55 protein-coding genes and 1 pseudogene (1 of these 56 only partly in view) are annotated in these 56,985 nt (G+C 61.6%); 45 read left to right on the forward strand and 11 right to left on the reverse strand.

The window, feature by feature from the left end:
* The first annotated feature begins 291 nt into the window (after positions 1–291).
* Positions 292–780 carry a hypothetical protein gene (locus MHY13_RS01290; protein WP_239280192.1) on the forward strand — a complete coding sequence of 163 codons (489 nt, stop codon included), beginning with the start codon at positions 292–294 and terminating at the stop codon, positions 778–780.
* Between the two features lie 99 nt (positions 781–879).
* Here the strand turns inward: MHY13_RS01290 and MHY13_RS01295 are convergent, their stop codons facing one another.
* A complete protein-coding gene (locus MHY13_RS01295) occupies positions 880–2,382 on the reverse strand; it encodes an FAD-binding oxidoreductase (protein WP_239280193.1) in 1,503 nt (500 codons plus the stop codon).
* Between the two features lie 11 nt (positions 2,383–2,393).
* Entirely contained in the window at positions 2,394–3,701 is a 1,308-nt protein-coding gene (locus MHY13_RS01300) for a class I SAM-dependent methyltransferase (RefSeq protein ID WP_204610220.1), read from the reverse strand.
* 375 nt (positions 3,702–4,076) lie between these two features.
* Between MHY13_RS01300 and secY the strand changes: the two genes are divergently transcribed.
* The 12 genes from secY (at position 4,077) to eccB (ending at position 13,817) form a co-directional block, all read left to right on the forward strand.
* On the forward strand, positions 4,077–5,402 hold the full coding sequence (secY, locus tag MHY13_RS01305) for a preprotein translocase subunit SecY (protein ID WP_239193061.1): 1,326 nt from the start codon (positions 4,077–4,079) through the stop codon (positions 5,400–5,402).
* Complete coding sequence (locus MHY13_RS01310) at positions 5,402–5,947, forward strand: adenylate kinase (RefSeq protein WP_239228607.1); 546 nt, start codon at positions 5,402–5,404, stop codon at positions 5,945–5,947. The genes secY and MHY13_RS01310 overlap by 1 nt, the downstream gene beginning before the upstream one ends.
* A gap of 2 nt (positions 5,948–5,949) precedes the next feature.
* Complete coding sequence (gene map, locus MHY13_RS01315; protein WP_239193059.1) at positions 5,950–6,744, forward strand: type I methionyl aminopeptidase; 795 nt, start codon at positions 5,950–5,952, stop codon at positions 6,742–6,744.
* Between the two features lie 65 nt (positions 6,745–6,809).
* The gene (locus MHY13_RS01320) at positions 6,810–7,661 is read left to right on the forward strand and encodes a L,D-transpeptidase (protein WP_239228605.1); all 852 of its coding nucleotides are present in this window, start codon (positions 6,810–6,812) and stop codon (positions 7,659–7,661) included.
* A 218-nt stretch (positions 7,662–7,879) separates the two neighbouring features.
* A complete protein-coding gene (gene infA, locus MHY13_RS01325) occupies positions 7,880–8,143 on the forward strand; it encodes a translation initiation factor IF-1 (protein WP_005322766.1) in 264 nt (87 codons plus the stop codon).
* A 183-nt stretch (positions 8,144–8,326) separates the two neighbouring features.
* The gene (gene rpsM / locus MHY13_RS01330; protein ID WP_005322765.1) at positions 8,327–8,695 is read left to right on the forward strand and encodes a 30S ribosomal protein S13; all 369 of its coding nucleotides are present in this window, start codon (positions 8,327–8,329) and stop codon (positions 8,693–8,695) included.
* Positions 8,696–8,698: 3 nt separating this feature from the next.
* Positions 8,699–9,103, forward strand: a complete 405-nt coding sequence (gene rpsK / locus MHY13_RS01335) for a 30S ribosomal protein S11 (RefSeq protein WP_005322764.1) — start codon at positions 8,699–8,701, stop codon at positions 9,101–9,103.
* A 21-nt stretch (positions 9,104–9,124) separates the two neighbouring features.
* Entirely contained in the window at positions 9,125–9,730 is a 606-nt protein-coding gene (rpsD, locus tag MHY13_RS01340; protein ID WP_005322762.1) for a 30S ribosomal protein S4, read from the forward strand.
* A gap of 114 nt (positions 9,731–9,844) precedes the next feature.
* A complete protein-coding gene (locus MHY13_RS01345) occupies positions 9,845–10,855 on the forward strand; it encodes a DNA-directed RNA polymerase subunit alpha (protein WP_239280195.1) in 1,011 nt (336 codons plus the stop codon).
* 72 nt (positions 10,856–10,927) lie between these two features.
* Complete coding sequence (rplQ, locus tag MHY13_RS01350) at positions 10,928–11,425, forward strand: 50S ribosomal protein L17 (RefSeq protein ID WP_023020595.1); 498 nt, start codon at positions 10,928–10,930, stop codon at positions 11,423–11,425.
* 149 nt (positions 11,426–11,574) lie between these two features.
* Complete coding sequence (gene truA / locus MHY13_RS01355) at positions 11,575–12,456, forward strand: tRNA pseudouridine(38-40) synthase TruA (RefSeq protein ID WP_239280197.1); 882 nt, start codon at positions 11,575–11,577, stop codon at positions 12,454–12,456.
* A 74-nt stretch (positions 12,457–12,530) separates the two neighbouring features.
* Positions 12,531–13,817, forward strand: coding sequence for a type VII secretion protein EccB (eccB, locus tag MHY13_RS01360; protein ID WP_239280199.1), 1,287 nt, complete (start codon positions 12,531–12,533; stop codon positions 13,815–13,817).
* Here eccB and MHY13_RS01365 read toward each other — a convergent pair.
* Together MHY13_RS01365 and eccD are read right to left on the reverse strand one after the other, a co-directional pair.
* A complete protein-coding gene (locus MHY13_RS01365; protein ID WP_239280201.1) occupies positions 13,807–14,955 on the reverse strand; it encodes a S8 family serine peptidase in 1,149 nt (382 codons plus the stop codon). The two genes, eccB and MHY13_RS01365, sit on opposite strands and share 11 nt — an antisense overlap.
* Positions 14,955–16,382 carry a type VII secretion integral membrane protein EccD gene (gene eccD / locus MHY13_RS01370; RefSeq protein WP_239280203.1) on the reverse strand — a complete coding sequence of 476 codons (1,428 nt, stop codon included), beginning with the start codon at positions 16,380–16,382 and terminating at the stop codon, positions 14,955–14,957. Before eccD ends, MHY13_RS01365 begins: the two co-directional genes overlap by 1 nt.
* A 154-nt stretch (positions 16,383–16,536) precedes the next feature.
* Here eccD and eccCa point away from each other — a divergent pair, with 154 nt between their 5' ends.
* From eccCa to MHY13_RS01430, 11 genes are all read left to right on the forward strand, one after another.
* On the forward strand, positions 16,537–20,256 hold the full coding sequence (gene eccCa / locus MHY13_RS01375; RefSeq protein ID WP_239280205.1) for a type VII secretion protein EccCa: 3,720 nt from the start codon (positions 16,537–16,539) through the stop codon (positions 20,254–20,256).
* Positions 20,257–21,381, forward strand: a complete 1,125-nt coding sequence (locus tag MHY13_RS01380) for a type VII secretion-associated protein (protein ID WP_239235129.1) — start codon at positions 20,257–20,259, stop codon at positions 21,379–21,381.
* Between the two features lie 142 nt (positions 21,382–21,523).
* Positions 21,524–21,838 carry a WXG100 family type VII secretion target gene (locus MHY13_RS01385; RefSeq protein WP_005328030.1) on the forward strand — a complete coding sequence of 105 codons (315 nt, stop codon included), beginning with the start codon at positions 21,524–21,526 and terminating at the stop codon, positions 21,836–21,838.
* Positions 21,839–21,907: 69 nt separating this feature from the next.
* On the forward strand, positions 21,908–22,195 hold the full coding sequence (locus MHY13_RS01390; RefSeq protein WP_239193042.1) for a WXG100 family type VII secretion target: 288 nt from the start codon (positions 21,908–21,910) through the stop codon (positions 22,193–22,195).
* A 404-nt stretch (positions 22,196–22,599) separates the two neighbouring features.
* A complete protein-coding gene (gene rplM, locus MHY13_RS01395) occupies positions 22,600–23,043 on the forward strand; it encodes a 50S ribosomal protein L13 (RefSeq protein ID WP_204610199.1) in 444 nt (147 codons plus the stop codon).
* Positions 23,043–23,576, forward strand: coding sequence for a 30S ribosomal protein S9 (rpsI, locus tag MHY13_RS01400; protein WP_204610198.1), 534 nt, complete (start codon positions 23,043–23,045; stop codon positions 23,574–23,576). Before rplM ends, rpsI begins: the two co-directional genes overlap by 1 nt.
* A gap of 401 nt (positions 23,577–23,977) precedes the next feature.
* Complete coding sequence (locus MHY13_RS01410) at positions 23,978–24,304, forward strand: type II toxin-antitoxin system HicB family antitoxin (protein WP_239228597.1); 327 nt, start codon at positions 23,978–23,980, stop codon at positions 24,302–24,304.
* A 48-nt stretch (positions 24,305–24,352) separates the two neighbouring features.
* Entirely contained in the window at positions 24,353–25,696 is a 1,344-nt protein-coding gene (glmM, locus tag MHY13_RS01415) for a phosphoglucosamine mutase (RefSeq protein ID WP_239280207.1), read from the forward strand.
* A 112-nt stretch (positions 25,697–25,808) separates the two neighbouring features.
* Positions 25,809–26,123, forward strand: a complete 315-nt coding sequence (locus MHY13_RS01420; protein ID WP_239280209.1) for a hypothetical protein — start codon at positions 25,809–25,811, stop codon at positions 26,121–26,123.
* Entirely contained in the window at positions 26,120–27,901 is a 1,782-nt protein-coding gene (locus MHY13_RS01425) for a hypothetical protein (RefSeq protein ID WP_239280211.1), read from the forward strand. The genes MHY13_RS01420 and MHY13_RS01425 overlap by 4 nt, the downstream gene beginning before the upstream one ends.
* Positions 27,901–28,161: a hypothetical protein gene (locus MHY13_RS01430; RefSeq protein ID WP_204610194.1), complete on the forward strand. Its 261-nt coding sequence runs from the start codon at positions 27,901–27,903 to the stop codon at positions 28,159–28,161. Before MHY13_RS01425 ends, MHY13_RS01430 begins: the two co-directional genes overlap by 1 nt.
* Positions 28,162–28,165: 4 nt before the next feature.
* On the opposite strand, the gene MHY13_RS01435 is transcribed toward MHY13_RS01430, so the two are convergent.
* A complete protein-coding gene (locus tag MHY13_RS01435; protein WP_239228593.1) occupies positions 28,166–28,999 on the reverse strand; it encodes a dienelactone hydrolase family protein in 834 nt (277 codons plus the stop codon).
* 204 nt (positions 29,000–29,203) lie between these two features.
* Here MHY13_RS01435 and MHY13_RS01440 point away from each other — a divergent pair, with 204 nt between their 5' ends.
* The 11 genes from MHY13_RS01440 to MHY13_RS01490 all read left to right on the forward strand — a co-directional run bounded on the left by MHY13_RS01440 (position 29,204) and on the right by MHY13_RS01490 (position 42,429).
* Positions 29,204–32,008 (forward strand): FAD-binding and (Fe-S)-binding domain-containing protein, encoded by a 2,805-nt coding sequence (locus MHY13_RS01440; protein ID WP_239280213.1) that lies wholly within the window; start codon positions 29,204–29,206, stop codon positions 32,006–32,008.
* A gap of 95 nt (positions 32,009–32,103) precedes the next feature.
* Positions 32,104–33,975 (forward strand): glutamine--fructose-6-phosphate transaminase (isomerizing), encoded by a 1,872-nt coding sequence (gene glmS / locus MHY13_RS01445; RefSeq protein ID WP_239228591.1) that lies wholly within the window; start codon positions 32,104–32,106, stop codon positions 33,973–33,975.
* Positions 33,976–34,134: 159 nt separating this feature from the next.
* On the forward strand, positions 34,135–35,238 hold the full coding sequence (alr, locus tag MHY13_RS01450; protein WP_239280461.1) for an alanine racemase: 1,104 nt from the start codon (positions 34,135–34,137) through the stop codon (positions 35,236–35,238).
* Positions 35,228–35,728, forward strand: coding sequence for a tRNA (adenosine(37)-N6)-threonylcarbamoyltransferase complex ATPase subunit type 1 TsaE (gene tsaE / locus MHY13_RS01455; protein WP_204610187.1), 501 nt, complete (start codon positions 35,228–35,230; stop codon positions 35,726–35,728). The genes alr and tsaE overlap by 11 nt, the downstream gene beginning before the upstream one ends.
* Before the next feature lie 89 nt (positions 35,729–35,817).
* Positions 35,818–37,407, forward strand: coding sequence for an aspartate:alanine exchanger family transporter (locus MHY13_RS01460; protein ID WP_204610186.1), 1,590 nt, complete (start codon positions 35,818–35,820; stop codon positions 37,405–37,407).
* A 163-nt stretch (positions 37,408–37,570) separates the two neighbouring features.
* Positions 37,571–38,080 carry a hypothetical protein gene (locus MHY13_RS01465; RefSeq protein ID WP_239228589.1) on the forward strand — a complete coding sequence of 170 codons (510 nt, stop codon included), beginning with the start codon at positions 37,571–37,573 and terminating at the stop codon, positions 38,078–38,080.
* Complete coding sequence (tsaB, locus tag MHY13_RS01470) at positions 38,080–38,787, forward strand: tRNA (adenosine(37)-N6)-threonylcarbamoyltransferase complex dimerization subunit type 1 TsaB (RefSeq protein ID WP_239280215.1); 708 nt, start codon at positions 38,080–38,082, stop codon at positions 38,785–38,787. Before MHY13_RS01465 ends, tsaB begins: the two co-directional genes overlap by 1 nt.
* Entirely contained in the window at positions 38,784–39,272 is a 489-nt protein-coding gene (rimI, locus tag MHY13_RS01475; protein WP_239280217.1) for a ribosomal protein S18-alanine N-acetyltransferase, read from the forward strand. Before tsaB ends, rimI begins: the two co-directional genes overlap by 4 nt.
* Positions 39,273–39,281: 9 nt before the next feature.
* Positions 39,282–40,325, forward strand: coding sequence for a tRNA (adenosine(37)-N6)-threonylcarbamoyltransferase complex transferase subunit TsaD (gene tsaD / locus MHY13_RS01480; RefSeq protein WP_239280219.1), 1,044 nt, complete (start codon positions 39,282–39,284; stop codon positions 40,323–40,325).
* A 91-nt stretch (positions 40,326–40,416) separates the two neighbouring features.
* A complete protein-coding gene (locus MHY13_RS01485) occupies positions 40,417–40,845 on the forward strand; it encodes a hypothetical protein (RefSeq protein WP_204610180.1) in 429 nt (142 codons plus the stop codon).
* Between the two features lie 120 nt (positions 40,846–40,965).
* Complete coding sequence (locus MHY13_RS01490) at positions 40,966–42,429, forward strand: metallophosphoesterase family protein (protein WP_239280229.1); 1,464 nt, start codon at positions 40,966–40,968, stop codon at positions 42,427–42,429.
* Between the two features lie 31 nt (positions 42,430–42,460).
* Here MHY13_RS01490 and MHY13_RS01495 read toward each other — a convergent pair whose 3' ends face one another.
* Together MHY13_RS01495 and MHY13_RS01500 are read right to left on the reverse strand one after the other, a co-directional pair.
* Complete coding sequence (locus tag MHY13_RS01495) at positions 42,461–43,096, reverse strand: response regulator transcription factor (protein WP_204610178.1); 636 nt, start codon at positions 43,094–43,096, stop codon at positions 42,461–42,463.
* Positions 43,093–44,235, reverse strand: coding sequence for a sensor histidine kinase (locus MHY13_RS01500; RefSeq protein ID WP_239280231.1), 1,143 nt, complete (start codon positions 44,233–44,235; stop codon positions 43,093–43,095). The genes MHY13_RS01495 and MHY13_RS01500 overlap by 4 nt, the downstream gene beginning before the upstream one ends.
* A 111-nt stretch (positions 44,236–44,346) precedes the next feature.
* On the opposite strand from MHY13_RS01500, the gene MHY13_RS01505 reads away from it, so the two are divergent.
* The 5 genes and pseudogenes from MHY13_RS01505 to MHY13_RS01525 form a co-directional block, all read left to right on the forward strand.
* Positions 44,347–44,952 carry an ABC transporter ATP-binding protein gene (locus MHY13_RS01505; RefSeq protein ID WP_239280233.1) on the forward strand — a complete coding sequence of 202 codons (606 nt, stop codon included), beginning with the start codon at positions 44,347–44,349 and terminating at the stop codon, positions 44,950–44,952.
* Positions 44,936–46,177: an FtsX-like permease family protein gene (locus MHY13_RS01510; protein ID WP_204610175.1), complete on the forward strand. Its 1,242-nt coding sequence runs from the start codon at positions 44,936–44,938 to the stop codon at positions 46,175–46,177. The genes MHY13_RS01505 and MHY13_RS01510 overlap by 17 nt, the downstream gene beginning before the upstream one ends.
* 186 nt (positions 46,178–46,363) lie before the next feature.
* Positions 46,364–46,657, forward strand: coding sequence for a co-chaperone GroES (gene groES, locus MHY13_RS01515; RefSeq protein ID WP_204610153.1), 294 nt, complete (start codon positions 46,364–46,366; stop codon positions 46,655–46,657).
* An 8-nt stretch (positions 46,658–46,665) separates the two neighbouring features.
* The gene (groL, locus tag MHY13_RS01520) at positions 46,666–48,282 is read left to right on the forward strand and encodes a chaperonin GroEL (protein ID WP_239192963.1); all 1,617 of its coding nucleotides are present in this window, start codon (positions 46,666–46,668) and stop codon (positions 48,280–48,282) included.
* Positions 48,283–48,378: 96 nt separating this feature from the next.
* Positions 48,379–48,704, forward strand: a pseudogene (locus MHY13_RS01525) (hypothetical protein); the annotation flags it as partial.
* A gap of 9 nt (positions 48,705–48,713) precedes the next feature.
* Here MHY13_RS01525 and MHY13_RS01530 read toward each other — a convergent pair.
* Positions 48,714–49,016, reverse strand: a complete 303-nt coding sequence (locus MHY13_RS01530; protein ID WP_005326832.1) for a WhiB family transcriptional regulator — start codon at positions 49,014–49,016, stop codon at positions 48,714–48,716.
* 306 nt (positions 49,017–49,322) lie between these two features.
* On the opposite strand from MHY13_RS01530, the gene MHY13_RS01535 reads away from it, so the two are divergent.
* Together MHY13_RS01535 and MHY13_RS01540 are read left to right on the forward strand one after the other, a co-directional pair.
* Positions 49,323–49,895: a sigma-70 family RNA polymerase sigma factor gene (locus MHY13_RS01535; RefSeq protein WP_239280235.1), complete on the forward strand. Its 573-nt coding sequence runs from the start codon at positions 49,323–49,325 to the stop codon at positions 49,893–49,895.
* Positions 49,896–49,960: 65 nt separating this feature from the next.
* Positions 49,961–50,716, forward strand: coding sequence for a hypothetical protein (locus tag MHY13_RS01540; protein WP_204610145.1), 756 nt, complete (start codon positions 49,961–49,963; stop codon positions 50,714–50,716).
* A gap of 3 nt (positions 50,717–50,719) precedes the next feature.
* On the opposite strand, the gene MHY13_RS01545 is transcribed toward MHY13_RS01540, so the two are convergent.
* Complete coding sequence (locus tag MHY13_RS01545; protein WP_005326826.1) at positions 50,720–51,091, reverse strand: DUF5319 domain-containing protein; 372 nt, start codon at positions 51,089–51,091, stop codon at positions 50,720–50,722.
* A 119-nt stretch (positions 51,092–51,210) separates the two neighbouring features.
* On the opposite strand from MHY13_RS01545, the gene guaB reads away from it, so the two are divergent.
* On the forward strand, positions 51,211–52,731 hold the full coding sequence (gene guaB / locus MHY13_RS01550; protein WP_239280237.1) for an IMP dehydrogenase: 1,521 nt from the start codon (positions 51,211–51,213) through the stop codon (positions 52,729–52,731).
* Between the two features lie 7 nt (positions 52,732–52,738).
* Positions 52,739–53,902 (forward strand): GuaB3 family IMP dehydrogenase-related protein, encoded by a 1,164-nt coding sequence (locus MHY13_RS01555; RefSeq protein ID WP_005322688.1) that lies wholly within the window; start codon positions 52,739–52,741, stop codon positions 53,900–53,902.
* Positions 53,903–54,013: 111 nt separating this feature from the next.
* On the opposite strand, the gene MHY13_RS01560 is transcribed toward MHY13_RS01555, so the two are convergent.
* On the reverse strand, positions 54,014–54,385 hold the full coding sequence (locus MHY13_RS01560; protein WP_204610142.1) for a hypothetical protein: 372 nt from the start codon (positions 54,383–54,385) through the stop codon (positions 54,014–54,016).
* Positions 54,386–54,418: 33 nt separating this feature from the next.
* On the opposite strand from MHY13_RS01560, the gene guaA reads away from it, so the two are divergent.
* Positions 54,419–55,993: a glutamine-hydrolyzing GMP synthase gene (gene guaA / locus MHY13_RS01565; protein ID WP_239192952.1), complete on the forward strand. Its 1,575-nt coding sequence runs from the start codon at positions 54,419–54,421 to the stop codon at positions 55,991–55,993.
* Between the two features lie 66 nt (positions 55,994–56,059).
* Here the strand turns inward: guaA and MHY13_RS01570 are convergent, their stop codons facing one another.
* Positions 56,060–56,985, reverse strand: the 3' portion of a protein-coding gene (locus MHY13_RS01570; protein WP_204610140.1) for an HNH endonuclease signature motif containing protein. 112 nt of this gene lie beyond the right edge of the window; the window shows 926 of its 1,038 coding nt (coding positions 113–1,038); its start codon lies off the right edge, out of view — the gene reads right to left on this strand; its stop codon occupies positions 56,060–56,062.

Below are 56,985 nucleotides of genomic sequence, written 5' to 3' on the forward strand. Positions count from 1 at the left end.
GCCAACCAAGGCAACTAAGCCACGACGATCCGATTCAGACAACGAATGAAACGGGCCAATAATCTCAGACACAACAACACCCTCCTAAGGGAAAGTGTTGCAACGACCCTCTGAACTCAAGCTTCCCAGTGCCGTTACATGGCGCGGCGCCTGGGCTATGCGCGTCATTGGTGCTGAAAATAGTTGACAGGAAACCTTTATTAATAAATAAGGCTCCGGGTATAGCGATTTATATTCATGGGTGCTAGAGTCTCCCTTAGTTGAAAATCATCAAACGTTAAGGAGAATCTTATGTCGTCTGTTTCTTCCCTGCTCGCCACCGCAATTGCTGCCGTCATGCCGTTTGCCGGCTCTACCGGCCCGGTCAAGGCCCAAGACCAGCTGTCCCAGCCGGATCCCGCGGAAACCACCCAAACCGCTCCGGCCGAGGCTGGCGAGCAGGGCGCCAAGGACCAGCAGCCGGGTGCGCACGCTGAAAAGGGTCGTATCACCGGTGACAAGGAAGACGTCATCAACGGTGAGGGGGTAGGTGCCGAAGAGGTCGATCCAGGGTTCAACGGCGGCAACTTGCAGAGCGGTAAGCTGGCCGTGCAGCGCGAGCTGGCACTTGCTACCCAGGAGGCGGGTCACGAGTTCATGAACATTGAGTTCAAGGACGATCACTCCGCCCACTTGATCTTCCCGGAGACCTATAACCCGGAAAAGGACGAGGCCGCTGTGCAGCGCGTCATGGATGCACTGAAGGTCAACGGCTATGAGAACATCACCGCTGCCTACTAAACGCGAACGTCCTATATTCGGACAAAGGAAGAGGGTGGAACGCCTGGGAAGTGCGTTCCACCCTCTGTGCGTATCAGGCCCTGCGGGGTGGGTGAGGGCCTAGGCCTCGTCCACGGTCTTTTCGTATAGGCCGGGGAAGCGGTCATCCGGGTCGGTAACCGCCTTAATAGTCGAAGGAAGGCTGCCACCGTAGAGCTCTTCGAATTTCTCCCGGGAATAGAAGGCCTCGGAGTAGAGGGACTTGTGCCCGCCTAGCTCGTTGACCTTAGATTCGATGACTTTGTTGAACGCGCCATTATTCGGGGCGGACGGGTCGATGTGGTCGCCGTCCACGCCGGACCAGAAGCCGACGTTCACCCAGGTCTGTCCGGGGCGAAGGGGGTAGAGCGGCCATGGGTCGGCGGAGTCAGAGGCGATGTCGCCGGTGCCTACGAGCTCGTCCACGCCATCGCGCAGGCGGATCGGGCACAGCCACACCGGTTGAATATCGGAGGCGTTAAAGAACCAGTGGAGGAATTCCGGCAGGTTCTCCGGTGTGACCTCAATATCCTGGACTACGCGCTCGGCGCGCGGCTTGCCGTGCGGCTTCTTGATGAAGTTATACTCCAGCTCATACTTGCGGTCGAGGCGGACTAGCTTCCAATAGAAGGAGCTGCGGCGAAGCTCGCGCGGCCATACCTTGCGCACCTTCGGGTTCTGCGCACCAAAAGCGCGCGAGCACCAGAACCAGTCGGTATCCCAGCGCCAGATGTAATCCCGGATGGTGAGGCGATCGCGGCGGATGCCAGAGGCGTGCTGGAGGCTGCGGTAGTAAATCTTGTCCCGCGTGTAATCGGAGGTTGGGCCCTCTTCATCGGTAAAGCGGGCGAAGACGAGGTAGGCCTCGTCCTCGGAGAAGACCACGCCGTCGAGGCCGTGGACGGGCTCGCCGCGGTGGGTGTGGGAAGAGGCGACGTCGGCAAGCACGCGGCTTGCCTCCTCCACGGTGTGGAACCGCTCTTCGCGCAGCTCTACATAGGCGGGCACAGGTTCCAGCTCAATCTTGAGGCGCACCGCGTAGCCCAGCGAGCCATAGGAGTTGGGGAACAGGCGGAAGAGATCAACGTTGGACTCGCGGGAGCAGGTGAGAATTTCGCCGGTGCCGGTGAGGACATCCATCTCCAGCACGGACTCGTGTGGGAGGCCATTGCGGAAGCTGGTGGATTCCACGCCCATGCCAGTAACCGCACCGCCCAAAGTAATGGTCTTAAGCTGCGGGACGACGAAGGGCATGAGGCCATGAGGCAGGGTGGCATCCACGAGGTCTTCGTAGGTGCACATGCCTTGTACATCGGCCGTGCGCGCAACTGGATCGACCTCAATGACGCCGCTAAGGCCGGACACATCGAGGCCCTCCTGCTCCTCGCTGCGGCTACGGAAGAGATTGGAGGTCTTCTTGGCTAGGCGTACGCGCTTTCCGGCCGGGACGGCACGGAAGCTCGCCAGCAGCTTATCGACGCCCTCCTGGTGCGCCTCCCATCCCACCGGCTCAATGGGCATGGCATCCACCGGTCGCGGCTGGGCGGCGGCGAGGCGTTCGCGCAGGTTATCAATGAGAGTCATGGCACCCCTCCTTAAAAGCGGCTATCTTCCCACCAGCGGCGCTCGGGCACGCCGGCGCGGGAGCCGGCCTCGCCCAGCTTGACGCCGAGGAAGTGGTACAGGTTGATGATATTGCGCTCAAAGCCCCATTCGGATCCGGCCATATAAATGCCGTAGAGGCGAGCGGTGGGCAGTCCCACGGTTGCGCAGGCCTCGTCCCAATTGTCCTTCAGGTTCTCGCACCAGTCATGCAGCGTGCGCATGTAGTCAAAGCGAAGGGACTCGGTGTGGATGACTTCGAAGCCATTGTCTTGCATCGCCTTGGTGACATTGCCGGAGCCGGTGAGCTCGCCGTCCGGGAAGATATAGCGGTCAATGAAGCCGCCCTTGGGAGTCTTGTGATTATCCGGATAGGTGATGTTGTGGTTGAGCATCAGGCCGCCGACCTTCAACTTGCCGTGCAGGAACTTGAAGAAGTCGTTGTAGTTCTTCACGCCAATGTGCTCGATAATGCCGATGGCGGAGATGGCATCGAAGCCCTCTTCGGTGATATCGCGGTAGTCCATGAAGCGGACCTCCGCCAGATCTTGGAGGCCTTCCTCCTCAATCTTGCGCTGGCCCCACTCGGCCTGTTCCTTGGATAGGGTGACGCCGATGGACTTCACGCCGCGGCGCGCCGCGTAGCGCACCATACCGCCCCAGCCGCAGCCCACATCCAAGTGGCGGTCGCCCTCCTTGAGGCGGAGTTTGTCAAAGATGAGGCGGTACTTATTCTCCTGTGCTTCCTCCAGGGTGGCATCCGGGGAGGGGTAGTAGGCACAGGTATAGGTCATCGAATCGCCCAAGAAGAGCTCGTAGAAATCATTGCCAACGTCATAGTGATCAGAAATGACATCGGCATCGCGCTGCTTCGAGTGCTTGGATAGGCCGTCGTGTAGCTTGCGGCGCAACCAAGAAGCGCGCTCCACCTCAGGGACCGGCTGGATCTGGAAAGCGCCCATGGACGCTAGGGAACGAACAACGCGGGCAAGGGTCTTGGCATCCGGCTTCTGGAATTTGTCATACATGGCATGCAGCGCGTCAAAAATGCCATAGGGGTGGGCCGGGTGATCGCCATGCACCGTGATGCCGTCCGTGACATAAGCTCGCGCAAATCCCACGTCACCGGGATGGGTAGCGATAAAGGAGAGGCCCTCGAGGCTATTAATAGTCACCTTGTACTGGGCGTCTTCTGGTCCGGTCGCGGACCCGTCAAAGGCTTCCCAGCGGAAGGGATTCGGGCTAGGGACAAATACGTCGATGATCTCAGCAACGGTCATCGGCGTGAATTTCTTGCTCATGAGTACTTCTTTCAAAACATTAGGTTCACACCAATAACGGCCTCGAAGCGCATAGTGCTGTGAGGTCGGAGATATTTCAGGAGAATTGCGTGTGTGCAATACCCCTTCATGGTAAACCCCGGATACAAAACGCGCGAAAGGACAAGCAATCATGGTCACACTATTGGGTCTTAATGTGGCTATGCGGAGCAAGGCTGGTAGGGTAATGGGGTCATAAGTGTTCAACCGTCCCTGAAGGAAACCTGAATTTCCCCTAAGCTTTCCGGCTCAGGGGGTGCGGTTTCCTAGGGGTAGATGAGTTTCCACCTCCGTGTATGAACGCGAAACCCTCCCTAGATTTCGCGTTCGGCAGCGGTAGGCCAGGAGGATTTTGTAGTGTCCGCCATTGTCCAGGCTTTCAAGGATGCCGACCTACGTAAGAAGATCATCTTCACCATCGTGATGATCATCGCGTACCGCGTCGGTGCACAGATCCCGTCCCCGGGTGTTGACTATGCGTCTATTGCTGGCCGTTTGCGCCAGTTGACCGAGCAGTCCGGAGACCTTTACTCCGTCATCAACCTCTTCTCGGGTGGTGCGCTGCTGCAGCTGTCGATCTTCGCTATCGGCATCATGCCGTACATTACGGCGTCGATTATTGTGCAGCTGCTGACCGTGGTCATTCCCCGCTTTGAGGAATTGAAGAAGGAAGGCCAGTCCGGTCAGGCCAAGATGACCCAGTACACCCGCTACCTGACCCTCGCGTTGGCGTTGCTGCAATCCTCCGGCATCGTCGCGCTGGCAGACCGCGAGCAGCTGCTGGGCCAGGGCGTACAGGTCCTGGCAGCTGACCGTAACTTCTTCACCCTCATCGTCTTGGTCATCACCATGACCTCCGGCGCAGTGCTGGTGATGTGGATGGGTGAGCTCATCACCGAAAAGGGCATCGGTAACGGCATGTCCCTGCTCATCTTCGCTGGTATCGCAACCCGCCTGCCAACCGATGGTGTAAGCATCCTGCAGAACAATGGCGGCCTCGTCTTCGCCATGGTCGTAGCCGGATTGGTCATCCTGGTTGTTGGCATTACCTTCATCGAGCAGGGCCAGCGCCGCATTCCGGTGCAGTACGCAAAGCGCATGGTCGGCCGCCGCCAGTACGGTGGTTCCTCTACCTACCTGCCGCTGAAGGTCAACCAGGCCGGCGTTATCCCGGTCATCTTCGCCTCCTCCCTTATCTACATGCCGGTTCTCATTACCCAGATTGTGAACTCTGGCTCCGCCGGCACCCCGGATAACTGGTGGCAGCGCAATGTCATCGCGCACCTGCAGGCACCTTCTTCCTGGCAGTACATCGTGCTGTACTTCGTCCTGACCATCTTCTTCGCTTACTTCTATGTTTCGGTTCAGTACGATCCGGCAGAGCAGGCGGATAATATGAAGAAGTACGGCGGCTTTATCCCGGGTATTCGCCCGGGCCGTCCGACCGCGGAGTACCTTGGTTATGTGATGAACCGTCTGCTGTGCGTGGGCGCCCTGTACCTGGCAGTTATTGCCATCCTGCCGAATATCCTCTTGGATCTCGGCGTGGGCCGCTCCTCCGCCAGCGGCACGTCCGCCTTTGGTGGTACGGCCATCCTGATTATGGTCTCCGTCGCTTTGACTACGGTCAAGCAGATCGAGTCCCAGCTACTGCAATCCAACTACGAAGGACTACTTAAGTAATGCGTCTTGTACTTCTAGGACCTCCCGGTGCCGGCAAGGGCACCCAGGCAGCTATCCTCAGCGAGAAGCTAAACGTTCCGCACATCTCCACCGGCGACCTGTTCCGCGCCAATATCGGCGAGGGCACCCCGCTGGGTGTAGAGGCAAAGTCCTACATCGATGCAGGCAAGCTGGTACCTACCGACGTCACTGCCCGCATGGTCGAGGACCGCCTTAACCAGGATGACGCCAAGAATGGCTTCCTGCTGGACGGCTTCCCACGTACCACCGAGCAAGCAGACATCCTGGAGGAGCTGCTGGCTAAGAAGGGCGAGAAGCTCGACGGAGTTCTCAACTTCGAGGTCTCTGAGGATGTTGTGGTTGAGCGCATGATGGCCCGTGGCCGCGCCGACGACAACGAGGAGACCATCCGCACCCGCCTCAGTGTCTACCGCGAGGAAACCTTCCCGCTTATCGAGCACTACGGCGATGCCATCATCTCCATCAAGGCCGAAGGCACCGTGGAGGAAATCAACGCCCGTGCGATGGAAGCCCTGGGTAAGTAAGCATGGCTTTTCGACGCCGCAGTAAGCGCATCCCCGCCCGCACCCCGGGCGAGCTAGACGCCATGCAGGCCGCCGGCGAAATTGTTGGCAAGGCACTGCAGGAAGTCCGCGCTGCTGCGGCGTCTGGTGTATCTACCCTTGAGCTGGATGCGGTGGCTGAGCAGACCATTCGCGATGCCGGAGCTTACCCGACCTTCAAGGGGTACGAGGGTTTCCCGGGCTCCATTTGTGCTTCCGTTAATGACGTCATCGTGCACGGCATTCCGGATAAGGAAACCGTCCTGGCAGAGGGCGACTTGGTGTCCATCGATTGCGGTGCCACGCTGGACGGTTGGGTAGGCGATAGTGCCTGGTCCTTCGCAGTGGGCGAGCTCGATGCTGATGTCGCGGCCCTCAACAAGGCCACCGAGTATGTCCTTATGGAGGGCATGCAGGCTATGGTTCCGGGCAATATGCTTACCGACGTCTCCCATGCCCTAGAGCAAGCCACCCGCCGGGCCGAGCAGAAGTTCGGCGTGGATCTGTTCATCGTGGATGGCTACGGCGGTCACGGCATCGGGCGAACCATGCACGAGGATCCTTACCTGGCCAATGAGGGACGCCCGGGCCGTGGCCCGCTGATCCAAGAAGGCTCTGTGCTGGCCATTGAACCCATGCTAACTTTGGGCACAGAGGATTCCGCCGTGCTAGAGGATGACTGGACGGTCGTTACCCTCGATGGCTCCTTTGCCGCCCACTGGGAGCATACGGTGGCCGCGACCGCCGATGGTCCCCGTATTCTTACCCGCCGCTACTGACATTTATTCCCCAATATTGCCTGTTGCACTAGGCATACGCCCCTGAAAGGTTTATACTCACAGCCATGTCTAAATTTAGCTTCCGCAAAATCCGTGCCACGGTTGCAGCGCCCGCAGTCGCTGGCGTGATGGCCTTGAGCACCACCATTGCGGCTCCTGCCGCTACCGCCCAGGAGATTCCGAACCTGGATCAGCTCAGTTCCAAGGCAAACTCCGACCTCGCTCAGTTCTCTTCCCAGTCCGGCCTAGACCAGCTCACCGCTGAGGCAAAGAAGCAGCTGGATAACTTCTACGGCCAGAGCCGCGAGCAGGCCTGGAATACCCGCAACCAGATCCTGGACCAGGCAGAGAAGTTCTCCCCGGAGCTGGCACCTAGCGTCCAGACCGCTGTGGACGGCGCTGTAGAATTCCTCTTCCCAGGCTTGATTGCACAGAAGAATGAGGAAGCACGCAAGGCCCGTGAGGCCGCTGCTCGCGCCAACGCTGAGCGCGTCGCTGCCGAGAAGGCTCGTTCTGAGGCTGCCGCACGCAAGGCGGAAGCACAGCGCCGCGCCAACCAGTTTGACCGTGGCCCGTGCCCGGCCGATGCGAAGGTTTGTGTCGACCTCAATGGTCGACGCACCTGGCTGCAGGATGGCGGCAAGGTGTCCTACGTGTCCCCGGCAATGTCCGCCGGCATGCGCGGTCAGGAAACCCCACGCGGCACTTTCCATGTGACCCGCAAGGTAGAGCATGAGATTTCCCGCGAGTTCAATAACGCGCCGATGCCGTACTCCATCTACTTCACCAATAACGGTCACGCCTTCCACCTGGATGACCCGGCCGTTGATTCCAATGGCTGCGTTCACCTCCCGCCAGACGCTGCCAAGCGCTACTGGGATAATGTACAGGTTGGCGATAAGGTCTTTATCTACTAAGGCCCGCGCTTAAGCGAAAGCCTCATCCCCCGAACCGGCTCCCGAGAAGGAGACCTGGTTCGGGGGATTTTGTTGGCTTAGGGTGAGTTGCGGGCGAGCAAGCGGGGCGTCGCAAAGCGCAGCGGTTTGGAAAACGTGTCGCTGCAGCGTATGCTGTTAAGTCGGTGTATAGCGTCAGCGAGGCTGGCGCGGATACGCCACCGCAGTAGACAACAAACATGCAGGTGACGGCGCACTTGTCCGTCGCCAGAAAAGTAGAGGTTATGGCTAAGGAAGGCGCAATCGAGGTAGAAGGCCGCATTATCGAGCCTTTGCCCAACGCAATGTTCCGTGTCGAGCTCGACAATGGACACAAGGTTCTTGCACACATTTCTGGCAAGATGCGTCAGCACTACATTCGCATCCTCCCGGAGGACCGCGTGGTTGTAGAGCTGTCTCCTTATGACCTGACCCGCGGACGCATCGTCTACCGCTACAAGTAAAGACAGTAAGCCTCCTCACCCAAGGGTGAACCCGTAGGTTCACCCTGTCCACCTCAGGCTACGGTGGCCTGAGCCCGCACTGGTAAGTAACCCAAGGATTCCCGGCACGGTCCGGGCGAAGCGTTGCATGGAGCGGGACGGATGGGGAGAAAACCGCCGTAACAACCCGAAAGGACACGCCATATGGCACGTCTAGCTGGTGTTGACCTCCCCCGCAATAAGCGCATGGAGGTCGCTCTCACCTACATCTACGGCATCGGTCCAACCCGTGCCAAGGAACTGCTAGAAAAGACTGGCATTTCTCCTGACCTGCGCACTGACAACCTGGATGATGACCAGCTGTCGGCGCTCCGTGACGCAATTGAGGCTACCTGGAAGGTTGAGGGTGACCTCCGCCGTCAGGTTCAGGCTGATATCCGCCGCAAGATTGAAATCGGTAGCTACAAGGGCCTGCGCCACCGCCGTGGCCTGCCTGTACGTGGCCAGCGCACCAAGACCAATGCGCGCACTCGTAAGGGTCCGAAGAAGACGATCGCAGGAAAGAAGAAGTAGTTCATGCCTCCAAAGACTCGTTCCGGCGCGCGCCGTTCCGGCCGTCGCGTCGTAAAGAAGAATGTGGCCCTCGGCCACGCATACATCAAGTCCACCTTCAATAACACCATCGTCTCGATCACCGATCAGACCGGTGCTGTTATCTCTTGGGCATCCTCCGGCCACGTTGGCTTCAAGGGTTCCCGTAAGTCCACTCCGTTCGCCGCTCAGATGGCAGCCGAGAACGCTGCACGCAAGGCAATGGATCACGGAATGAAGAAGGTTGACGTATTCGTCAAGGGTCCGGGCTCCGGCCGCGAGACCGCCATCCGTTCCCTGCAGGCTGCAGGCCTCGAGGTTTCCTCGATCACGGATGCAACCCCACAGCCGCACAACGGCTGCCGTCCGACCAAGCGCCGCAAGGTTTAAGGGAAAGGAAGAGGTAAGAAAATGGCTCGTTACACTGGCCCCGCTACCCGCGTATCCCGCCGTCTTCGCGTCGACTTGGTCGGCGGCGATATGGCATTCGAGCGCCGCCCGTACCCACCGGGACAGGCTGGCCGCAACCGCATCAAGGAATCTGAGTACCTGCTGCAGCTCCAGGAGAAGCAGAAGGCAAAGTACACCTACGGTGTGCTGGAGCGTCAGTTCCGTCGTTACTACGCAGAGGCTAACCGCCTCCCGGGCAAGACCGGCGATAACCTGGTTATCCTGCTCGAGTCCCGCCTGGACAACGTAGTTTACCGTGCAGGTCTGGCACGCACCCGCCGCCAGGCTCGCCAGCTTGTCTCCCACGGTCACTTCACCGTGAACGGCAAGAACATCAACGTTCCTTCCTACAAGGTCACCCAGTACGACATCATCGATGTCCGTGACCGCTCCAAGAAGATGGAATGGTTCGAAGATGCTCAGGACGCCCTCATCGATGCCAACGTACCGGCATGGCTGCAGGTTGTTCCTGATACCCTGCGCATCCTCGTGCACCAGCTGCCCGAGCGCGCTCAGATCGACATTCCGCTGCAGGAGCAGCTCATCGTCGAGCTTTACTCGAAGTAAACTGTTATACCGCACGGCCTGTAATGGCCTGGCGGATAACCAGGAATCTTCAATCCCGAAGATTTTTACCCCTCTACCGGCGTCAAATAGCGGTCGCCGAAAAGGAGAATTTCAATGCTCATTTCCCAGCGTCCTCAGCTCACCGAGGAATTCATCGACTCGTCTCGTTCCAAGTTCGTCATCGAACCGCTCGAGCCGGGCTTTGGCTACACCCTCGGTAACTCGCTGCGTCGTACCCTGCTGTCCTCCATTCCGGGTGCAGCGGTAACCTCCATCAAGATCGATGGTGTTCTCCACGAGTTCACCACCATCAACGGTGTGAAGGAAGACGTTTCCGAGATCATCTTGAACATCAAGAGCATGGTGCTTTCTTCCGACTCCGATGAGCCGGTTGTTATGTACCTGAGCAAGGAAGGCCCGGGCGATGTCACCGCGGGCGATATCCAGCCGCCGGCTGGCGTGGAGATCCACAACCCGGATCTGCACATCGCTTCCCTGAATGACCCCGCCAAGCTGGACATTGAGCTCGTCGTCGAGCGCGGCCGTGGCTACGTGCCAGCCGCTCCTACCTCCGGTGAGATCGGCCGCATCCCGGTCGACCAGATTTACTCCCCGGTCCTCAAGGTCTCTTACAAGGTCGAGGCAACTCGTGTTGAGCAGCGCACCGACTTTGACAAGCTGACCATCGACGTCGAAACCAAGAACTCGATTTCTGCCCGCGATGCCCTGGCTTCCGCCGGCGGCACCCTGGTCGAGCTCTTCGGCCTGGCTCGCGAGCTGAACAACGCTGCCGAAGGCATCGAGATCGGACCCTCCCCGCAGGAGACCGAGTACATCGCTGCTTACGGCATGCCGATCGAGGACCTGAACTTCTCCGTCCGCTCTTATAACTGCCTGAAGCGTCAGGAGATCCACACCGTGGGCGAGCTCGCTGAATGCACCGAGTCCGACCTGCTGGATATCCGCAACTTCGGCCAGAAGTCGATCAATGAGGTAAAGATCAAGCTGGCTAACCTGGGCCTGGCTCTCAAGGACACCCCTGAGGACTTCGACCCAACCCAGCTCGAGGGCTACGACGCAGAAACCGGTGACTTCAAGGATCCGGCTGCTGAGGATTCCGAGTAAAGAACCCCGCTGACTTGCGGCAATGACCTAATTGCCGCGCGCTCAACTTTTACCGCATACGAGGAGTACACAATGCCAACCCCTAAGAAGGGTGCCCGTCTCGGCGGCTCCGCCAAGCAGCAGGCTCACATGCTGAGCAACTTGGCAGCCAGCCTGATCGAGCACGGCGCTATCAAGACCACCGATGCCAAGGCGAAGGTTCTTCGCCCGTACATCGAGAAGATCATCACCAAGGCTAAGTCCGGCACCGTTGCTGACCGCCGCGCAGTTCTGAAGCTCATCCCGCGCAAGGATGTTGTTTCTTACCTGTTCGACGAGGTAGCACCGAAGTTTGAGAACCGTGAGGGTGGCTACACCCGCACCATCAAGCTGGACAACCGCACCGGTGACAATGCCCCGATGTCCCAGATCTCCCTCGTTCTTGAGGAGACCGTGACCTCTGAGGCTAACCGCGCTACCCGCGCTGCCGCTTCCAAGGCCGCTGAGGCTGAGGAAGCTAAGGCAGACGAGGCTGCAGAGACTGAGGCACCTGCCGAGGAGACCGCAGCTGAGGAGTCCGAGGAGAAGTAATTTCCCTTGGCCCTAGCGCTTCGCCGCCGCCTTTCCCATCTGTGGGAGGGCGGCGGCTTTTTCATGTCCACCCAACCAGGGCTCAGCGTACGAATGACCCAGACCCAGCGCCGGCGGGCAGTAAATACTCCGGTAGCATGAAGCCCACTATGACAGATGCAGCATCGACTTCTCCTGAAGGGCCGGCGGACGGGTTCGTTCGCCTGCGCTTGGACTTGGCTTATGACGGCACGGACTTTCATGGCTGGGCGAAGCAGAAGGGCGGTCTGCGCACGGTGCAAGGCGTGCTGGAAGAAAAGCTGGCGATGATTGCGCGCACAGATGTCCCGCTTACCGTTGCTGGGCGCACGGATGCGGGCGTTCACGCTCGTGGCCAGGTGGCGCATGTGGACGTGCCCACAGATATGCTGGCGCAGCGCTCGGTGGCGGGGGAGCCGGGGAAGTTGGTGCGTCGGCTAGCAAAGCTTCTGCCAGAAGACGTGCGCGTGCACGGTTGTGAGTTCGCCCCCGCGGGCTTTGACGCGCGATTTTCGGCGCTGCGGCGGCACTACGTGTACCGGATTACCACCAACCCCCGCGGCGCGCTGCCGACCCGGGCGCGGGATACGGCCGAGTGGATTAAGCCGGTGGATATCGATGCCATGCAAGAAGCCGCCACCGCCCTGGTGGGCCTGCACGATTTTGCGGCCTTTTGTAAGGCCAAGCCGAATGCCACGACCATCCGTGAATTGCAGGATTTTTCTTGGCGCGACGTCTCCACGCCCGAAGAACCGGAGCTTTTTGAGGCCCGCGTGATCGCCGATGCGTTTTGCTGGTCGATGGTGCGCTCACTGGTGGGCTGTTGCCTGCGCGTGGGCGAGGGGCGGCGCGATGCCGACTTCGCCGCGGCGTTGCTGCAGGAGACGAAACGCTCTTCCAGCATCCCCGTGGCCCCGGCAAAGGGACTCTCGCTCGTCGCCGTTGATTACCCAGCGGCAGACCAGCTGGCAGCTCGCGCCGAGGTCACCCGCGAAAGGCGCAGCACCGACTAGCGCCCAAGTGGCAGCGGTCGCCTACCTGGGATAGCCTGAGTGCTGGGTGTACACAGACTTTTCGGGGGAAAATCATGGCACGTCCGCTGCCTACTACCAAGGCCCAGGTATCGGGTCATAAATTCTTGCGCCGCCGCGTCGAGCATGGGCTCGTGCTGGGCGATATCCGCATGATTCACGATCCATTGGCTAGGCGCCGCAAAGCCCTCCTTTTCGGCGGGGTCAGCGTCGCCTTCCTTGCGGTGGGCTCTGGCATGTTGGCATGGCTGCAGCCGAGCCCGCAGCCGGGTGATGCGCCGATTGTGCGCTCGGAGCAGGGCCAGCTCTTTGTGGATGTCAATGACACCTACCACCCGGTATTCAACCTGGCGTCAGCGCGCATTATCGCCGGGCAAGCGGCCGAGGCGCAGACCATTGGAGATGAGCACCTGCAAGAAGCGCTACTGGGCTCACCGGTGGGTATCTCGGACGCCCCGGGGTACCTCGCGGCGGCAGGCGAGACTCCCCAAGAGCGATGGGCAGCGTGTTCGGCCGGCAAGGATGAGGCTCCTGCTACGGAGAACCCCACTAGCATCGGCGGCCACGAGGTAGCGTCGCAGGAAGTTATTGTCCTTGCCGAGCCCGAGCAGAAAAGCCTCGGTGAGGAGCGCGCCGCACTGGTGGAATCCGAGGGCACGCAGTGGCTTATCACCCAGGAAGGCCGAGTGGCGTTGCCAGAGCCCTCCAGCACCGAAGGGCGCGTCGTGCGCCGGGCGCTGGGCGTGGACGATAGCACCCACGCCTGGTCCGTGCCGCCCGAGCTGCTCAATTCCTTTGCGGAGCTGCCACCGCTGAACTTTCCGGCCGATCCGCCCGAGGTTGTCGATACTGGGCAGGGCCTGTGGGCGCGTACGCCCGAGGGTATAGCGGAGCTCACGCCTACACAGGCGGAGATGCTCGCAGGCGTGGGTGCCAAGGAGACGACAGCCACGCCGCAGGAGATTGCCGCGCTTGCCGACGCCCCCTTAAACCTCAACCTTCCCTCCACGTCCTTCCACTTCCTAAGCCCAGACGATGGCTGGATGTGTGCTGCTAACGAGGGTGGCGGGGCAGTGGTACCTGCCCAAGCAGGCACCGTCGCCTTGGCCGGTGAGTCGGTGGCCCATCGCTTTGGTGGGCTTAACGCCGGTGGCGTAGGCGTAGACAGCGGCCATGGCTATCACGTGGTCTCACCCACGGGGCAGCGGCACGAGGTCAAGGACAAAGAGACTTTGGAAGCCCTTGGTACCGGCGTGGGCGCGCAGGTGCCGTGGGAAATCCTGCGGTTGCTGCCGGAAGGCTCCGCGCTCAACCGTGAGCAGGCGCTGCAGGTTAGTTCTTAGGTCGTAGCCCGCGCCATACCGCCCACGCAGCAAGCGCCACCGCTAATCCACCCAGCACCCAGGCACTGCGTGTGTGGGCGCGCGAGTCGCCTTCGTCAGCGGGGCGGATGGTCATAGCTCGGGTATCGACGTCCGCGCCCGCTTCCACGTGGGTGAGCACGGTGAGCGGGTCGATGAAACCGTGTCCCGGTTCTGCGGCGTCCTCCAAGCGTTTGCGGAGGACGGCCGGGCTATCGTCGGGAAAGCGCTGAGCCAAGAGGGCAGCGGTGCCGCTGACCACCGGCGCGGCAAAAGAGGTGCCATGGAACTGCGCCGTTCCGTCCGTGCCTTCCTTGCCATCGGCCCATCCACCCGCGGGGTTGAGCGCTAGCGGAATGAACCCTTGCGCAGCAAGCTGGGGTCCGTCGGCCGAATTCAACGAGTAGTCAGCGAGTTCGTGTGAATCCGCTTGGGCGCTCACCGAGAGCACCGTGGGCGAATCCGCCGGAAAGACGCGGTCACCCATCTCACAGCTGCCAGAGGACGCATTGCCGGAGGCCGCGATCACCACAGCGCCGGAGTCTTCCGCATGCGCCAAAGCACGATCCAATCGGGAAGTATCGACCTGCGCGGCCACATCTGGCGGGACACAGGAGACAACGGAGATGTTGATGACGCGGGCACCGGCAGCGGCGGCGTCATCAATGGCGCGGGCCAAGGTGTCCAGCGATCCGGTGGTACTGTCTTCCGCTTCCTGGCGATAGTGTGCGCCGGTCTGGCGCACAGCGTAGATTTCTGCACGCGGGGCGATACCGATATCGTGTCCGGCGATGACACCGGCCACGACGGTGCCGTGCAGGTCGCAATCGCGATGCGGCTCTGGTTCCTCCGGCGCGACAAGGTCCGCGCCACTGCTGAGATGCCGCAGTTGGTCGTGACGGGCAACGCCAGTATCGATAACGGCTACTTTGACGCCTTCCCCGGTAGCAAAGGAATGTAGACGGGCCCGGTAGTCTAGCTGCTCCTCGCTCGGTTGGGGCGAAAGCGGTGAGGAATGCGCGGCGGCGCATTCGCGGTCCGGCTCGCGCGCGGCCGCATAGGGAGTAGCCGTCAGTCCTGCAGCGAATGCAACTACTAAAGCGGTAGGTAGCACGCGCATTATCCAAGCCCCCTGATGAGTACGAAGACACCGGCTAGGTGCGCGGCCAGCGGCAAACTAGCGGCAATGGCCAGGGATTCTATGCGCTCAAACCACGCGATGGTGGTGGGCTCGAGCCCAGCCACCTTGGATGCCCACAGCGGGGCGCTCAGCATGGCGAGGAGAACCAGGCAGGCAACAAGTATTGGCGCCCAGGCTTCGGCAAGCCCGGAATTCGCCACCGCGTGGGTAGCGCACAAGCATGTAGCGAGACAGGCGGTCATCGCCAGCAGCATCAGGGCCCAACTAGCCAGCGCACGACCGTGCCGGGCGGCATGCAGGACGACGGCACCCGCGGTGGTCACGCAGAGTGCTTGGACGAACCACACACCGGTGTGCTCAGCACCAAAGAGCACCGCAACGTACTCGGCGAGAGATTCGGGCGCGCCGCTCGTCGGCGCCAAGGCCGGACCACTGCCCGTCAGCGAGAGGGCGATCAGGGCCGGAATGAGACAGAGCGCCAGCCCACAGCACATTCCCTCATAAGCGCTGCCGGCGCGCCGGGCACGGATATCGACATCCGGCTGGACGGCATCCGAAACCGCGAGGTCTTGGCCGGCCGTGGGCAGCTGCGGGACTTTGAGCCCAGCGGTGGCAACAGTCAGCGCAGGAGCTGCGGCCAGCAGGATAATGCCAGCGATCACCACGCAGGCGGCGGCCGCCGTACCGTGGCTGCCCTGGAGACTCGTCCCTGGTCCAGGCAACAGGTAGCCCAAAGCCGCGACCAACAACAGCACCGAGACGGTGAGTGCCACGGCGGTAGTGCGAACCGTGCTCAACCCGGTGACGTGGCAGGCAAGCAGCACGATGAGGAGGGCGACGCAGGCGGTGAGTGCGGCAAAGGGGGCTTCGCCAAGCGAGGGCGAAATCACCACCCAGCCACACGCCATGCCGGCTACCAGGCTAAGGTGCACCAGCGATAGGGCCCGGGTCCACAAGGCGAGCAACAGGGCACCAGCGGTCAACGCCGCCCACGCCGCGAGGGGAAGGGAGCTAACCCACACGAGGGCGAAGGCGGCAAGCAGCCCCGCCCACGCCCAGATGGTGGGAAGGGCGGCGGTAGTATCCTCCTCAGCCGCGGCGGCGAGCGATTCCGCCGCATCCCGAATCACCGGTGCAGGCCGGCGCTCGCGCGGACTAATAACCAGGATGGAGCCTTCCGTGAGAACAGTGGCAGCCAACGGGGCGGTGAGATCGATGGCGCGGCCGGAGGCTGTGCTCGCGCGCCAAGGCTCAGAAATGGTGGGCGCATCCACCAAGTCAGTGATTTCCGCCAAAAGCTCGCCCACGCTGGAGCTTAGCGGTAGCGCCACGTCCGCCTCCTTGTGGAAGGCGCCGGCATGAATGCGAACGGTAAGGCGCAGATGATGCGCCGTTGCAGTAGTCATGATGTCCCCCGAAAAATGTATGGATTGTGGGCGTCCCCCTTGCCCAATGCCACATATTGTGGCTTACTAGTGGCGACGTGTCCACCGCAGCGCGGGGAATCTTGGCAGGGGGCCAAGGGCGCTTGGCGCGTGGCTCGGGGGAGGTTATTTAGGCATGCTTGGGATCGGGGATACCCGCGTCATTGAGCCGTTGACCATGCCATTGCGGGATGCTGCGCCGCCGCTGCCCACCGGCAGCATCGAGGCCGAGGAAGTCCCGGAAGCGGTGCGCCCACAACCGGTGCCGCTGGTGCGGCTGCTGCTTCCGGTGGTGATGATTGCGGCGATGCTCGGCATGGTCGCCCTCATGGTGTTAGGCGCTGGGGAATCCCGGCAGATTAGCCCGATGGCCTTGATGTTTCCATTGATGATGCTGGCGAGCATGGCCATGATGTTTGGGCCCAATAATAGCGGGCAGGATCCGGATGAAACCCGGCGTACCTACCTGCGCCACATCAAAGCCTTGCGGGAAAAGGCGCTGCGCAATGCCTCGGCGCAGCGTGCACATGAAAGTTATCGCCACCCGGCACCGGTGGAACTTAGCACTCTAGTCGGCTCGCGCCGCATGTGGGAGCGTGGCCCGGATGACTCGGACGCCCTCGAGGTACGCGTGGGAACTGGACCAACGACGTTGTGCACCCCCATCAACGTGCCGGATTCCGGCGCCACTGAAGACCTGGACCCGGTGTGTGCGGTAAGCATGCGCCAGACCATTAAGGCGGTGGGCACCGTTCCCGATATGCCGGTGGTTATCCAACTGCAGGCCTTTCGCTTCCTGTCCGTGTCAGGTACCGCGTCTTCCCAAGGCGAAGAGCCTGCAGATCCCGCCAGAGATATGGTGCGCGCAATGGTGCTGCAGATGGCGTTGGCGCATGGCCCGGAAACCTGCGGTATCGAGGCCATCGGTGGCCAGTGGGAGTGGCTGAAGTGGCTGCCCCATGCGCGCACACCGGAAAAGGCCCGCTTTCGCATCCTCATAGTCGATGGCGTGCTGACCACGGGAACCGAAGACTTCTTCCACGATGATTCCTATACCACCATCATTGAGGTCGGTGGGGCGCCGTCTTCGGCGCTGGGGGTACGCGCCGAGCACGAAGGGCTAAGCCTCGTGGCAGGGGAGCAGCTGCAGGTGGTCACCGCGGCAGGGGTGGAAGACCTTGGGGCTCCCGATGGAATGAGTGCGGCCGGAGCGACGTTGCTTGCACGCAGTATGGCCTCCTACCGCCGCCCCGATAGCACTTCTGGCCGGCGCGGCAGTGACCTTATGGGCCTTCTGGGCTATCGCGATGTGGAAGAGCTAGCGGCCAGTGGCATGTGGCATGGCCGGGAGGGCTCGGCGCGTCTCATGGTGCCCATCGGCATCGATACGGTGGGCCAGCCCGTCACGGTAGATCTCAAGGAATCTGCCCACGGCGGTATGGGCCCGCACGGCCTGTGCATCGGTGCGACCGGCAGCGGCAAGTCGGAGCTGCTGCGCACCCTTGTCACCGCGCTGGCGGCTACCCATAGTCCGGACGAGCTTAACCTCGTGCTCGTGGATTTCAAGGGCGGCGCGACATTCTTAGGATGCGACCGCCTGCCGCATACCTCCGCGGTGATTACCAACCTGGAGGAGGAATCTACTCTGGTAGAGCGCATGTATGATGCCATCTCCGGCGAGATGAACCGACGCCAAGAGCTGCTGCGCACCGCCGGAAACTTTGCCAATGTCAGTGAGTACAACGCTTCTGCCACCGCCGTGCGTGAGCACGGGCCGCTTCCGGCCTTGGTCATTGTGGTCGATGAGTTCTCGGAGCTTTTGGGCCAGCACCCGGATTTCGCGGAACTCTTTGTCGCCGTCGGCCGCTTGGGGCGCAGTCTCCACGTGCACCTGCTTTTGGCCTCCCAAAGGCTCGAAGAAGGCCGCTTGCGGGGGTTAGATTCCCACTTGTCCTACCGAATCGGCCTGAAAACCTTCTCCTCAGCGGAATCCCGCCAGGTATTGGGCGTGACCGATGCCTACCACCTGCCCGGCCAGCCCGGCGCGGGCTACCTCAAATCCGATGCCGAGGCCTTGACCCGCTTCCAAGCTTCTTATGTGTCTGGACCTCTGCCGCGCCGGGCGCTTGCCGACGCCTCCGTGGATCACCCCGCAGCCTCCCGCGGCCGCGTGCAGCTCTTTCATGGCTGGTCCCAGGAAGAAGACAATACTAGCGCTGCGGTGGTTCTCGATGACTCCACCACTGTGCTTACCGAGGTCGTGCGCGCCGCGGCGGAAGAGGCCCACCTGCGCGATCAATCGGCGCACCGCATCTGGCTGCCGCCGCTACCGCCGGTCATTGAGCTATCCGCGTTGCCGGGGCTTTCCGGTGCAGATGACGCGGGTGCAGTCTCGCCCGCAGTGGACCAAGGGTCGCTGCGCGCGCCCATCGGCATTATCGATAGGCCGTACTACCAACGCCAGGACGAGCTGATTATTGATTTCACCCAGCACGGCGGACACATGGCCCTGTGTGGCGGTCCACAGTCCGGTAAATCGAGTGCGCTGCGCACGATCGTCTCTGCGCTAGCTCTACGGCATGATCCGCAGGCGGCACGCTTCTACGTCATCGATCTTGGCGGCGGTCAGCTAGCATCCCTGGAGCGACTGCCCCACGTGGCCGGAGTTGCCGGGCGCGAGGAGGGCGAAAAGGTACGGCGCATCGTCGACGAAGTAGCTGGGTTTATCCGCCGTCCAGAACGGTGCGCAACCTTCCTTGTCATTGATGGCTGGCACCACATCGGTACCTCGAATGCGGAGTTTGAAGACATAGCGGAGAAGGTTACCGAGATCGTCGCCGATGGCGCCTCCGCCCACGTGCACGTCATCATTGCCACTTCGCGGTGGACCACGATGCGCCCCGCTATCCGCGATCTCATTGCCAACCGCCTCGAGCTGCGCCTAGGCGAGGCCTTGGATTCGCTCATCGACCGCAAACTACAGCAAAAGCTTCCCTGCGCGCCGGGCCGCGGGCTCACCTTGACGGGTGAGAATATGCTCTTAGCTCGCACCTCTAACCAGGACATCGCTCACATCTGCCGCGTTCATGCGGAGGCTCAGCCGGTTCCTCAGCTCAAGATGCTGCCCGCCGTGCTTACCCCGGCCGCACTCGCAGCTCAAGGGGATGTTCCCGCCGGTGAGATCGCCTGGGGCATCGGCGGGCGCGACCTCGATACGCTGACCTGGAATCCGTCGCGCGAGCCGCACCTAGTGGCAATCGGGGCGCAGGGGTGTGGCAAGTCCACCTTCCTGGCGCAGGTCATGCGCGGTATTAGCGCTTTTGCGAGGGAAGACGCCCGGCTCGTGGTCATCGACCAGCGCCGAGCCCACCTAGGAACCTTGGACCAGAACATGGTTGCTGCCTACGCCGCGACGCAGTCGAGTGCGCAAGAGACCATTGTCGATACAGTCCGGACCCTGGAATCTCGCCTGCCTGGCCCGGACATTACCCCGGCGCAGCTCGCCGCACGAGATTGGTGGCAGGGCCCAGATATTTACCTAGTCATCGATGATGCGGACCTGCTGAGCGATATTGCCCTCTCGCCACTGCTGGAATTGCTCCCACATGCCCGCGACATTGGCTTGCACCTTGTTATCGCTCGCAAATCCGGCGGCATCGGCCGTGCCCTCTTTGGCCAATTCTTTTCCGCGGTGCGCGATCTGCAGCCGGCGCTGTTGCTTTTCGACGCCGACCGCGACGAAGGAACCATCTTCGGACTCAAGCCCTGCCACCAACCACCCGGCCGCGGTCAGTGGAGCATCCGCGGTGAAAACCTCGGCGTCGCCCAAGCGGTGTACCTAGAAGGAGAGAAGTAAATGACCACCAATCTCAGCGCGCATACGCCAACCGACACCCCTATTCCTACTGGTGGGGAGACCACCGCCGTCCCCATTACCGTCACCATCCTGGATGCGGCCACAATCTTTGAAGGGCCCGAAACGGTCTATCGCTATGACCTGCCGGGAACCGGCATTGTGGAAGGCTGGGCCTTGGGCCAAGTCATGGATCAGATATCCAAGATGGCGGGACTGTCCTGGCCCGACGTGGAAGCCTGCGTGGTGGCAGACTCTTCCGGCACGGACATTGCGCAGGAAGCCACCTCCATCATCTGCCGGCAATTGGAAGTCACAGGCGTGCGCCTCATCGACCCAGAACCAACCATCTCCCCGCTAGCCGCCCCGGACCCACTCGATCCGCCTCCTCACCCGGTTCCTGAAACCACTGATTCGGCACCTCCCACTACGGTGATGGAGGCACCTGCTTATGACGAGCCGGTAACGCCACGCTGGACCGACCGCCTGCGCGGTTGGCTCGGAGCCATCGATATCTTTCATGTGGCAATTGCCGTGGTCATCATCGCCGTGGCTGGGGCTTCTTGGTGGGCCATCGGTGCCCAAGCTTCAGACGATGACGACGCCGCTTCGGATGCATCGCACCCGCAACCCCGCGCTGCCGAGCCAAGCGGCGATGGTGCGGCGGAGTCCGCGCCGGCCTCGCCGCAACCGGGAATGCCAGGCGCGTCAGATTCCGGCAGCGACGAATTGAACCCAGGCGAAAAGCGCTTAGACGTGGAAGGAATGTCAGTAGTAGTCCCCAGTGGGTTCCACACCAAGGTAGAAGATGGTCTGGTCACCGCCACCGGGAAAGACCCGAACCTACGCATCCTGCTGGCGGCGGATGAGATGTTTAACGTGCCGGCGGATGCCCTGTTCAAAGAAATTCACGCGCAGGTCGACGAAGATCCGACGCTTCGCGATGCCACCGATGAGGCAGGGCGCCTGACCTATACCGAAGACCCCGGGGACGGCTCCTTGGTGGAATGGACCACTTGGGAAGACCGAGGCCACCAGATGTCCGTGGGGTGCCATACCCGGCATAACTCCAACGCCGTTCAAAAGGCAGCCTGCCGCATGGCCACGGAAAGCCTGGTCAAAAAATAGTCTCAAAAACTTTGCCCCAGCCGGGAACCGTTTGGCGGAAAGTTCAGTCCAATAAGAGTGAGAAAGCACAGATGCGAAGCACAGCTGCTTTTTCGGGGGAAATACACACAATCTCATCCGCCCTAAGGAGGGGCGCACTCTTATGTCTCAGACTTTCAAGACACAAGCCGATGTCATGGTTGCCACCGCTGGCAAAGTCGATAACACCAACGATGAAGTCCAAGGCGAGCTCACCCGCCTGCAGGGCGTCGTCGACTCCGTCCGTGGCAGCTGGGTTGGCCAGGCGCAGGTCTCCTTCGATGACCTGATGCAGCGCTACAACACCTCTGCACAGCAGCTGCGCGAGGCCTTGGCCTCTATCTCTGACAATATCCGCAGCAACGCCCACAACTTCGACAACGTGGAAGCAGAAAACACCCAGGCCTTCTCCAACGTGGGCGGCGGCCTCGCCCTCTAAACCGCTCCGCACAGTTCACTACTCCGCAGCCCAAAAGCTATAGATTCACAGAAGGGAATCCACCACCACATGTCCGAGATCAAGTACGAATTCGGTGCCATTTCTTCCGCCGCAGCCGATATCAACGCCACCTCTGGTCGCATCAACAGCACCTTGGCAGACCTGAAGGCGCGCCTACAGCCGATGGTAAGCACCTGGGAGGGTGAGTCCGCCGTGGCTTATAACCAAGCGCAGGCCAAGTGGGACAAGGCGTCCCAGGAACTCAACACCGTGCTCGCCACCATCTCCAAGACCGTCGCGCAGGGCAACGATGCAATGAGCGACGTCAACCGTCGCGCCGCCGCAAGCTGGGGTTAAATCCACACCCTGTTTGCACGGTTCCACGCTGTCGCCGTCGGGGCTGCGGTGCCACTGACACACCCGCGTGGCAGGAGGCGGACGCAGCCGCAGCCTTGGCCACGAAACCAGCGTGGCTACTCCTTTTCTAGTTCTATTCTCTTGCGATCTCTTCCACTCTTTGAAGTCGTACCTTTCTAGTCCATACCCACGAGCCGGCACCTCCCGTTTGAGCCGCGGAAGGTGCCGGTTTCGGCGTTTTGGTCTTTGGGCAGGTGAGCAAGTAGGGTAGGAAACCTATGTGTTCGCTCGTCGGCAAGCAGCTGGCGAAGCGCTCCCTGCAGGTCTCCACCGGCCGCTGTACGGGAGTGAATGGATGCTTAGCGCTGGCCGGCAGTTCCGAGACAGACTTTCAAGGAGTCAAATTGTCTACTTTCCACCCAAAGAGCGGTGACATCACCCGCAAGTGGTACGTCATCGACGCTACTGATGTGGTGCTGGGCAAGCTCGCTTCCACCGTTGCAGACCTGCTGCGCGGCAAGCACAAGCCACAGTTCGCACCAAACGTTGATGCTGGTGACCACGTCATCATCATCAACGCTGACAAGATCCACGTTTCTTCCGTCAAGCGCGGCCGCGAGATGCGCTACCGCCACTCCGGTTACCCGGGCGGCCTGAAGTCCATGACCCTGGGTCAGTCTTTGGACGCCAACCCGGTTCGCGTTATCGAAGAATCCGTTGCCGGCATGATGCCGCACAACAAGCTCTCCCGCGCTTCCATCAAGAAGCTGCACGTCTTCGCAGGCGAAGAGCACCCGTACGCCGGCCAGAAGCCGGAAACCTTCGAGTTTAAGCAGGTGGCACAGTAATGTCTGAGCAGAACATCGACAACAACGTAGCCGACGCTGCTGACATCGCTGCAGCAAGCGCCGCTACCGAAGAGTTCACCAACACCATCGGTGATTCCATCGCACCGGCCGAGACCGAAGAGGTCGAGGCTGCCGCTCCGGTACACGAGGGCCCGATCCAGACCGTCGGTCGTCGTAAGCGCGCCGTCGCACGTGTTCGCCTCGTTGCTGGCTCCGGCCAGATTGTGGTTAACGGCCGCGAGTTCGGCGAGTACTTCCCGAACAAGCTGCACCAGCAGGATATCCTCACTCCGCTGACCCTGCTGGAGCGCGAGAACCAGTTCGACCTCAAGGTCACCGTTAACGGCGGCGGCCCAACCGGTCAGGCTGGCGCCCTGCGTCTGGCTATCGCTCGTGCACTGAACATCTACAACCCGGCTGACCGTACCGCCCTCAAGAAGGCTGGTCTGCTCACCCGAGATGCTCGTGCAGTTGAGCGTAAGAAGGCTGGTCTGCACAAGGCACGTCGCGCACCGCAGTACTCCAAGCGTTAATCTCGCTTCTACTGCGCGCGCAAGCGCAACGCAAAGCCGCTGCTTCCTTTGGGAGGCGGCGGCTTTCGTCGTTTTTGAGCTTTGGCAGAGGAGAACGACACCTCTGCATGGTAGTACTATCTGTGGTACTGATTAGTTGTGGGTAGCAGCGTAGAAGAAATCTTGGCCAAAATGAAAAGAAGCCCAGTGAACATAGCTTTTTCGGATCTAGTAAGTGTGTGTGACTATTTTTTTGAGCGAAGAAGCAGCAAAGGTACGTCGCACAGAACTTATAAGACGCCATGGCGTGGAGATCCCCGAGTGAATATTCAGAACGCGAAAGGAAAAGCGAAAGCTTACCAAGTTCGCCAAGTTCTTAAAGCGGTACAAAGGCTACAAAGCGAGCAAGAAAGAAGATAAAAATGGACGTCAGCAAATACACCTATCAAGTCTTCTGGTCTGAAGAGGATAATGAGTTTGTGGCGACGGTTGCCGAGTTTCCTTCACTATCGTGGCTGGATTCTGACCGTAGCTGTGCAGAGCAGGAACTGCTGAAGTTGGTTGCGGAAGTAGTAGAAGATATGCAGGTTTCAGGGGAAGTCATCCCTCAGCCGTTGGGGGCTCGTTCATATTCGGGAAAATTCAACGTTCGAACCTCTCCGTCGCTGCATCGTAAGCTAGTGATGGAAGCAAAGACGGAAGGAATTTCACTCAACGCATTGATAAACCAGAAGCTTGCCTCCGCCTAGCCCGCCCCAACATGCAATCGATGGGCACAGGAGTGCATAATTGATTGCATGACTCGACTTTTTGGAACCGATGGCGTTCGCGGCCTCGCGAACAAGAAGCTGACCCCTATTCTGGCCTTGCAGCTAGGCCAGGCCGCTGCGGAGGTATTTACCGCCAAGCGTGAATCCTACGAGCGCCAGCCGCTGGCCATTATTGGCCGCGACCCGCGTGTTTCTGGCGAGATGCTGGATGCGGCGATTGCGTCCGGGCTGGCTTCCCGCGGCGTGGACGTGGTGCGCGTAGGCGTGCTGCCGACGCCGGCGATTGCCTACCTGACGGATGACTATGGTGCGGATTTGGGCGTGATGATTTCCGCCTCCCACAACCCGATGCCAGACAACGGCATCAAGTTCTTCTCCGCAGGTGGTAAGAAGCTACCAGACGAGGTAGAAGATCAGATTCAGGCCACCATGGAAAACCTCACCGAGGATGGCCCGACCGGCACCAAGTTGGGCCGCATCATCTCGGAGGCCCCGGACGGACGCGAGCGCTACCTCAACCACTTGAAGGAAGTGGTCTCCACCGACCTGAGCGGCATCAAGGTGGTCGTAGACACCGCCAATGGTGCGGCCTCCAAGGTTGCTCCGATCGCCTACGAGGCGGCTGGTGCAGAGGTTATTGCTATCCACAACAAGCCGAATGCCTTCAATATCAATGAGGACTGCGGTTCGACGCACATTGAAAAGGCACAGGCAGCCGTCGTCGAGCATGGCGCCGATCTGGGCCTAGCCCATGATGGCGACGCCGACCGTTGCCTGGCTGTGGATGCCGAGGGCAATGTTGTCGACGGTGACCAGATTATGGCCCTGCTGGCCGTAGGCATGAAGGAGGACAATGACCTGCGCTATAACACTCTGGTAGCAACCGTCATGTCTAACCTGGGCCTGAAGCTAGCCATGCAGGAACAAGACATCGAGGTGCGCCACACCGCAGTAGGTGACCGCTACGTGCTGGAAGAGCTTAACCGCGGCGATTTCTCCTTGGGCGGCGAGCAGTCTGGCCACGTCGTGTTGCCAGATGATTGCACGACTGGCGACGGCACGCTTACTGGCCTGTCCATCATGGCGCGCATGGCCAAGTCCGGAAAGTCCCTGAAGGAATTGGCATCGGTAATGACCGTGCTGCCGCAGGTGCTCATTAACGTGCCGGTTTCTGATAAGGGCGTCATCATGGACGCCCCCGAGGTACAAGAAGCCATTGCCCAGGCCGAGGAAGAACTCGGCGAAACCGGCCGCGTCCTGTTGCGCCCCTCCGGCACTGAGGAGGTTTTCCGCGTCATGGTGGAGGCCGCCGATAAGGAGCAGGCCCGCAAGGTTGCCGGCAGGCTCTCCGCCATCGTTTCCTCGGTCTAGCGCAACCGCCTGGTGCGGAAGAATTTTGGCATCCTAGGGAACCATTTGGCGCAATCCCCAGTCCAATGAAGGTGAGAACTTTTACCGCATATGGATTTGGGGGAATACACCAGTGTCTGAGGTTTTTCTTCGCCCCTCGGAGGCGATGTCCGCACTACGGCAGGTCGTAGCCGATAACGACGAACAACGCGATGCCCACCGGGCCGAGGTGCCGGATTTTCCGGTGGCCGCGGCTGGACGCAACCTTGGCGGCCACGGTGAGCGCATTCGCGATGTCTTGGCGCGCATCCATGAGCGCGGCGGGCAGAGGTTGGATAACTTATCCGCCACCGCCCACGCCGCCCATGAACAGGTGCGCGCCATTGCCGATTTTGATGAGTCCTTCGGCAGCTCCTTTGCGCGCGGCGGGGAGGCGGACAGCAAGTGAGTACGCTGACAAAATCCCTGCTGGGGGACTATTCAAACGCGATTTCCCAATTCCAATTCGCATGCTTGGGAAGCTACTCGGGCCCCAGCATGCCGATGAACCTACTGGGGGAGCTAGTCGGTGCGGTGGACGGTATCGCGCCCGAAAACCTGGTGAAAAACACCGTTGCGGCCGTAGGCGGTAACCGCCCGAAGGGAGGCGGTGCTGGATTAGCGGGCTATTTGCAGCAAGATGATTCCGAGGTTGCTCAAGGCGCTATGCGCGAGCACCTGTGCGGCGTGCAGGAAGATTTCGACATTGACCGCCAGGATGCTGCCCATCTCACCAGTTCGGCGGAGCAGTGCTCGGGCGCTATTGCCGACGTCGTCGATGTCTCCGACACCGCCCTTACTGAGCTCATCTCTGCGGTCATCCCACTGCTGAATATCTTGTCCATGGTGGCCACCAAGCACCCGCTGGCCAGGTTTATTATCCCGATTCTTTCCACCATCGGCGGGCGCGTTATCGAAGAGACGAATCACAATATCGCTAGCACCTGCCGCGACCGCGATGATGCGATTGAGTCCTGCTATAACGAGTTTGAATCGCGCTGCGAATGCGTCTGCGAGCGCCCAATGCCGGAAGAATGCCCGACGCCAGCTAAACCTACAGATGATGCCTGCCTCGCACCGGTAGAGCAATGCCCGGAGACTCCTACTCCCACTAAGCCGATGCCGAAGGAAGAATGCCCACCTCCGCCCTCGCAGCCCACCGAGCCAGCCCAGGTGGAGTGCCCACCAGAGCCCAAGCCCATGCCGGAGCCCGACTCAAAGCAAGAATCCAGCCAGACCACTTCCACGCCGCCACAGCCGACGCCTCCTTCGCCACCACCAGTTCCGCCAAGGGAATGCCCCGAGCCCGAGCCGGAGCAATCATCCAAGACGGAAGTGCACACGGAGACCACCGCAGAACACGGCGCGGGCTGCCACTGCCAAGAGTGCACCGAGCAATCATTTACCGAGCGTCCATCGCAGTCCCAGCGCGAAGTAGAGATCACCAGGCCGGCACAGGCGGAGATCATTCCGCCGCCGGAGCCGCCAGAACAGCCACAGCAAGAAGAAGAGCCGTGCCCGGAACCTGAACCTCAGCCAGAGCCGAAACCTAAGCCAGACATGGATACAGAACCCGCTTCTGAATCGGGCGCAGGCGAGGAAACGCTCTGCCCTGAAAATACCGCGGGAAATTCTGAAGAATGTGTGGAAACGACCCAAACCAGCTCAGAAGGCTGTGGAATTGAATCCTCCTGCAGTGGCAGCCTCGGCCTGGTAGGGGCCGGAATCGCTTTAGTAGGCGTGGGCCTCATTGTGGAAGGTGCCGCGCAGTGCCTGGAGCACATGTCCGACGCGGATTGCCCGGTGCAAGAGCCTGAACCGGGCCCTGAGCCTGAGCCAGAACCAGAACCTGATCCCTGCCCGGAACCTGAGCCCGAACCCGAGCCGGAGCCTTGTCCTGAACCGGAGCCAACTGGCGATGATGGCGTAATGGCGCCGCCTCCTGAGCTGTCTCAGGTAGAGGAGCCAACGCCGCCACCAGAGAAGGTGGCACACCTCCAGGCGGCCGGTCCAGCAGAGGCACCGTCACCAGCCCCAACCCCAGCTCCTGAACCAGCACCGGCACCGGACCCAGCACCGCAGCCGGCTCCAGAAGAAGCACCGGCACCGGCACCAGCGCCGCAGCAAGAGGCGGCACCCGCGCCAGAAGAACCAACCATTAAGGCACGAAAGGCAGGTCAGTGGTAATGAATAACGACTTCGCAGAATTTGCGCAGGGCTTTCGGGAAAGGACGGCTAAACGCCTGCTGGAATTTGAAAAAACGCTGGCGAAAGCGCAAGACGAGCTAGAAAAGTCCGCGGATAAGGCCATGCAGGAGGCGCGAAGGGAGAAGGGGCAGGTGGGGCGTCGGCAAGCGGCGGCGATGCCAAGGCCCCGATATGGCGCTGCCCCGGCGCGCTCAAGGAACGCGTCGGGGCAGGTGCAATCTGTGCTGCGGCGGGGCTAATACCTTAGGCGTCGCGGGTGACGCCGGCGCGCTCGGCCAAGTCCTCGCCTACGAGGCTTTCGACCTTCTTGGCGCTCGCCTCTGGATCCGCAAAGGCGGCATAGGTGGAATCGCCATTGAGGGTGGCCAGCAGGAAGCCGGTGACCAAGCCGCGGGCGATTTCGGTAGGGCCGGACTGGAAGGCGGCGGTGCCGATGGCGAGCTTGCGCAGGCGATCCTCGGTAAAGCCGGCGTGGCTGCCCTTGTCGATGGCGCGGAAGCAGACCGGTCCGTTCCAGTTATGGGCCAGCTTGGCGGGGTTGCCGGCATTGAAAATATCTTCCTGGCCGGAGCCAATGACCAAGCCCGGGGTAGTAATGCGGCGGGCTGCCTGCACCGCAGACGGCGCGGTGATGGAAGGGTAAATCGCGGCGACGGCGGCGACCTTCTGGTTATCTAAGGCGCCGAGCACGGCTGTGCCACCGCCCATGCCGTGGCCAATCATGCCGAGCTTGCCCGGAGAGACCGTAATATTGCCAGCGCCAAGCTTTACCCCAGCGGCAATCTGCAGCGCGGATTCCATATCCGCGGCCAAGTTGCGGTGGTTGGGGAAAGGGCCGGTCTCGGAATCGGGGGCTACCACGACGATGCCCCAGCTAGCCAGGTGGCGCAGGGTGGCGTGGTAATCCTTAATCTTGTGCATCCAGTCATGGCCAAAGGCCACGGCGGGCAGGCTTTGGCCCTCCGCAGGGGTATAAACCTTGCCGGTGACTCCGGCATAGTCAAGGTCGCCAACCAAAACTCGGTTGCGACCGCGCTTCGACAACGTTGCTAGATGTTTATTCAAATTCGCAGACACGCATTCCAGGATAGAGGAAGATCACCCGCTAGGCGGGAAAGGGTGCGGGTTTATCTGAGAAATGTCTGCGTAGTATCCAGCCGAGCCACGGGTGTGGTGGAAAGGCTTTCCTAAGCCCCTCCTAACTTGCGCCCCTGTGGGTAGGGGAGTGCAATGTGTGGGCAACTACATACTCTATTTTTCTGGGAAGGCGGGCTGCGGTACATGACTACCGGCGTCGTTGATGTGGAAGAACTTTCTACTCGTTATGGGATGGAGGTAAAGACCGAGGTTATTGACCGCGTGGCACATGCCTCCGATGCCTCGCATTACCTGTACACCCCTAAGGCAGTCATTGAGGCCCGCTCGGCCGAGCACGTGGCTGCCATCTTCCGCGCGGGCCGGCAGCAGAATGTTCCGGTCACCCTGCGCTCCGGCGGTACCTCCCTTGCCGGCCAGGCTTCCGGCGATGGCTACCTGGTGGACGTGCGCAAGCACTTCCGCGGCATCGAGGTATTGGATGAGGGCAAGCGCGTGCGCGTCCAGCCCGGCGCCACGGTGCGCCAGGTCAACGCCCGCCTGGGCCTGCGCAATCGCAAGCTTGGCCCGGATCCGGCTAGTGAATCTGCCTGCACCATCGGTGGCGTGGTGGCCAATAACTCCTCCGGTATGGCCTGCGGTACCGAGCTCAATACGTATAACACTCTGGAATCGCTAACCTTCGTGCTGCCTACCGGCACCGTGATCAATACCGCCGATGCGGATGCAGACCGGCAGTTCCAACAGCAGGAACCGGAGCTGGTGGAAACACTTACCCGCCTGCAGCGCCGCGTGCGCGATAACCAGGAGTCCGTGGATATTGTCCGCCGCCACTTCCAGCTGAAAAACACGATGGGCTATGGCCTCAATTCCTTCCTGGATTTTGATAGCCCGGTCAAGCTCTTTGAGCACCTGCTCATCGGCTCGGAGGGAACCCTGGCCTTCATCGCTGAGGCGGTATTCCGCACCGTGCCCATTTCCAAGCTGACCACCACCACGGTGGCTGTCTTTGATGACCTCACCGCTGCCACCAAGTCCCTGCCGGCCCTGCTAGATACCGGGGCGGCCACCCTGGAGCTGATGGACTCTGCCTCGATCCGCGTAGGCCAAGGCTTTGACAAGATCCCGCAGGCCATCACCGGTTTCGATGTGGACAAGCAGGCCGCACTGCTCATTGAGTACCACGCGGATGCAGAAGAAGAACTGCGGGAGAAGGAAGGCAAGGGCTCGCAGCTTCTGCGCGAGCTGCCGCTGCAATCGCCGGCTGCCTTCTCGGCCGATGCCGCTTCGCGCAATACCGCGTGGAGCTTCCGCAAGGGCCTGTACGCCCAGGTCGCTGAGGCGCGCCCGTCCGGTACAACCGCGCTTTTGGAAGATATCGTCGTGCCCGTGGGGGATTTGGCTGATACCTGCTCTTCCCTGCAGGAACTCTTTGCCCGCTATGGCTATGACGACGCCGTTATCTTCGGCCACGCCAAAGACGGCAATATCCACTTCCTGCTCACGGACCGTTTTGAAGGCGATGACGCCATCGGTCGGTATAACGACTTCAACGAGGGCATGGTGGACTTGGTTCTCTCGGCCGAGGGCAACCTCAAGGCCGAGCACGGCACCGGCCGCGCCATGGCGCCATATGTACGCCGCCAGTATGGCGACGAACTCTACGCGGTCATGCAAGAACTCAAGCGGGCCTGCGATCCCACCAACACGATGAACCCAGGCGTTATCTTGGACGATGACCCCGATGCGCACATCAAAAACATCAAGCTCAACCCCACCGTGGAAGAGGAAGTGGACCGCTGCGTGGAGTGCGGCTACTGCGAGCCGGTCTGCCCGTCGCGCGATCTCACCCTTACCCCGCGCCAGCGCATCGTCGTGCGCCGCGCCCGCAAGCGCGCGGAAGAAGCCGGCGATAGCCAGCTCGTAGCCGAGCTGGATGGGGCCTATGAATACATGGGCATCGAGACCTGCGCGGTGGATTCCATGTGCCGCACCGCCTGCCCGGTAGGTATCGATACCGGCAAGTTCATCAAGCGCCTGCGCCGCGAGGAGGCCCAACCAGCGCAGCAGAAGCTGTGGGGCGCTGCCGCCAAGAACTGGCAGGTGGTTAGCCAAGGCGCCGGGCTGGCGCTGACCGGCGCGCACCTGCTGCCCACCGAGCTGGTCAAGAAGGTCACCGACGTGGGCCGCAACCTCATCGGCACCGATAATCTGCCGCAGTACCAGCCGGAGCTGGGCAAGGGCGGCAAGTCCCGCGGCCGCTTGGCCGGGCGCGTGGGAGACCGCTACGCTCAGACCACCGGAATTTACCTGCCGGCCTGCGTGAACACCATGTTTGGCCCGCAGGGCGGTGGCAAGGGCACTACCGATTCCTTCGTGGCTCTCTTGGAGCGCGCCGGGGTAGCGCTGGAGGTTCCGGAGGGCATCGACAAGCTCTGCTGTGGCACGCCGTGGGCCTCTAAGGGCATGCAGGCCGGCCACGATGCGATGGAGCAGCGCGTGCGCGATATCGTCATGGAGGCCACCGATGGTGCGCGCCTGCCGGTCATCGTGGACGCCAGCAGCTGCACCGCCGGGTTTAAGGACATGCTGGAGTCCGTGGGCATTACCGTTCTTGACGCCATTAGCTTTACGGCCGATACCCTCCTGCCGCAGCTTGAGGTGAAGAACCCGGCGGACTCCGTGACCGTGCACCCCACCTGCTCTGCCTTCCAGCTGGGCATGATGGAAGACGTGGAGAAGGTAGCCCGCGCCGCCGCGGCCGAGGTACACATTCCCACTGACTGGAATTGCTGCGGCTATGCCGGCGATCGCGGCATGCTGCATCCGGAGCTAACCGACGCCGCAACGCGCGCCGAAGCCGCGCAAGTCAAGGAAATCGGGGCGCAGTATCACGCCTCGACCAACCGCACCTGCGAGCTCGGCCTGACCCGTGCTACCGGCGAGGATTATCACCACATTCTGGAACTTTTGGAGCAGGCGACGCGCTAGTTTTCCCAGCGCACTAGCGGGTGGGGCGCTAAGCCCCGCTTGCCGACGCCCCGCCCGCCTAGAGGTTTCTTCCCCGTGCTGTAAAATCAGCAACCATGTGTGGAATTGTTGGATATATTGGTCACGCTGGTGGTGACCGTGATTACTTCGCCCTCGACGTAGTTCTAGAAGGTCTGCGCCGTTTGGAATACCGCGGCTATGACTCCGCTGGCGTAGCAATGTACGCCGATGGGGACATTAGCTGGCGCAAGAAGGCCGGTAAGGTCGCTGCGCTGGATGCTGAGATTGAGGCCCGCCCGTTGCCAGACTCCGTGCTGGGCATTGGCCATACCCGCTGGGCTACCCATGGTGGCCCTACCGACCTGAATGCGCACCCGCACGTGGTCGATGGCGGCAAGCTGGCCGTGGTGCACAACGGCATCATTGAGAACTTCGCCGAGCTCAAGTCCGAGCTTTTGAGCAAGGGCTACAACTTTGTTTCCGAGACCGACACTGAGGTTGCCGCTACGTTGCTGGGCGATGTCTTCCACAACGAGGCCGCTGGGGACCTCACCAAGGCAATGCAGCTGACCTGCTCCCGCTTGGAGGGCGCCTTCACACTGCTGGCCATCCACGCCGAGCAGGCCGATCGCATCGTTGCCGCTCGCCGTGACTCGCCGCTGGTTATCGGCCTGGGCGAGGGCGAGAACTTCCTCGGTTCCGACGTATCTGGCTTCATCGATTACACCAAGTCCGCCGTGGAGATGGACAACGACCAGGTCGTGACCATCACCGCCGACGAGGTGGAAATCACCGATTATGCGGGCAACCCTGCACAGGGCAAGCCTTTTGAAATCAAGTGGGATGCCGCCGCTGCCGAAAAGGGTGGCTTCGATTCCTTCATGGAAAAGGAAATTCACGACCAGCCCGCCGCTGTGCGCGATACCCTGCTCGGCCGCTTTGATGAACAGGGCCAGCTGGCTCTCGATGATCTGCGCATCGATGAGACCGTATTGAAGTCCATCGACAAGATCATCGTCATTGCTTGCGGTACCGCGGCCTACGCGGGCCACGTGGCGCGCTATGCCATCGAGCACTGGTGCCGCATTCCTACCGAGGTCGAGCTCGCCCACGAGTTCCGCTACCGCGATCCGATCGTGAACGAGAAGACCCTCGTCGTCGCGCTGTCCCAGTCTGGCGAGACCATGGACACCCTGATGGCTGTGCGCCACGCCCGTCAGCAGGGCGCCAAGGTTATTGCCATCTGCAATACCCAGGGCTCGTCCATTCCGCGCGAATCCGATGCTGCGCTCTACACCCACGCCGGTCCGGAAATCGCCGTGGCCTCCACCAAGGCCTTCCTGGCGCAGATTACCGCCACCTACCTGCTTGGCCTCTACCTGGCCCAGCTGCGCGGCAACATGTTCGCCGATGAAATCCAGAGCGTTCTTGCTGAGCTGCGCCACATGCCGGACAAGGTCCAAAACGTCATCGATGAAGAGGACCAGGTGGCCAACCTGGCCAACTCCATGAAGGATGCGGAATCCGTGCTCTTCTTGGGCCGCCACGTCGGATTCCCTGTAGCTCTTGAGGGCGCGCTGAAGCTCAAGGAAATCGCCTACCTGCACGCCGAGGGCTTTGCCGCCGGCGAGCTCAAGCACGGCCCGATTGCACTGATTGAGGAAGGCCAGCCGGTCTTCGTTATCGTGCCGTCCCCGCGCGGCCGCGACTCCCTGCACTCTAAGGTTGTCTCCAATATCCAGGAGATCCGCGCTCGTGGTGCCATCACCATCGTGATTGCGGAGGAGGGCGATACCGCCGTGGAGGATTACGCTAACCACGTCATCCGCATCCCGAAGGCACCGACCCTCATGCAGCCGCTACTGGCCACCGTGCCGCTGCAGATCTTCGCCGCTCACGTAGCCAAGTCCAAGGGCTACGACGTGGACCAGCCGCGTAACCTGGCCAAGTCCGTGACCGTGGAGTAATCCACCCCAAACGGCACTAGCAAAGCCTCCTTGCCCGCCGCGTAGCTTGCGCGGTAGGAAGGAGGCTTTTCTGTTGCACGCAGATCTTCCCAGGCACGGTGCTTGAAAACGGGCCACACCCCGCTCGAATTCTGCACATGGGTGAGCAGTGGCACAATGGTGAGCATGCTGAAAACCACGATTGATCTCTCCGCCATAGCGCACAACGTCCGCCTCATCAAGGAAAAGGTGGGGCCTGAGGTCAAGCTCATGTGCGTGGTCAAGGCCGATGCTTATGGGCACGGCGCGGCCAAGGTTGTGCCGGTGATGGCGCGCGCCGGTGCGGATTGCTTTGGCGTGGCCACCTTGCGGGAGGCGGTGGACCTGCGCCGCGCGGGCGTGGATGCGCCCATCGTGGCGTGGATTTGGCAAACAGATGAAATCCTCGAAGAAGCCTTGGCCAATGGAATCGAGGTAGCGGTCAACTCCCTTGAGCAGGCGCATAAGCTGGTCAAGGCCGATTTTCCTGCCGAGGTATACGTCAAGGTGGAAACCGGCATGCACCGCTCCGGTGTGGACGAAGGGGATTGGGCAGAGACCTTTAAGGTGTTGCGCGATGCCCCACACATCAAGGTGCTCGGGCTCATGTCCCACTTTGCGTGCGCCGATGAGCCGGATAATCCGCACAATGACGCGCAAGAGGAGGCGTTCCGCACGGCCCTGCAACTCGCGCGTGAGATTGGTTTGGAATGCCCAATCAATCACCTGGCCAATTCGCCCGCAGTGCTGACGCGTCCTTCCTCCTATTTCGAGCAGGTGCGCGTAGGCGCCGCTTGCTATGGCTTGGAGCCCATTGAAGGACGCGAACACGGCTTGCGCCCGGCCATGACCTGGTCCGGGCAGATTTTTAACGTCAAGCCCATTAAACCGGGGGAGGGCACGTGCTACGGATTGACCTGGAAGGCGGATAAGTCGGGATTTTTGGCCACAGTGGACTGTGGTTATGCCGATGGCCTGCCGCGTGGCTATCAGGGCGACCTGCACGTGGGCATTGGTGGGCACCTCTACCCGCAGGTAGGAAGAATCTGCATGGATCAGATTGTGGTGGACTTAGGTGAGAACCCGCATGGCGTGGACACGGGGCAAGACGCCGTGATCTTTGGCAACGGGGGAGTATCGGCCACGGATCTCGCCGCGGCAGCAGGCACCATTAACTATGAGGTGGTGTGCCTGCCCGATGGCCGCACCGAACGCGAATATATAGGAGAAGAAAATGCGCAATAGCTTTCCCGAATCCGGCAGCCGCGACCTATCCACGGTGGAAGACACCTATGCCTTTGGTGAAGAGCTAGGTGCGGCGCTTGAAGCCGGCGATGTAGTGATCCTGGATGGGCCGTTGGGGGCTGGAAAGACGACGCTGACGCAGGGCGTCGCCAAGGGCATGCAGGTTAAAGGCCGCGTTACCTCGCCAACCTTCGTTATCGCCCGCGTGCACCGCTCTACTGTGGGTGGGCCAGACCTTGTGCACGTGGATGCCTACCGCCTGCTCGATGAAGGCGGTGCTAATTCCGGGGACCCGCTAGGGGAGCTCGACGCGCTGGATCTGGACACGGAGCTAGAGGACGCCGTGGTTATTGCCGAATGGGGCGGGGGACTCGTGGAACAGATTGCGGAGCGCTACCTATTTATCAGCATCGACCGTGAGCCGGTGGACTATGCCGGCGCAGAAGAGGATGTTCGCCGCTTCACATGGTCTTGGAAAAGTGGTGCATAGTACATCGTTCCGCCTTATAGGGGGTTAAGTGATGAATATCCCAGAAAGCAAACTTGATCCGGGTATAACCACTACGTAATTCTATTAAGGTGTTGAATTTTCTCGCCTCAAGTCCTTTGCTATCTCTCTTCGTCATCATGGCGGTGGGTCTAGCGATTGGCAAGATCAAGATCTTCGGCATCTCTCTCGGTGCCGCGGCTGCGATGTTTGTGGCACTGGGTCTTTCTACTGCTAATCCGGATATCCAAATTCCGCCGCTGGTCTATCAATTTGGCCTGGCGATCTTCGTTTATGCCATTGGCCTTAGCTTCGGGCCTTCCTTCGTCCGCGAGTTTAAAACCCGCGGCTGGAAGCTCACCGTCTTCATGCTGGGCATGTTGGTTGTTTTGGTCGCCGTTGGCTATGGCCTCATCCGTGGCTTTGGCCTGAGCGTGCCAGAAGCCGTCGGCATGTTCGCCGGTTCGCTCTCCTCCACGCCGGGTATGGCTGCCGTGGTGGAAATGGTGGGCGATTCCACCCCGGTCGTCGGTTACTCCTTGGCCTACCCAGGCGCGGTTATTGGCGCGATTCTCGTCGCCGCCATTGGCGCCAAGGTTGTCAAAGCCAACCATGAGGAAGATGCCCGCGCAGAGGGCATGATTCCCGCCGAGCTCGTAGCCAAAGGCGTGCGCCTGACCAAGAACTTCAATGACACCGCTGGTCATATCTACCGCGTTACTGGCCAGACCGTTGTGGCTACTCGTATCATCTCCGACGAGGAGCGCCACCGCCTCGCCGTCCCAGAAATGCCACTGTGCGAGGGTGAAGCATATCTGCTCAACGGCTCCGAAGAGGCCGTCGATAAGGCCATTGAGGTCTTGGGTGAAGAACACCCAGTGGAGCTGACCGAGGACGCTGGGCTTAAATACACCCGCGTTACCGTGTCCAACCCGGAGATTGCCGGTAAATCCGTCCGCGAGATCAAGGCCCTCGACCACGGCTTTATCATCGCTCGTATCCGTAAGGGCGATAAGGACCTCGTGCCGCACCCGGACACTGTGCTCAACTACTCCGACCGCGTTCGCGTGGTGACTAGCCCGAGCCGCTTGCCATACGTGCGCAAGTACCTCGGTGACTCTGAGGCCGCGTTGGGTAATGCGGACCTGCTGTCCATGGCCATCGGCCTGTCCTTGGGTATGCTGCTCGGCCTCATTCCGATTCCGATGCCGGGCGGTTCCACCCTGCAGCTGGGCTTCGGTGGCGGGCCCGTGGTCGTCGGCCTGCTCTTGGGCTACCTTAACCGTACCGGCCCGTTGAACTGGCAGATGCCATTCCACACCCGTGAGACCTTGTCCAATATGGGCCTTACCTTGTTCCTGGCCGGCGTGGGTACCTCGGCCGGCGCCTCCTTCCGCGATGCCCTGACGGATCCATCCTCCCTGACCATCATGGGCGTGGGCCTTATCATCACCCTGGTCTCCGCCATCCTGATCGGGGTCATCGGCATGCTGGTGCTCAAGCTGAAGTGGGACGAGGCCATGGGCTGTGCGGCCGGCATGACCACCAACCCGGCAGTCTTTGCCTATATTCGTGATCAAACCGGCACCGAGCTGGCTGGCCGCGGATGGGCCACGGTCTATCCCACTACAATTATCGGCAAGATTATTGCCTCGCAGGTGTTGCTCCTGTTGTTGCTATAGCGGCAATATCTCGCGTTAATTACTCACCCACAGGGTCGCCCGCCTACACTGGCAGGCACTACCCTGTGGGTTTTGTGTTGCGGTGAACCAGGTAGCATCGGTTGCCAGAACTACCGCCGCCCGCCTGAAACTTAAACATTTTTCAAGGAGCCATACTCATCCCATGACTAAATTCGCTCGCAACCTCACCGCCGCCATCATCGCCATCTTTATCGTTGTCATGATGGTTCTTCTTGCTTCCTCCACACTGCGCGAGGAAAACCACTTGGAGGGAAACCTCTCCTCCACGTTGTCCAAGGCACCAAATAACTTGGAGGTCATGACCGTCATGCCCACCGATGTCTATGGCGAGGAGTACCCCGCTATTGGTTTCATCTGCCCAGGCATGCGCGAAGACAAGGTTAAAGAGGCACAGATCGATACCGAGAACATCACCTTTGAAGATGGTGCGGTGCCGGAAGGCAAGAGCTACGCGGTAGCCATCTCCCAGAGCGCTAAGCCCTTCATCGAAGAGCTGGATCCGGAAAAGGTCGAGGTGTGCGAGATGATTGACATGCAGATCAAGGCCATGGAGCAGCAGGGCCAGAGCCTTGATGGCGGCGTGCCCATGATCCAGGGCACCCAGCCGCTGGGCTTCCAGCGCGAGGATGGCACCTGGAAGATGGTTGCCTAATGCGCGTCCTCGCGATCGACACGGCCACCACCGCCCTGATTACCGGGGTAGTGGATACCGTCACCGGGCAGACCACCGAGCGCGTGTTGGAGGATACCCGCGCGCATAATGAGCTGCTCATTCCTACCATCACCGAGGTCCTCGCAGAGGCGGGCATGGAGTATTCCGACCTCGATGCGGTGGTCACCGGCGTGGGCCCGGGGCCATTTACCGGGTTGCGCGTGGGGATGGCGACGGCCTCCGCGCTTGCCGACGCCCTCTCTATCCCCCTCCACGGCATCTGCACCCACGATGCCATCGCGGCCGCCGCCGAGCTCCACGTAGATCCTGCCGCCGCGGCCGACGAAGCGACCGCCTTGGTAGCTACCGATGCTCGCCGCAAAGAGATCTACTGGGCCACTTATCGCGTTACCGACTCCGGAGTGCAGCGCATTTCTGGCCCCGCGGTGACGAAACCGGCCGAACTCGAGGTGGAACTTACCCCCACCGCCGAGGTCATCATCCCGGACCGCCTTGCTGAGCAACTCCCCGAGAAGCTCGCCGCCCTGCCGCACCGCGCGGCCCATCCAACCGCGGCGGCCCTTGTTGCCGCGGCCGACCTCGAGGCAGAACCCGTTCCCGTCGTGCCGCTGTACCTACGCCGCCCGGACGCGGTCCCGCCGAAGCAGAAGCAGCTTTCTGCCGCTATCCCCAGGGTCGAACTGTGAAGCTGCGCGAGCTAACCCCGGCCGATGCACCCCGGTGTGCCGAGCTGGAAGAGGTCCTTTTCCCAGGTGAAACCCCGTGGTCCAGCCGGATCTTCCGGGAAGAAATGGCCCAGCCCTTCAACTTCTATTTCGGGGTGGAAGGCGCGATCGAGGGACCGGAGCCCGTAAAGCTTTTGGGCTATGCGGGCATCGGCATGATGGGCCCGGCCGCGGACCCGGAGTTTGAAATCCATACCATTGGCGTCGACCCCGCCGCACAGCACCGCGGCATCGCGCGGATGATGATGGACAATATCTGCCATATCGCGGATCTTAAGGATGCCCCGGTCTTCCTCGAGGTTCGCGTGGGCAATGATCCCGCTATTGGCCTGTATGAGCGCTACGGCTTTGCCAAGCAGGGGATCCGCAAGAACTATTACCAACCTTCCGGGGCGGATGCGCACGTGATGGTGCGCCCGCGCCAGTCCGAGCGCCCAGAAGATTAAGGAGCAGTCATGAAGATCATGGGCATCGAGTCCTCCTGCGATGAAACCGGCGTGGGCATCGTCGATCTGCGCGAGGACGGTCACATGGACATCATCGCTAACGCCGTTGCTTCCTCCATGGAGCAGCACGCGCGTTTCGGTGGCGTCGTCCCGGAAATCGCCTCCCGTGCCCACCTTGAGGCCATGCCGCAGGTGATGCAGTCGGCGCTGAATGAGGCGGGCATCGAAAAGCCGGATGCCATCGCCGCCACCGTGGGGCCGGGTCTAGCCGGTGCTTTGCTGGTGGGAGCCTCGGCCGCCAAGGCCTATGCCGCGGCTTGGGGTGTGCCTTTCTACGGCGTCAATCACCTAGGTGGCCACGTTGCTGTGGCCAACCTGGAAGGCGAAGAGCTGCCGCACTCGGTGGCCCTCTTGGTCTCGGGCGGGCATACGCAGCTGTTGGAAGTAGAGGCCGTCGGCAAGCCCATGCGCGAGCTGGGCTCTACGCTTGACGACGCCGCCGGTGAAGCCTACGACAAAGTCTCCCGCCTTCTTGGTTTGGGCTACCCGGGCGGTCCGGTGATCGATAAGCTCGCCGCCCGCGGCGAGGCCACCATCGATTTCCCGCGCGGCATGTCCCGCGCCGAGGATCTGCGCGGCCCGCACCGCCACGACTTCTCCTTCTCTGGGCTCAAGACCTCCGTGGCCCGCTACGTGGAGCGCGCCGAAAAGGCAGGGGAGACCATCAGCGTGGAAGATGTCTGCGCCAGTTTTCAAGAAGCCGTGGCCGATGTCCTGACCGCCAAGGCCGTGCGTGCCTGCGAGGACACCGGCGCCCGCGTGCTGCTTTTGGGAGGCGGCGTGGCAGCCAATTCCCGCCTGCGCGAGCTGGCCGCCGAGCGCTGCGCCGCCGCTGGAGTAGAGCTGCGCGTGCCGCGCTTTTCCCTGTGCACCGATAACGGCGTGATGATCGCGGCCATCGGCGCGCAGCTCATCCATGAAGGCGCCCAGCCCTCTGGTCTCGGCGTAGGCACCGATACCCAGCTGGATGTAGAAGAGCCGCAGTTAACCTAAAGTTCTTCTCGCTCGCGCTGCAGGCGGGGCAGGGGGCCGGTACTCTAAAGAGCGTTCATGCCCTCTTGGCTTTCTGAAGGAGCTTTCTCTCATGACCGTCGGTTTCCTTGTCAACCCTGATCTCACCCGCCGCAAGCTAGAGTTCGAGCTGGAGCACGCCAACCAGTTCTTGGGCGGCACCACCGAGGACCGCGTCTCCGTTGTTTTCCAGGAAGATGGCACCACCTACGCCGCGCTCTACAACCCCGAAGCCAAGGCCGAAGGCGCCGAGCCGAACCCGGTAGCCTCCCTGGCGCGCAACGCAGCTGCCACCGGCAATGCCGCCTTCCTGCAGGACCCCATCCGCTCCATCTGCGGCCCGGTCATTTTCGTTGACGCCGAGGGCGAAGACACCACTATCGATGCCGTCATCGAATCCGTGGAACAAGGCATTCGCGCAGTGAAGAACTACCGCGAAGACAACCCGGACGAGTACACCCTCTGGCGCGCGGCCGTTATCAACTCCGATAAGAGCCTTTAAGCCAAGCCCTCACAGGTAGGGTTCAAGCGCTTTTCGCGCGCTCGTAATACGGTGTTCACATTCTTATGGTGTTCTAGGGAGCCGTACCGCTCCTTCTAAGACTCCAAAGGTGAAAACTGTATGCTCCGTTCATCGCGCTTCGTCGCCTCCTTCGCCACCGCCCTCGCCGTGGGTGGCGCTACCGCCCTCGTGCCCGCCACCCCAGCGCTGGCCGCTGATGCGCCCATCTACCGCACCATCCTGCAGCCGGGCGAGGATGAATCCCAGGTCATGGTCACCTGGCGCACGAAGTCCAAGGCAGACGAGGTCCTCGAGGTTACCGGCCCAGAAGGCACCACCACCTTCCAGGCCGACGAGCGCGATTATGGCGCATTGCTGTACAAGTCCCAGTTCGCCACCGCTACCAACCTGCAGCCGGATACCGAATATTCCTACCGCGTTGGTTCCGAGGAAGGCGGCTGGTCCGAGCCAGAGACCTTCAACACCGGCTCCAACGGCGATGACTGGTCCTTCCTTACCGTCGCCGACCCGCAGATCGGCGTGGACCTCAAGGTGGATGACCAAGCCGAACAGTGGCGCAAGACCATTGGTCACGCGGCCTCCCACGTGCCGAATGCCAGCATGATCTGGTCCCTGGGTGACCAGGTTGAGGGTTGGGGTGCGCAGGTACCGCAGTACGATGCATACTTCTCCGCCCCGGAGATTCGTCACATCCCCACCAACACGGTCCCGGGCAACCACGAGACCTATAACCTCACCATGAAGCATCATGATGAGCACTTCTCCAACCCGCATCAGGCGGACGATATCCGCGACCACTACTTCGAACGCAATAACGTGCTCTTCATCGGCCTAGACTCCAATGCTTCTTCCGACGCCGATATCGCCCGCCACGAGCAGTTCCTGCGCGAGGCCATCGAATCCCGCGGCGAGGATAATGACTGGATCGTCGTTGGTATGCACCACGGCCCATACTCCCAGGGCTCGCATCACTTTGATAAGGACGTCACCAACCTGCGCGAGAAGCTCACCCCGGTGCTGTCTGAACTCAATGTCGATGCCGTGCTCTCCGGCCACGACCACATCTACACCCGCAGCCACCTGATGAAGAATAATAAGCCGGTCCTGCCGGAAGAAAAGCCGCAGCGCGGCGACGTTCTCGAGCCCAAGGATGGCGAGGCGCTGTACCTGACCACCACCACCGCGGGCGGTGGCAAGTACTATGACTTCACCGACGTGAATAACAAAAAGCACAAGGGCGCGCGCATGGAGACCATCGATCCAAAGCTTGCCCACGAATCCACCGCCATGTGGCGCCAGGACTACACCGAGGACTACATGCGCGTGGACGTCTCCGATGACAAGCTCACCTTCACCACCTTCAACGAAGGCGATAACACCCTGGTGGACAAGGTTTCCCTCAAGAAGAAGGACCGCGGCGCTGCGCCTGCCGACGACGCCACCAACCCCGCCGACTCCACCGAGTCCACCGACCCAGACACCCCAGAGGCGCCTAAGGATCCGGAGGGCGGCAGCTCCCTGAGTTCCAGCGATATTTTCGGCGGGCTCAGCTCGAAGAAGTAACTAGCATCGCGCCTGGGTGTGGCGGGTGTGGCTAGCGCTCCGTATGGCGCAGCCACGCCAATACGGCCTTGACCCGCCGGTTGGAATCCTCGGGCCGAAACCCGAGCTTCATAAACACATTGGAGACATGCTTGCTTACCGCTCCGGCGGTAAGAACGAGCGTGTCTTCAATTTCTTTATTGCTCAATCCTTGAGCCATCAGCCCCAGCACCTCCCGCTCGCGGGTGGTGAGCTGGGCTAAACCAGTACGCCGCGCCGACAGTAACGCTGTGACCACCTCGGGGTCCACCACGGTGCCGCCGCGGGCGACCTCGTCTAGCGTGCGCACGAATTCTTCCACGTCAGAAACGCGTTCCTTAAGCAGATACCCGAATCCGCCGTGTTCCAAGAGACGGTCGAGGTAGCTTGCCGCTACGTATTGGCTCAACACCACCACCGGTTGGGTGGGATTGGCCGCTCGCAGGTCGTGCACGGCGCGCAGGCCATCGTCGGTCATGGACGGTGGCATGCGCACATCGCTGATAATCAGGTCAAAATCTTCCTGCCGGGCAATAGCGCGCAGTTCTTCGGCATCCGCGGCCGCCGTAACGCTATGCCCCAAGGCGCTAAGTAGCTGCTCGAGCCCCGCGCGCAGCAGCGCGGAATCTTCCGCCAGTAGTAGTTTCATTCCGCCTCCTTCAGCGGTAATTCGACCTGCAGCCGGCCACCGAGTTCACCCGCAGCCGCGTCATGAGACGCGGTAAAGTTCACCGTGCCGCCCAATGCGGCGGCGCGTTCGCGCAGCCCGGTGAGACCGGTGCCCGTCCCAGCTGGCTCCTTGTCCGTGGGGCCGAGGTCAGCTCCGGGGCCGGGGCAGGGACCCGTGCCATTATCAACGATGCCTAGGCGCAACGTCTGCCCGAAAGCAACCGTTACTATCGCCTGGGTAGCCGCGCCGTGCTTGGAAGCATTAGTAAGCGCCTCGGCCACCGCGTGGTAAGCCAGCAGGGCAGTGGTTTCATCCACTGAGCGTTCGGCGCCTTCGACGTGTAGTTCGGTCTCCAGCCCGGAGTGGGCGAGGAGTTCGTCGAGGGCGGGGATAAGTCCTGCGTCGAAAAGCACCTGCGGGGCAATGCCACGCACCGTCGCCCGCAGGGAGGCCAAGGCCAATGAGGCATTATGTTCCGCATCGGCCAAGGCCGGTTGCGCCTCGGGAGGTGCCTGCAATTTCGCCGCGGCCAAATTGAGCTTGAGCGCAGTGAGGTACTGCTGCGGGCCATCGTGCAGCTCGCGCTCGATGCGGCGGCGCTCGCCGGAAAAGGCATCGATAAGCGTGGCGCGCGAGGCCGCCAACTCCTCGGCCGAAGGGCTCAATGCCAGCCGAGTCAGCGAGGTTGATGCCAAGACCAACAGGCGGTTAAGTCCCACCAATAGAGCCACCAGCAGCGCCGCGGTGAGCCAACAGGTGAAGAAAATGAGCGGCCGGTTGGAGGTGGACCACTCGCCAAAGGAGAATTCGGTATTTGGCACGAATGGCGCAATGACCAGCACGCCCGCCGTAAAACCCACGGCAGTCCACGCGGCAAAGCAGGCAGCCGAAATCAATAGCTGCACAATAAGGTGATAAAACTGCTGCCAATCAAACCACCGGCCCGCACGCCGGGGCGGGATCTGCACACCCATCCACTGCGCACCCAACCGGCCGACAAATTCCGCGGCGCGTCCCACCAACGGAATCCACGGCAGCATCAGCACCGAAACCACCAATGCCGGGATAAATAGCGCGCCGAGGACGAGGCTCCACGCGCAGGCTTTGAGGGTTCGCATAACCCTTGAGCCTAGCCGCCCTTCCGCGGTGGGGCAGTAGAGCTAGCTCTACCATTTTCCGGGCGGCCCACCCCATGTCATTCTTCTGTGCGGCCGAGTGGAATCGAAGGCATGTTAAAAGCAGACAACCTTAGCAAGCGCTACGGCCGCCACACCGTGCTCAATCGCGTCACTGTGTCCATCGCCCCGGGCGAATTCGTCGCCATCATGGGACCTTCCGGCAGCGGAAAAACCACGCTCCTGAACCTGCTATCCGGGCTAGATAAGCCCACCTCCGGCCGAGTCAATGCGCCGGGGCGCAAGCAGCGAGCCTTTGTTTTCCAGGACTATAACCTGCTGGAATCCCTCAACGCCCAGCGCAATGCCACCTTGACCGCGCGGTTTTCCGGCCGGCGCCCTACACGCGGCAAGGTGGCGGAGGTCTTTGACTCGCTCGGCCTTAGCGGGTTGGAGCGCCGCCTGCCCGCGCAGCTTTCCGGCGGGCAGCAGCAACGCGTGGCCGTCGCCCGGGCACTGCTGGCTCAGGCGCCCTATATCTTCGCTGACGAGCCTACGGGCGCGCTTGACGACGCCACCGCATCCACCGTCCTTTCCCACCTGCGCGCCGCCGCCCGCGATGGCGCCAGTGTGGTCATGGTGACTCACTCTCACCTCGCCGCTGAGGCGGCCGACCGGATCATTTCCTTAGAGGAGGTGGCCCATGCTGGTGTGGCTTAAGGACTTACAGTCCAATTGGCTATCGTGGCTGGCCGTGGCGCTGACCCTGGTGGTGTCTTCCACCTCGTGCACCCTGGCGCTGGCCATGCTGGTGGCTTCCTCCGGGGCCGAAGAAGACCCCGCCGGCCCGCTGGGTGGCACGGTGTTGGGAATGGCCCTGTGCGTGGTGGTATTGGTGACGCTATCGCAGATGCGCCTTATCATTGCCGAGCGCGAGCCGGTCTACCGCTCCTGGCGCATGGTGGGCATGCCCGGCTGGATGATCCTCGCTTTTATCCTGGGCCAAGTCGCAGTGGTCAGCGCGGGCGCCGGGCTACTCGGCGTGCTGCCTGCCCGCCCGCTGCTTGCCCCGTGCGTGCGCGCCCTGCGCAGCGATGGCATCCCCATGCCGGACATTGACATCACCGGCCAGGTCGTAGTCATTGCGGTAGCCGTCTGCACGTCCGCGGCGCTAGTCGGTGCGCTGCCTCCGCTGCGCCGCGTATTCCGGCCGCGCGCCGCCGCACACCCGGCGTGGCTCACGGTGAAATTCCTGCTTGCAGCCGCGGCCATTGGCGGCACAACATACGGGTGCCTGCAGATTGATGACCCTGGAGACCTGCTCTCGGCCGAGATGGGCTTGGTCATCCTCGTCGCTCTCGTCTTACCTTGGCTCATGCCCGGTATCGACCAATGGACCCGTCCGGCCGGTATCGCTGGGGCCAACGTGCGCGTGCGTCGGTACTTTTCCACCCCACACATCGTGCCGTGGGTGCTCATCGGCGGCTTTATTGTCGCCGTCGGCTCGGGCCTGCGCTTTGCAAACGACGCAGGCGCCGGCGGCACCTTGTCCTCGTGGCAGGTCTTCGTCGCCCTTTTAGGGCCTGTCTTTGCTCCCAGCATCGTGGGCGCTGTGCTTACCTCGCTGCTGATGCACGGGCGCATCGCGGCCGATATCCGCGGCCTTACCCTAGCCGGCGCCACCCCCTCGGCCTGGGCCCGCGTGCAAGTGGGGGAGGCGGCGTGCCTCACCCTGACCGCGGCCGGCGTGGTCTGGGCGCTGTGCTTGGCGACGCTCCTCCCACTCCACCACCTGCTCACCCCGCAGGCTTCCTTCGGCCGAACGCTGATAGAGGAGTTGTGGTGGCCGTCCTTCGCCGTAATCTTTGGTGCCATGTTTATCGCACTGGGCGTCGTCAAGCTGGCGCTTGCCGGATTCGTGCGCGCCGGGCAACGGGAGCGCTGAGGGGATCGCTGAGGGCGTAAAAATGTGGGCCGAGCCATTGTTGAGGGTTAGCAGTCACGAGGGTAGAGTGCTAATCAGGTTGTTTGACCCACAGTTGTTCACCCGCGACGACGGCTGTGCTGGACATCCACAACCGGCACGCGCGCGCCATACCGGTGCGCATACGAACACTACGGAGGAAACATCATGGCAAACATCAAGCCTCTCGAGGACCGCGTCCTCGTACAGATCGTAGAAGCTGAAACCACCACCGCTTCCGGCCTGGTCATCCCAGATTCTGCCAAGGAAAAGCCACAGGAAGCCACCGTCGTTGCAGTAGGCCCAGGCCGCACCAACGACAAGGGTGAGGCCACCCCGGTAGGCGTCAACGAAGGCGATACCGTGGTCTTTTCCAAGTACGGCGGCACCGAGCTGAAGTACAACGGCGAGGAGTACCTGCTGCTGTCCTCCCGTGACCTGCTCGCCGTCATCGAGAAGTAGGCCCACTTATGGCAAAGCTCATTGCATTCGACCAAGAAGCCCGCGAGGGAATCCAGCGCGGCGTCGATACGCTGGCTGATGCCGTCAAGGTCACCCTCGGCCCGCGCGGCCGCAACGTCGTGCTGTCCAAGGCCTTCGGTGGCCCCACCGTCACCAATGACGGCGTGACCATCGCCCGCGATATCGACATCGAGGAGCCCTTCGAAAACCTCGGCGCGCAGCTGGTCAAGTCCGTTGCTGTCAAGACTAATGACACCGCAGGTGACGGCACCACCACCGCTACCTTGCTGGCCCAGGCGCTCATCTTCGAAGGCCTGCGCAACGTCGCGGCCGGCGCCAACCCAGTCGAGCTTAACCGCGGCATCGCAGCAGCGGCCGAAAAGGCCGTCGAGGAGCTCAAGGCCCGCGCCACCGCGGTCAACTCCTCCTCTGAAATCGCGCAGGTAGCTACCGTCTCCTCCCGCGACCCGGAGGTTGGCGAGATGGTTGCCGGTGCCATGGACAAGGTGGGCAAGGACGGTGTGGTCACCGTCGAGGAATCCCAGACCATCGACTCCGCAGTTGACGTCACCGAGGGCATTTCCTTTGACAAGGGCTACCTTTCCCCGTACTTCGCTACGGAAGAAGAGACCTACCACGCCGTGCTGGACGACGCCGCAGTATTGCTCGTCCGCAACAAGATCTCCTCCCTGCCGGACTTCCTGCCGCTGCTGGAGAAGATCGCCGAGACCAACCGCCCGACCCTCATCATTGCGGAAGACGTCGAGGGCGAGCCGCTGCAGGCGCTCGTCGTCAACTCCATCCGCAAGGTGCTCAAGGTCGCTGCCGTTAAGGCCCCGTACTTTGGCGAGCGCCGCAAGGGATTCATGGATGACCTGGCCGTCGTTACCGGTGCCACCGTCATCGACCCAGAGGTGGGCGTCAACCTCAACGAGGCTGGCCTCGACGTGCTCGGTTCTGCCCGCCGCGTGACCATCACCAAGGATGACACCGTCATCGTCGATGGTGGCGGCACCGCTGAGGCAGTAGAGGAACGCCGCGAGCAGATCCGTCGCGAGATCGAGCGCACCGATTCCACCTGGGATAAGGAAAAGCTCGAGGAGCGCCTGGCTAAGCTCTCCGGCGGCGTGGCCGTTATCCGCGTCGGCGCCGCTACCGAGACCGAGGTAAACGAGCGCAAGCTGCGTGTTGAAGACGCCATCAACGCGGCCCGCGCGGCCGTCGAAGAGGGTGTCATCGCCGGCGGCGGCTCCGTGCTGGTCCAGATTTCCAAGGAACTCGAGTCCTTCGCCGAGGGCTTCGAGGGCGAGGCTAAGGTCGGCGTTCTCGCCGTCGCCCGCGCCCTGACCCGCCCGGCGTTCTGGATCGCCGAAAACGCTGGCCTCGACGGCGCCGTCGTCGTTTCCCGCGTTGCCGAGATGTCCAACGGTGAGGGCTTCAACGCCAATACCCTCGAGTACGGCAACCTCATCGATAACGGCATCATCGACCCAGTCAAGGTCACCCACTCCGCCGTGGTCAACGCCACCTCCGTGGCCCGCATGGTTCTTACCACCGAGGCCTCCGTGGTGGAAAAGCCACAGGAAGAGCAGCCTGCTGACGCCGGTCACGGCCACCAGCACTAAACCTTCCCAACATCGCCCGCCCCGCTTCCCGCGTGGCGGGTTTTGTTGTACCTAGCTAGGGCCGTGGAATACATCAAGGTCACCGCTGATACCGGCCCCATTCGCAAGGCCTTCGCCAAGGCCAATGGCGTCAAACCCGCACTCTTTTCCGCGCATTCCGAGGGTGCCTGCCCCAAGCGCAGCGGTGTGGGTGCGGTCTACGTGGAGCAGGGCGTGATGAGCGGGTGGACTCCGGCCACACCGTCGTCTGCATCGACCACAATCTGGCCGTTCTCGCGCATGCGGATCACGCCATCGACTTGGGCCCCGGCGCCGGTTCGGCCGGCGGCCAGCTGGTCTTTAGCGGCACCCCGGCCGACCTAGCCGAGCAGCAAGACTCGGTGACGGGGCGCTTTCTTGCCGACGCCCTCGTCTCCCCCTAACCTTCTGCCTTAAGCGTTGACCGGCGCGGCGGCGCGGCGGCGCTGGCGCAGCGCAACGACGCGCTCGGATTCGCTCATTCCGCCCCAGACGCCGTAAGGCTCGGCGGATTGCAGAGCATGCTCGCGGCACAAATCAATGACCGGGCAGGAATTGCAGATGGCCTTGGCGCGGTTCTCGCGCTGGGCGCGGGCACGGCCACGCTCGCCATCTGGGTGATAAAACACGTCCGAGTTTTCTCCGCGGCAGGCGCCTTGTAGCTGCCAATCCCACAAGTCAGCGGTGGGACCGGGAAGCAAATGAGGCTGAGACACGTTACTAAGCTCCTTTGTAAGGGCGAGAATTCTTGTGTTGCTTCCGCAGTGTTACGGAAAGCAACCTCACGTAGTGTTTCGCGCGTGGGTAAACGGTGGGTTACCGATTTTTGACTTTTAAGTATTGTTCTCGCCATTCCCCTTCCTACACCACGGTTTACCAGCGCAAACGTCGAAGGTTAACGGTTTGTGAATTTTCTGTCTCTCAGCTTGCATAGGTAATGGGGCCGCGCGTTGCCTTTGCATAATCTTCCCGTGTGCCAATATGGTTAGTTACCGGTTTAAAACATGTCAGAGGGTGCATACGTGAGTGATAAGGAACAGGAGCTAGCGGATCTCGTCCCGCATGCCGTCGACGGCAGCCGTCGAGCGCTGCAAAAAGTCCTGCGGATCATTCACCCGCAGGTGCTGCGCTACTGCCGCGCCCGCATCGGTGGCGGTCGCCAACCTACCGCGGAGGATGTAGCCCAAGAGATCTGTCTTGCAGTTGCCACCTCTATTGGCTCCTACGAGGACAAAGGCCGCCCGTTTATGGCCTATGTCTACGGCATTGCGTTCAACAAGGTCACCGATGCCCACCGCGCCATGGGGCGCGATAAGTCCACCCCTACCGAAGAAATTCCAGAAGACTCCGCGCGTGACGCCACCCCTGAAGAGTGGGCATTGGAGGCCGACGGTAGTAACAGAATGCGCTCCTTGCTCGATACGTTAAGTGACAAGGCGAAAAACATCGTTATTCTGCGCGTGTTCAACGGTTTGTCGGCAGAAGAAACCGCGGAAATTGTGGGTTCCACCCCAGGTGCGGTTCGTGTCGCACAACACCGAGCACTCGCTCAATTGCGAAAGACCCTCCAAGCCGCCCAGGAAACTGCGCGCTAAGGGCCTAGCGGCCGACTCTTACAGCAGATATTTCATAACAGAAAGGAAGGGGGAGAGACACCATCATGGCACCGAAGCATCACGGCGATAATGACGGCCTTGCAGACCAGCTCCAGCCCTTGGTAGATGATGATGCATTCCTCACCGAGCTTTCGAAGGGGACTAACCCTTCCGACAGCCAGGACGACCTGGCGGAGCTGCTGCTGGAGTTAAAGGGGGACGTCGATAAGCAGATGCCTCCAGCCCCGCTGGTAGAAGGCGCCGACGCTGAGCCTGAGGTCATCGACCTAGGCCAGGCCCGCAAGCGCCGCCGCGGCGGCCCGTTCGTACATGGACTCATCGGTGCGGCGGCCGCAACCCTAGTTATCGCTGGAGCCGGTGGTGCGATGTTGCACGCCGGAACCCTTGATAAGGGCGATAAGACCCGCAACGTGGAGCTGGCCGGCACGTTGGAAGAGATGGAATCTCGCGCGGCCGAAGGCGATATTGAAGGCGCTCGCGAACTGATGAAGGACGCCCGCGCCAAGCTGGATGAGGCCGAAGGCAAAGAAGAAAAGGCCATCGCCGCCAACCGCGAGGCGGAACAAAAGCGCTCTGCGCAACCGAAGCCCACCCCGCACACCGTGACGGAGACCACCACCGAAACCGTTGCGGAAGAGGCTTCGCAACCGGAACAGCAGCCGGAGCAGGTCACCGTGACCGAAACTCAATACGCCACCGAAACCGTGGTGGTCACGGAACAAGGACAGCCAAACCCGCAGCCCAACCCCAACGTTGAGGACGCGCCGACGACCACCATCGAGTTGGGGCAGCAGCAGTAGAAGCTAGCGGCCCTCTAGGCCATCCAAATAACCCAAGGCGTAGTCCCAAGGCACGTAGCGGGAGGGATCTGGCTCGGCTCCTGGCTCATGCACCGGTGCTAGCTCGCCTTCAAGGGTGGCGCGCATATTGGCGGCCATAATGTCCCACTCATAAAAGTGGTTTTCCTGGCAATCCTCGCACAAGAAGAAGATGCCGTCGATGCCGCGCGGGCCGAGGATGGACGCAAATTTCTGCACCAGCGCGAGGTCGTGAATGATGGCGATCCGGTCGTCGTCGGTAAGCGGCATGACCTGCTCGTCCTCCTCCAGGAAGGAGGCGGGGTCATTCGGATCATCGGCGAAAGGATCGCGGGGCATATTGGCGAAGAAGTTCACGCCTGCGAGCCTATTGAACTTACCCTCCCGAGGCAATTTACCCCCTGCCCAAATGGTGTCGTCGGCCGGCAACGCACTACAGTTGGGTTAGCCGCTAAACCTGTTAAGGAGAGACCTCGATGAGCGAGAACCGTATTCATACTGGTGGAGATGACCCGAACAAGGTAGCCCTGCGCGGCCTGACCTTTGATGATGTGCTCCTTTTGCCCGCCGAATCCAATATCGTGCCCTCCGAGGTCGATACTGGCGCGCAATTTACCCGTAATATCCGCCTCGGCGTTCCGCTTGCCTCGGCCGCCATGGATACCGTGACTGAGGCCCGCATGGCCATTGCCATGGCCCGTCAGGGCGGCATCGGCGTGCTGCACCGCAACCTGTCCACCGAGGACCAGGCCGAGCAGGTAGAGATTGTGAAGCGCTCCGAGTCCGGCATGGTCACCGACCCCATCACTGCCCGCCCGGATATGACCATCGGGGAAGTAGACGCGTTGTGCGCCCGCTTCCGCATCTCTGGCCTGCCGGTGGTAGACGAGGATGGCACCCTGGTGGGCATTTGCACCAACCGCGATATGCGCTTCGAGCCTGACTTTGACCGCAAGGTCAGCGAGGTCATGACGGCCATGCCTCTCGTCGTTGCGCGCGAGGGCGTATCCAAGAAGGAAGCCCTCGAACTGCTCTCGGCCAATAAGGTGGAAAAGCTGCCCATCGTCGATGCGAACAATAAGCTCACCGGTCTGATTACCGTCAAGGACTTTGTCAAGACCGAGCAGTACCCTAACGCGTCCAAGGACTCGGCCGGGCGACTGTTGGTTGCGGCCGGCATCGGTACCGGCGAAGAGTCCTACCAGCGCGCCGCCGCGCTTGTCGACGCCGGCGTGGACGCCCTCGTCGTCGACTCCGCCCACGCCCACAATAACCGCGTGCTGGAAATGGTCGCCCGCGTCCAAAAGGATTTCGGCTCCAAGGTCGATGTCATCGGCGGTAATCTCGCCACCCGCGAGGCCGCCCAGGCAATGATCGATGCCGGCGCCGACGCCATCAAGGTCGGCATCGGCCCAGGCTCCATTTGCACCACCCGCGTCGTCGCCGGCGTGGGCGCGCCGCAGATTACGGCCCTGATGGAGGCCGCCGCAGTAGCTGGCCCGGCCGGTGTGCCGGTTATCGGCGATGGTGGCATGCAGTACTCCGGCGACGTCGCCAAGGCCCTGGCGGCCGGCGCCGATACCGTCATGCTGGGCTCCATGTTTGCCGGCACCACCGAAGCCCCCGGCGATATCGTGGTCTACCAGGGCAAGCAGTACAAGCGCTACCGCGGCATGGGCTCCATGGGCGCCATGCAGGGCCGTGGCCTCTCTGGTGAGAAGCGTTCCTATTCCAAGGACCGCTACTTCCAGGCCGATGTCCGCAGCGAAGACAAGCTGGTTCCGGAAGGCGTCGAGGGTCGCGTGCCCTTCCGTGGCGATATCGATGCCATCGTGCACCAAATTATCGGCGGCCTGCGCGCTTCCATGGGCTATACCGGCTCCGCCACCCTGGCCGAGCTAAAGACCAAGCGCTTCGTCCAAATTACCGCCGCGGGCCTGAAGGAATCCCACCCGCACCACCTGCAGCAAATCGCAGAAGCACCAAACTACCGCTAGGAATATCATGCGTGAATACGCCGAAATTGGCATCGGCCGCGAGGCCCGCCGCACCTTCGATCTAGAGCAACTATCCATCGTGCCGCAGCGTCGTACCCGTTCCTCCAAGGACGTGGACACCACCTGGCACATCGACGCCTATACCTTCGACATCCCCTTCGTGTCCCACCCCACCGATGCGCTCGCCACCCCCGAGTTCATCATCGAGATGGGCAAGCAAGGTGGCCTCGGCGTCATCAATGCCGAGGGCCTGTGGGGCCGCCACAAGGACCTCGAGGGCGCCCTGGCCCGCATTTACTCGCAGCCGGGCGATAACTCCATCATCCAGGAGCTGCACGCCGCCCCGCTTGACGACGCCCTCCTTACCGAGCGCATCTCCCAAGTCCGCGACTCCGGCGTCACCGTTGCTGTGCGCGTATCCCCCCAAAATGCTCGCGAGATGGCCCCGAAGGTCATCGCGGCCGGTGCCGAGTTGCTGTTTATCCAGGGCACCCTAGTCTCGGCCGAGCACGTAGCTACCGGCGGCGAGCCGCTGAACCTCAAGGAGTTCATTGGCTCCCTTGACGTTCCCGTCATTGCCGGCGGAGTTACCGACTACACCACTGCGCTACACCTGATGCGCACCGGTGCGGCCGGCGTCATCGTTGGCGCAGGCGTGACCACTAACGCCGAGACCGTAGGCATCGACTCGGCCATGGGCACCGCGATTGCCGACGCCGCCGCAGCCCGCCGCGACTACCTCGACGAGACCGGCGGCCGCTATGTACACATCATCGCCGATACCGAGTTTGAAAACTCCGGCAATATTGCCAAGGCTTTTGCCTGCGGCGCTGACGGTGTTGCTCTCGGCCCACTGCTTGCCCAGGCCCGCGAGGCCGGCGGCAAGGGCTGGTACTGGCCTGCCACGGCCGGCCACCCGCGTTTCCCACGCGGCTTCGTTCAGTTCTCCGGGGCCGATACCGACTTGGACGTCGATTTCCTCACCACCGGTACCCCGGCCGAAGCCACAGAAGAATCGGCCGCCCCGTCGCTGGAAACCGTGCTGCACGGTCCCTCCAGCGAGCCCTTTGGCCGCACCAACCTGGTCGGCGCGCTGCGCCGTTCCATGGCCAAGTGTGGCTACACCGACCTGAAGTCCTTCCAGAAGGTCGAACTCGCCGTTCGCTACTAATCCGCGCGAGAGTCCTGACGCGGCTGTGCCTTCTCGGCGCAGCCGCGTTTCTTTGTTTCAGGGCTTCCTTCGCCGCCGAACAGATACCAGTTGGCGAGGTAGGAGAGTGGTTTAGGAAACCAATTGCCAGCCGCCCTCACGCCTCCACGTGGTCTTGTCCGTCGTTGGCCGCCATTGCCCTGAGTTGTGGACTGGGCACACGCGTACTCCCGAGGGATTGAGCTCTACAACCTTCTCTTCGCCGCTCGCGCGTAGAACCACCGAATTTTGCGCTACTTCTGGATGCCCCACGCGCTCTGCCTGCTGCGTGCCGCACAATGGAACCCACTCATCCCACTCGCTTCCAAAGATTTCCGCGGCCGGAAGTGTTACCTGTTGCGGGCCTTGTTCATCCAGCGCAGACGCCACCTCGGCCGTAGTTGGGGTGGCGTCACAACCGCACAACAACAGGCTCGCGGCGAGCACAATAGCCAAGCGCTTCATAAGCTATCAGTTTAGTGGGTTAGACTATGGGGCGTGACTAAGCCAAATACTACCCCGCGCCCCGTCCTCGTTGTGGACTTTGGCGCTCAGTACGCGCAGCTTATTGCCCGCCGCGTGCGCGAGGCCAAGATTTACTCCGAGGTTGTCCCCAACTCCGCGTCTGTGGAGGAAATCAAAGCTAAAGATCCCGCCGCGCTTATTCTGACGGGCGGTCCGTCCTCTGTCTATGCTGACGGCGCCCCGGCTCTGAAGCCGGAGCTGCTTGAGCTCGGCATTCCAGTCTTCGGCATCTGCTACGGCTTCCAGGCAATGAACCATGCGCTTGGTGGCACCGTGTCGTCGACTGGCGAGCGTGAGTACGGCCGTACCGATATGAATGTCAAGGGCGGCGTACTTCACGAAGGCCTGGAGGCTACCCACAAGGTGTGGATGTCTCACGGCGATGCCGTATCTGCCGCTCCTGAAGGTTTTGAGGTTACGGCCACGTCGGCCGGTGCTCCGGTTGCAGCGATGGAGTGCCTGGACAAGAAGATGGCCGGCGTGCAGTACCACCCTGAGGTACAGCACTCGCCGCACGGCCAGGAGGTGCTTACCCGCTTCCTTACTGAGGTTGCTGGCCTAGAGCAGAACTGGACGGCCGATAATATTGCCGAGCAGCTCATCGCGGATGTCCGCGCGCAGGTGGGCGAGGAAGGCCGCGCTATTTGTGGCCTGTCCGGCGGTGTAGATTCCGCTGTAGCGGCCGCACTGGTGCAGCGCGCCATTGGCGATCGCCTCACCTGTGTCTTCGTTGACCACGGCCTGCTGCGTGCCGGCGAGCGCGAGCAGGTGGAGAAGGACTTTGTCGCCTCCACTGGAGCGAAGCTGGTGACCGCAGATGAGCGCGCTGCCTTCCTGGAAAAGCTGGCAGGAGTTAGCGATCCAGAAGCTAAGCGCAAGGCCATCGGCGCGGAGTTTATCCGTTCCTTTGAGCGCGCGGTTGCAGGCGTGCTTGACGACGCCCCCGCAGGCTCCACCATCGACTACCTCGTCCAAGGCACTCTGTACCCGGACGTTGTCGAGTCTGGCGGCGGCGATGGCACGGCGAATATTAAGTCTCACCACAATGTCGGCGGTCTGCCAGATGACGTGGAGTTCAAGCTGGTCGAGCCGCTGCGCCTGCTGTTTAAGGACGAGGTACGTGCCGTCGGCCGCGAGCTGGGCTTGCCAGAAGAGATCGTTAGCCGCCAGCCATTCCCTGGCCCGGGCTTGGGTATCCGCATCATCGGTGAGGTGACCGAGGAGCGCTTGGAGACGCTACGCGAGGCAGACCTTATTGCTCGCACCGAGCTGACCAATGCCGGCCTGGATGACCAGATTTGGCAGTGCCCGGTAGTACTGCTGGCCGATGTCCGCTCCGTTGGTGTGCAGGGCGATGGCCGTACCTATGGCCACCCGATTGTGCTGCGCCCGGTGTCCTCGGAAGACGCCATGACCGCAGACTGGACCCGTTTGCCTTACGAGGTGCTGGAGAAGATTTCTACCCGCATCACCAACGAGGTGAAGGACGTCAACCGCGTGGTCTTGGACTGCACCTCCAAGCCACCGGGAACCATCGAGTGGGAGTAAAACGGCATGCGTAGAAGGCGCTCAGTCTAGTGCTGAGCGCCTTTTCGCTCGTTTTGGCGCCGGCGTTTACTCGCGCGGGGTAAACGGTGGCCGCCACACAATGCGCCCGCCCACCCGCTCGAGGCGGCCGCGCCGAGGTGGGGCGTTGGGGTCATCGTCGTTGACGCCATTATGGTAAGCGCAGCACATGACCAGGTTTTTCATATTCGTCTCCCCGCCATTGCTCCACGCTTTAAGGTGGTGGACTTGGGAGAGGTCGGCCGGCTGGTTGCAGCCCGGCCAGGCGCAGCGTGGGTTTTCTGCGGCGGCCATAATGCGCTGCTTGTCATTGGCCACGCGCGCCGTGCGGTAGAGATTGACTGGACCTTCTTCGGGGTGCACGAGCGTGACGTAGCCGGTTTCTTTGTCGCCAGCAAAGCCGACGTCGTTGAGCACGCGGCGCAGATATTCGGTGCCGGTGATGGTGGCGCCATTGGTCAGATCGAGCTCGATATCATTGCCGCGGCCGTCGCGGATGCGGATGAATTTGTCTAACGGCACGATGGCATTGGTCACCACTTCTGCCCGCGCGGCCGCAGCTTGGTCAAAGAAGATCTTTTCTACCGCCTCGAGCGATTGCTTTCCGGTCGCGGCCAGTGCGGCGTTGAGATCCGCGATGAAACTAGAGGTTCCGGTGATGGCAAGCGTCCAGAAGTCATTGGGGCGTCGGTAAGTGCGCACGCCTGGGGCTACGGTGTTGTCCTTCATTTCGCGCAAGCGCCGTCGGGCGTGTTTAAGGATGTGGCTCATTGAGCTGGTCATCGCGCAGCATTCCGCGCGCAGCTGCCAGGCCTGCTTTTTGCTGGGCGCGCGGTTAACAATGCGTTCTAGGGCGGTAAGGGTGGCGATGGAGTGGGTGTTGCGGCGGGCGTCGGCAATAGCGCGGCGCTGCAGGCGCGTAAATTTGGTGCGGCCGAAGTAGCTTTCGCACAAAAGCAGCAGATCGGCGGCGA

The organism is Corynebacterium sp. ACRPE (assembly GCF_022347435.1).
Lineage (GTDB): Bacteria > Actinomycetota > Actinomycetes > Mycobacteriales > Mycobacteriaceae > Corynebacterium > Corynebacterium tuberculostearicum_D.

Excerpts from the sequence above, each read along its gene's own strand:
- MHY13_RS01430 (WP_204610194.1), top strand. The coding sequence starts at position 27,901 with ATGAATAACGACTTCGCAGAATTTGCGCAGGGCTTTCGGGAAAGGACG.
- MHY13_RS01320 (WP_239228605.1), top strand. The coding sequence starts at position 6,810 with ATGTCTAAATTTAGCTTCCGCAAAATCCGTGCCACGGTTGCAGCGCCC.
- MHY13_RS01500 (WP_239280231.1), bottom strand. The coding sequence starts at position 44,235 with ATGCGAACCCTCAAAGCCTGCGCGTGGAGCCTCGTCCTCGGCGCGCTA.
- rpsM (WP_005322765.1), top strand. The coding sequence starts at position 8,327 with ATGGCACGTCTAGCTGGTGTTGACCTCCCCCGCAATAAGCGCATGGAG.
- MHY13_RS01510 (WP_204610175.1), top strand. The coding sequence starts at position 44,936 with ATGCTGGTGTGGCTTAAGGACTTACAGTCCAATTGGCTATCGTGGCTG.
- tsaD (WP_239280219.1), top strand. The coding sequence starts at position 39,282 with ATGAAGATCATGGGCATCGAGTCCTCCTGCGATGAAACCGGCGTGGGC.
- rpsI (WP_204610198.1), top strand. The coding sequence starts at position 23,043 with ATGTCTGAGCAGAACATCGACAACAACGTAGCCGACGCTGCTGACATC.
- truA (WP_239280197.1), top strand. The coding sequence starts at position 11,575 with ATGACAGATGCAGCATCGACTTCTCCTGAAGGGCCGGCGGACGGGTTC.
- glmM (WP_239280207.1), top strand. The coding sequence starts at position 24,353 with ATGACTCGACTTTTTGGAACCGATGGCGTTCGCGGCCTCGCGAACAAG.
- MHY13_RS01390 (WP_239193042.1), top strand. The coding sequence starts at position 21,908 with ATGTCCGAGATCAAGTACGAATTCGGTGCCATTTCTTCCGCCGCAGCC.
- MHY13_RS01555 (WP_005322688.1), top strand. The coding sequence starts at position 52,739 with ATGCGTGAATACGCCGAAATTGGCATCGGCCGCGAGGCCCGCCGCACC.
- MHY13_RS01290 (WP_239280192.1), top strand. The coding sequence starts at position 292 with ATGTCGTCTGTTTCTTCCCTGCTCGCCACCGCAATTGCTGCCGTCATG.
- MHY13_RS01490 (WP_239280229.1), top strand. The coding sequence starts at position 40,966 with ATGCTCCGTTCATCGCGCTTCGTCGCCTCCTTCGCCACCGCCCTCGCC.
- rpsK (WP_005322764.1), top strand. The coding sequence starts at position 8,699 with ATGCCTCCAAAGACTCGTTCCGGCGCGCGCCGTTCCGGCCGTCGCGTC.
- MHY13_RS01410 (WP_239228597.1), top strand. The coding sequence starts at position 23,978 with ATGGACGTCAGCAAATACACCTATCAAGTCTTCTGGTCTGAAGAGGAT.
- eccB (WP_239280199.1), top strand. The coding sequence starts at position 12,531 with ATGGCACGTCCGCTGCCTACTACCAAGGCCCAGGTATCGGGTCATAAA.
- groES (WP_204610153.1), top strand. The coding sequence starts at position 46,364 with ATGGCAAACATCAAGCCTCTCGAGGACCGCGTCCTCGTACAGATCGTA.
- MHY13_RS01310 (WP_239228607.1), top strand. The coding sequence starts at position 5,402 with ATGCGTCTTGTACTTCTAGGACCTCCCGGTGCCGGCAAGGGCACCCAG.
- MHY13_RS01440 (WP_239280213.1), top strand. The coding sequence starts at position 29,204 with ATGACTACCGGCGTCGTTGATGTGGAAGAACTTTCTACTCGTTATGGG.
- glmS (WP_239228591.1), top strand. The coding sequence starts at position 32,104 with ATGTGTGGAATTGTTGGATATATTGGTCACGCTGGTGGTGACCGTGAT.
- rpsD (WP_005322762.1), top strand. The coding sequence starts at position 9,125 with ATGGCTCGTTACACTGGCCCCGCTACCCGCGTATCCCGCCGTCTTCGC.
- tsaE (WP_204610187.1), top strand. The coding sequence starts at position 35,228 with ATGCGCAATAGCTTTCCCGAATCCGGCAGCCGCGACCTATCCACGGTG.
- tsaB (WP_239280215.1), top strand. The coding sequence starts at position 38,080 with ATGCGCGTCCTCGCGATCGACACGGCCACCACCGCCCTGATTACCGGG.
- MHY13_RS01385 (WP_005328030.1), top strand. The coding sequence starts at position 21,524 with ATGTCTCAGACTTTCAAGACACAAGCCGATGTCATGGTTGCCACCGCT.
- eccCa (WP_239280205.1), top strand. The coding sequence starts at position 16,537 with ATGCTTGGGATCGGGGATACCCGCGTCATTGAGCCGTTGACCATGCCA.
- MHY13_RS01505 (WP_239280233.1), top strand. The coding sequence starts at position 44,347 with ATGTTAAAAGCAGACAACCTTAGCAAGCGCTACGGCCGCCACACCGTG.
- MHY13_RS01380 (WP_239235129.1), top strand. The coding sequence starts at position 20,257 with ATGACCACCAATCTCAGCGCGCATACGCCAACCGACACCCCTATTCCT.
- MHY13_RS01495 (WP_204610178.1), bottom strand. The coding sequence starts at position 43,096 with ATGAAACTACTACTGGCGGAAGATTCCGCGCTGCTGCGCGCGGGGCTC.
- MHY13_RS01560 (WP_204610142.1), bottom strand. The coding sequence starts at position 54,385 with ATGAAGCGCTTGGCTATTGTGCTCGCCGCGAGCCTGTTGTTGTGCGGT.
- eccD (WP_239280203.1), bottom strand. The coding sequence starts at position 16,382 with ATGACTACTGCAACGGCGCATCATCTGCGCCTTACCGTTCGCATTCAT.
- MHY13_RS01345 (WP_239280195.1), top strand. The coding sequence starts at position 9,845 with ATGCTCATTTCCCAGCGTCCTCAGCTCACCGAGGAATTCATCGACTCG.
- infA (WP_005322766.1), top strand. The coding sequence starts at position 7,880 with ATGCAGGTGACGGCGCACTTGTCCGTCGCCAGAAAAGTAGAGGTTATG.
- MHY13_RS01485 (WP_204610180.1), top strand. The coding sequence starts at position 40,417 with ATGACCGTCGGTTTCCTTGTCAACCCTGATCTCACCCGCCGCAAGCTA.
- MHY13_RS01295 (WP_239280193.1), bottom strand. The coding sequence starts at position 2,382 with ATGACTCTCATTGATAACCTGCGCGAACGCCTCGCCGCCGCCCAGCCG.
- MHY13_RS01540 (WP_204610145.1), top strand. The coding sequence starts at position 49,961 with ATGGCACCGAAGCATCACGGCGATAATGACGGCCTTGCAGACCAGCTC.
- MHY13_RS01300 (WP_204610220.1), bottom strand. The coding sequence starts at position 3,701 with ATGAGCAAGAAATTCACGCCGATGACCGTTGCTGAGATCATCGACGTA.
- MHY13_RS01365 (WP_239280201.1), bottom strand. The coding sequence starts at position 14,955 with ATGCGCGTGCTACCTACCGCTTTAGTAGTTGCATTCGCTGCAGGACTG.
- rplQ (WP_023020595.1), top strand. The coding sequence starts at position 10,928 with ATGCCAACCCCTAAGAAGGGTGCCCGTCTCGGCGGCTCCGCCAAGCAG.
- MHY13_RS01465 (WP_239228589.1), top strand. The coding sequence starts at position 37,571 with ATGACTAAATTCGCTCGCAACCTCACCGCCGCCATCATCGCCATCTTT.
- guaB (WP_239280237.1), top strand. The coding sequence starts at position 51,211 with ATGAGCGAGAACCGTATTCATACTGGTGGAGATGACCCGAACAAGGTA.
- groL (WP_239192963.1), top strand. The coding sequence starts at position 46,666 with ATGGCAAAGCTCATTGCATTCGACCAAGAAGCCCGCGAGGGAATCCAG.
- map (WP_239193059.1), top strand. The coding sequence starts at position 5,950 with ATGGCTTTTCGACGCCGCAGTAAGCGCATCCCCGCCCGCACCCCGGGC.